Source organism: Achromobacter sp., from assembly GCF_057314935.1.
On the sequence record NZ_DBHKZA010000041.1, the window covers coordinates 8440 to 54138 of the forward strand.

Genomic DNA, 45699 nt, shown 5'->3' on the forward strand with positions numbered 1-45699 from the left:
GGCATGCCAGCCGACCATGCACACGGACCGGGGGAGACTTCGGTCTCCGACCAGAGTTTCACTTGCCCGACAGCGGTGATCGCCATGAACTCCCCCCAACCCGCCTTAACGTCGACCCCGGCCGGCAACATCATGATCGTTGTCCGCGTGGGGTCGCAAAGTCCCGTAGGCCAATATGCCGACCCGCTAGAGGCGGCCAATGACGGCCTCCTGCCCACGCCGCTTGACGGGCTGCCGGCTCCGGTGCTCCAGGCCGTGCAAACCCATCCCCGGATGCGGATTCCGCTCGCGGTCGCGTTGGCCGCGATGTTGTGGATACTGGGCACGATTCTCTTGCTGACGCTTGCCATGGCGTACCAGCTCATGGCCTGAAGCGGCCGTGGCCCCGCCATGGCCGTCCTCCTGATCGGACGGGACGGCGCAACGCGGCCGCGCTTATTCCTGCGGCGCGTCGCGCGACGCACGCTGGTGCGCCGTGCCGCCGGCGGCGCTCAGGTTGTAGGCGGTGTTGACCAACCCGATGTGCGAAAAGCCCTGGGGGAAATTGCCCACCAGCCGCTTGCGCGCCACGTCATACTCTTCGGCCAGCAACCCGAGGTCGTTGCGTAGCGACAGCAGCCGGTCGAACAGGCGGTGCGCGTCATCCAGCCTGCCCTGCATGATGTAGGCATCGGCCAGCCAGAAGCTGCATGCCAGGAACACCCCTTCGTCGCCCGGCAGACCATCATCGCTGTGCTGCGTCGAATACCGCAGCAGGAGTCCGTCGCGCAGCAGTTCGCGTTCAATGGCTTGCACGGTGCCCGTCACGCGCGGGTCGTCCGCCGGAAGAAAACCCACTTGCGCAATGAGCAGCAGGCTGGCGTCGAGCGCCGTGCCGCCGTAATACTGCACGAAGGTATTGCGCTGGGCATCGTAGCCATGCGTGCAGATATCGGTGCGAATCTCGTCAGCCAGCGCCCGCCAGCGGTCCACGGGCCCTTCCAGCCCGAAGCGCTCGCAGGATTTCACGCTGCGGTCGAGCGCCACCCAGCACATCAGCCGCGAATGCGTGAACGCGCGGCGCGCCCCCCGCACTTCCCAGATGCCGTGGTCGGGCTCGCGCCACAGGTCTTCAAGCGGCTTGAGCAACACCTTCTGCATGCGCCACGCTTCGGCCAGGGGCGCAAGGTCAGCCACGCGCGCGGCGTGCAAGGTCTCGATCAGTTCGCCATACACGTCCAGCTGCATCTGCCCGGCCGCGGCATTGCCCAACCGCACAGGCGTACTCCCTTCGTAGCCAGGAAGCCAGGGGATGTCATGTTCGGGCAACCAGCGCTCGCCGGAAATGCCATACATGATCTGCAACTGGTTGGGATGGCCGGCCGCCGCCCGCAACAGCCATTGCCGCCAGGCCTCGGCTTCTTCGCGATAGCCGGCGTTCAGCAGCGCATACAGGGTCAGGGCGGAATCGCGCAGCCAGCAATGCCGGTAATCCCAGTTGCGGCTGCCCCCCAATTGTTCCGGCAGCGACGTCGTGGGCGCCGCGACAATGCCGCCGGTGGGCTGGAAGGTCAGCAGCTTCAAGGTGATCAGCGATCGCACGACGGCGTCTCGCCGTTCTCCCGGGCCATTTTTCCAATGGCAGCGCTTGGCCCATTCGCGCCACCACGCGATGGTGCGGTCCATGCTTTCCCGGCGATCCGGCACGAAATGCGGTGTCTTGTGCGAACGGTGATACGACAGGGTGAAAGGCACGGTCTCATCCTGCCGCACGGCGAATTCGGCCACGCTTTTCATGTCGCGGCCGGTGAGCGGCACTGCCGTATGCAGCTCGACGGCATCCGGCCCGGCGATGGCGCTCAGTCCATAATCGCGCCGGCGCACCCAGGGAACCGCCTGCCCGTAGTTAAAACGCAGCGTCAGTTCCATCCGCATGTCCACGCAGCCCGACTCGCCCTGCACGATACGCACGACGTCCACCCGCTCTTCGTCGTCGCTAAGCGGCATGAAGTCGTAGACGCGCACCACTCCATCCGGCGTCTCATGGCGCGTTTCCAGCACCGCCGTCTCCGGCAGATAGCGGCGTGTGGTGACGACGCCGGGAGCGCTTGGCGCCAGGAGCCAGCGGCCGTGGCTGTCATCGCCCAGCAGGGCCGCGAAACACGCCGGCGAATCGAAATGCGGCAGGCAGAGCCAGTCGATGGAACCGTCGCGCGCCACCAGCGCAGCCGACAACATGTTGCCGATCAGGCCATAGTCTTCAATGGGTTTCGACATGGGTTCAACCCGCGCCGCGAAAGGCGGCATACAACGTCATGCCCCCGTCCACGAACAAGGTCGACCCCGTCACGTAGTCGGAATCGTCGCTGGCCAGCCACGCCACGGCGCGCGCCACGTCCTCCGGTTCCCCGATGCGCCCGTACGGGATCAGCTTGAGCAACGCGGCAAGGCTTTCCGGGGTGTTCCACGCAGGCGCGTTGATGGGCGTGCGGATCGCCCCGGGCGCCACGGAATTGACGCGGATCTTCATCGGCGCCAACTCTTGCGCCAGCGACTGCATCAGCAGCGACACGCCGCCTTTGGACGCCGCGTAGTTGGACTGGAATGCCCACGGAATGACTTCATGGACCGAACTGATGAAAATGATCTTGCCCGCTGCCGCATCGGCCGGTGGCCTGGGCGTACGGTTCAGGAATGCGCGGACCGCGGCGCGGGCGCACAGGAACTGGCCCGTCAGGTTGGTGTCGATCACCTTTTGCCATTGGGCCAGCGTCATGTCCTGGATGGCGGCTGGCTGTTCGATGCCGGCGTTGTTGACCAGTATGTCGACGCCCTGGAAATGATCCTGGGCGACACGGAACAGATGCTCGACGTCCTCCTCGCGGTTGATGTCGGCAGCCGCGGTGACGGCCTGCCCGCCTGCCCGCGCGATTTCCTGGGCGACTTCTGCGCCGCGCCGCTCGGAGTCTTCATTGGGCCGGTGGTTCACGACCACCCGCGCGCCCGCTGCCGCCAACGCCAGCGCAATACCGCGACCGATTCCGGAATTGGCGCCGGTGACGACTGCCACGCGCCCCGAGAGATCCACTGCATGCCGCATGCTGCTCTCCTTGCGGCGAGCGGGTCCGGGTTGCTGACTTGCGGATCCACAAGCGCCGCTTTCGATAGCCAAGCCTGCAGCTTAGTCCTGGACGGGCGGGGGTACAACCGCCGGCTGCGTCAGGGCTTGCGCCACGATTCGGGGGCGCTCACTTGGCCGCGACGACTTTGATCTCGACGACCAGCTCGGGCCGAGCCAGTGCCGCCACGCCCAGAATCGTCCACGCTGGAAAGTCGGCGCGAATGTACTGCTCCTTCACCGCGCGGAAGTCGGCCAGGTGCGCGCCCACGTCCACGTGGTAAGAGACCATTTCCACCAGGTTGGAGAAATCCAGGCCCAGGTGCCCCAGGATGGCTTGAATGCGCTGGAAGGCCAACTCGGCCTGCTCCTTGGCGGATTCCGGGATGGCGCCATCCGCGCGCAGCCCTATCTGGCCCGAGATGTGCACCAGCCCGTGGGCCGTGACTGCGGGCGAATACTGGAAGAGGTCGAAAATTCGGTTGCCGCCGAAGACCGGATCATTTTCCGGCAGGCGCAGGCGTTCGATCTTGCTCATGGTGGGTCCTGATTGCGGGTTGGACGATGCCCGGGGGCGTAGTGACGGGAACTCTACACGATCGCCTAGCCGCCCTTCAGCCAATGTCCGGGCGTGACCCCGCGGTGGGCCTTGAACGCCTTGATAAAATGGCTAAGGCTGGCGAAACCGACGCTATAGGCCGTGTCCGTGACCGAGCAGCCGCGCTTCAACAGGTTTTCCGCCGCATCCATTCTGGCCTCAAGCAGGCACGCGTGCACCGACTGGCCGTACAGCGACAGGAAGCCTGCCTGCAAGCGCTTTTCGCTCAAACCCACGCATTGCGCCAATTGGCGCACGGTCTTGCATTGCGCGTAATGGCGCTGAATGCGGTGGTAGGCCTCGGCCAGCCGGCGGCGGTCGGCCGGCTGCGGCAGCGCGCGACGGCCGTCGTTCACGTGCTTGAGCGTCAGCGCCAGGGCCTCGTTGGCTTTGCCTTGCAGGTACAACGCGGCGATCGCGCTGCGGTCGTGGCGCCAGTTCAGGATCTCGCCCGCGATGCGCGCGATGCCGGACCAGGCCGGCAGCACCGCCAGGTGCGCGCGCCGGTCCGGCACGCTGGCCTCGTCGGCCAGCATGCCGCAAGGTGCGGCCAGCAGCGTTTGCTCCCAGATCGGGCGCACCGTGTCCGACGAAAACCGGATGTCGACGGTGCGGATGGCGCGCCGGCCTTTGAATTCGTCCCAGCCAGGCACCAGGGCGTCGGTGGAATGCAGGATCACGGTGCCCGGTTTGACGTGCAACGGCGCGCCGCCCTCGAAGCCCAGGCCGAACTGCCCTTCCAGGATCACGGCCAAACCCATGCTGGGGACGGCGGCGCCATGGATGGCCCAGTCGCTAACGGGGGTGCCCTCATAGCAGCCGATGGAAACGCCGCCCGCCAGTTCATGCTCCGTGCGGATGTCCGCCCAGTCCTGAGGCATCAGGCGCAGCATGTCCTCCGCAGTCAGCGGACCGTCGGTCGCGCGGGTCGTCCGAAGCCGTTCGCCCATATTTCCTCAATTCCGCCATCTCCGGCGCAGATTCGCTAGCGCATCCACGCCCCGGTGTAGATGATAACGGTTTTCATCCTCATCAAAGATGCCGCCTTGACTCCCACGCCTGCCTCTACCCGCAGAGAAGCCGCTGCCCTGTTCGTTTTCAATATGCTGTGCCTGACCGCCATGATGGCGTTCGTGCCCGTGATCGGCCCCGTCGTGCGCGGTTTGGGGCTGGCGGAATGGCAAGGAGGCCTGGTCGTGACCGTGGCCGGCCTGCTGTGGATGCTGATGGCGCGTTATTGGGGCCGCCGCAGCGATCGCGTGGGGCGCCGGACCACGCTGCTGCGCGCCGCGGCCGGCTACATCGTCAGCTATCTGCTGCTGGCGTGGGCGCTGGACAGGATGCTGGCCGAACCGCCCGTGCAGTGGGTCGCGCTGGCGGCGTTGCTGGCCCTGCGCGGCCTGATCGGCGCCTTCTACGCGGCCATGCCCGCCGTCAGCGCCGCGCGGATCGCCGACATCACCGCGCCCGAGCAGCGCGGCGCCATGATGGCCAAACTGGGCGCCGCCAACGGCGTCGGCATGGTCCTGGGGCCTGCCATCGGCGGTCTGTTGGTCAAGGACAGCCTCATCGTTCCGCTGTACCTGGCCGCGGTCCTGCCGGTGCTGGGCACGGCATGGCTGATGCTGCGCCTGCCGTCGGACGCGTCGCACGCGCCCCGCGGCACGCCTCCGCTGAAATTGTCCGACCGCCGCCTGCGGCTGCCGCTTGCCGCCATGCTGCTGGCCATGAGCGGCGTGATCACCGCGCAGATGATCGTGGGCTTCTATGCCATGGACGCCCTGCACCTGGAGGCCGGCCCCGCCGCGCGCGTCGCGGGCATCGCCATGGCCACCGTGGGCATCGTGCTGATCCTGGTACAGCTTGCCCTGGCCCGCGCCCGGAAAATGAATGCGGCACGTTGCCTGGCCTCGGGCGCCGTGCTGGCCAGCTCGGGCTTCTTCCTGATTGCGGTGCTGCCGGGCACGGCCGGCTTCCTGCTCAGCTATGCGCTGATGGCGGCGGGCATGGGCCTGGTATTCCCCTCGATCCAGACCCTGGCCGCCAATGCCGTGACCCCGGAAGAACAGGGCATCGCGGCCGGTTCGGTCACCGCCGTCCAGGGCATGGCGATGGTGGTCGTGCCCCTGGCGTGCACGCTGCTGTATGGGCTGCGCCCCTGGGTGCCTTATGCAGTGGCCGCCGGCCTGTTGCTGCTGCTGGCGGCAGCCGCCGCCGTCCAGGTCCGGCGGACGGCCGCCGCCCAGGCGGGAGTAATACCCCGCCAAGGTTGATTTCGTCCAAATTTGCTTGATAACGTACAAGCTCCGGGTCGCCATGCCGGCTACGCTGCAGGATGGCTGGCGCCAGGGCCCGGCCATCCCCCCCCGCGGTTCCCCTCCCCCTGCCTCTTCCCGGAGTCACTGACCATGAGCACCATCACTACCCCCGACGGCGTGCAGATCTACTTCAAGGACTGGGGCCCCAAGACGGCCCAGCCCATCATGTTCCACCACGGTTGGCCCTTGTCGAGCGACGACTGGGATGCGCAAATGCTCTACTTCGTCGCCAAGGGCTTTCGCGTCATTGCCCATGACCGCCGCGGCCACGGCCGTTCCAGCCAGGTCAGCGACGGCCACGACATGGACCATTACGCCGCGGACGCGTCGGCGGTGGCCGAGCACCTGGATCTGCGCAACGCCGTCCACATCGGCCATTCGACCGGAGGCGGCGAGGTGGCGCGCTATGTCGCCAAGTTCGGCCAGCCGCAAGGCCGGGTCGCCCGGGCCGTGCTGGTGAGCGCCGTGCCGCCCTTGATGGTCAAGACCGATGCCAACCCGGGCGGCACGCCGATCGAGGTATTCGACGGTTTCCGCGCGGCGCTGGCTGCGAACCGCGCCCAGTTTTTCACCGACGTGGCGTCCGGGCCCTTTTACGGGTTCAACCGCCCGGGCGCGCAAGTGTCGCAAGGCGTCATCAATAATTGGTGGCGGCAAGGCATGATCGGCTCGGCCAAGGCGCATTACGAGGGCATCAAGGCCTTTTCGGAAACCGACCAGACTGAAGACCTGAAGGCCATCACCGTCCCCACCCTGGTCATGCACGGCGACGACGACCAGATCGTGCCGATCGACGACTCCTCCCGGCTGTCGGTCAAACTGCTGAAGAACGGCACGCTGAAGGTGTATGCGGGCTTTCCGCACGGCATGCTGACGACGCATGGCGAGGTCATCAATCCCGACCTGCTGGCCTTCATCAAGGGCTGAGCTCACCCGGAAAAACGCGTTCAACGGGCGGGCCGGTCCGCCCGCCTCAAGACGCTTGCCACCCCCGTCCCCACAATGGCCTATATACTTGGCTGTTGCCGACAGCAGATTGGGCGCCAAACGCGCGACAACCTGCGCCGCAACGACGCTTGAACCCGCCCGTGTGGGCGCTCCCCCGGGTCAGGGTGCTTATCCGCCGTCCATCGCGACGGCGGCGTACCTTTTGAGACCGGCTTCAATCGATACGCTTCGTCGCGGCGCTGCTTGGCCTTCTTTTCCCGAAAGCGCTGTCACACCCTCCATCGCCCCACCCGAGCAAGCCTGAAAAGTGTCTGCCGAGGGGGCCATACGTCTAAGAAGAATCGACATGAACGCCTTGCCGCAAGACAAACTGATCACCGCCCTGGACCACGCCCGCCTGCTGGGCATGATCACCCGCCCCGCCAGCGCCGCCGGCCTGTCGCGCGAGGCGATCGACGCCACGCAGGACATCCTGGATTCCGCGCCCATCATCACGCTTGAAGACGTCACGCCGGACATCGTCACGATGCGCTCGCGCATGCGCCTGCTGAATGCCAACGGCGATGAAATGATCGTCACCCTATGCTATCCGGCAGACGCGAACCTGGCGCAAGGCCAGGTTTCCGTGTTGTCGCCGTTGGGGCTGAGCCTGATCGGCTCGCGCCAGGGCCAGCGCATCACCTGGACGGCGCCCAACCAGACCGAGCATGCCGCCACGATCGAAGAGATCGTCTATCAGCCCGAAGCGGCGGGCGACACCACGGCGTAACGCCCTCCCGGAGTCTTCCATGAAGCTGCTTCTGATCGGATCGACCGGCCTGGTCGGCCGCCATGTGCTGGATCAGGCCCTGGCCGATCCGCGCGTGACGGACGTGGTCTCGATCACCCGGCGCCCCCTGCCGGCGCACCCGAAGCTGCAGTCGCCCGTGGCCGACTTCGACCGCCTGCCGCAAGACGCCGACTGGTGGCGCGCCGACGCCGTGATCTGCACGCTGGGCACGACCCTGCGCGTCGCGGGTTCCGAAGCCGCGTTCCGCAAGGTCGACCACGACTATCCGCTGGCGGTGGCCCGCCTGGCCCGCCAGCACGGCACCTCTGCCTATGTGCTGAACTCGGCCATCGGCGCCGACGCGTCGTCGCGCTTTTTCTACAACCGGGTCAAGGGCGAGTTGGAACGTGACCTCGCCGGCCTGGGTTTCGCGTCCCTGACGCTGGTGCAGCCCGGGCTGATCGGCGGCCGGCGCGCCGAGTTCCGCCTGGGCGAACGCGCCGCCCTCTGCGCGCTGACGGTGCTGGGCCCGCTGCTGCCGCGCCGTTGGCGAATCAACCCTGCCCCCACGATCGCCCAAGCGATGCTGGAGGCCGCCATCAACGCGCCACCCGGCATGCACGTCATCACGTCCGACCAACTGGCCTGAACCTGGCTACGCCTGGCGCCACGCGCCAGGCGCGACCCCGGCTACAACCGCGCGCTGGAGAACGCCGACCAGCCGCACATGCTGATGGACAGCGCGGCCTATATCGACTACGCCATGCGGCAGGTGGCGGAAGAAAAGCGCTTCGCGGCCGAACTGGGCCTGAAGATGCAATGAGGGGCGGGCTGGGCCGCGCCCCTGCCCGGCTCAGCGGCCGGCGGCCTTGGCGCTGATGCCGTTGGCCACGCCCATGTCCACCTTGGGCACGTCGCGGATCAGCACCCGCACGTCTTCACCGGAAATATCGATGCTGGTGCAGACGGCCTGGTTCACCGCCGCGATCAGCGCGGCCTTCTTGGCTTCGTCGCGCCCTTCGATCAGCGCCGCGTCCACGCGCACCATGCGCTTGCCGATTTCACCGGCCACGATCACGTTTTCAGCAGGCACTTCCTGCAGCACGATGCGCACGCTGGGCAGCGGCGCGGCAATGCTTTCCACCACGGCGTTGGAAACCGCCTTCAACAGCGCGGCCTTCTGGGCGGCCGAGTGGCCTTGCAGGATCTGGACATTCAAGATTGGCATGACGGCTTCCGATTTTTCGAATAGCAGGAGTCCGGCCGAACTGACCGGCCAGCCATCATATAGCGACTTTGCCCGCGTGCAAGCGGTTGCAGGCGGGCAAAGCCCGGGCGCCAGGCGCCCTACCGGGGTACGGACGCGGTCAGGCCGCTTCGCCCCGACGCTCGGGAGCAGGCTGGGCTTCCAGCTCGCTGGCGGCGGCCTCCGGGGTCGCCGCGGTCTCGGTCAGCGCCGGGGTCACCAGCTCGACGACCTTCTTGCGCGACAGCATGCCCAGGAACTCGTCGTCCTCGCCCGTGACGGCAACCGGCTGGTCGCTATGCACCAGCTGCGCCAGCACTTCGCCCAGGCCTGCCGTGGCCGGCACCGACGCCAGGTCTTCGACAAAGCGCGACACGTCGCGCGCGCCTTGCTGGATCGCTTCTTCGGCGGCCTTGGCGGTCAACACGCCCGCCAGCCGCTTGCCGTCCAGCACCGGCGCGTACTCGTAGTCCATCGCCCGCATGCGGTCCAGAGCATGCGCGGGACGCGAACGCATGGTCAGCGTCAGGCGCGCCGGATTCACGGCGTGCGTGGCATTGAGCACCTTGGTGCGGTTCACGTCCTGCAGGAACGACTGGACGTAATCATTGGCCGGGTTCAGCAGGATGTCTTCCGGCGTGCCTTCCTGCACCAGTTCGCCGTCCTTCAGGATGGCGATGCGGTTGCCCAGGCGCAGGGCTTCGTCCAGATCATGCGTGATGAACACGATGGTCTTGTTCAGCTTGGCCTGCAGCTGCAGCAACTGATCCTGCATTTCGCGGCGGATCAACGGGTCCAGCGCCGAGAACGCTTCGTCCATCAGCAGGATTTCAGCGTCGGTCGCCAGCGCGCGCGCCAGTCCCACCCGCTGCTGCATGCCGCCCGACAACTGATGCGGATACTGGTTTTCAAAGCCGGCCAGGCCCACCTGCTCCAGCCAGTCGCGGGCCCGCTTCTCGCGTTCGGCCTTGCCCACGCCTTGCACGGTCAGGCCGTACGCGGCGTTGTCCAGCACCGTGCGGTGCGGGAACAGGCCAAAGCGCTGGAACACCATGCTCATCTTCTTCTGGCGGAAGACTTCCAGGTCGCGCTTGTTCAGGCTGACCACGTCCACGCCGTCGACCAGGATGTGGCCCGCGCTGGGCTCGATCAGGCGGTTGAAATGGCGGATCAGCGTCGACTTGCCGGAACCCGACAAGCCCATGATGACGTAGATGCTGCCTTCTTCAATCGACAGGCTGATGTCGCGCAGGCCCAGCGTGTGGCCGCTTTCGGCCAGCAGCTGTTCCTTGCTCATGCCGTTCTGCGCGGCTTCCAGCCATTTCTTCGGATGCGAACCGAAGACCTTGTAGATGTTCTTGACCTCGATCTTGCTCATCGCTGGCCTCCCATGCGCATGCGCTGTCCATACGATTGCGTGATCCGGTCGAACAGCACGGCCAGCACCACGATACCCAAGCCCGCCAGCAGGCCGCGGCCCACTTCCAGACGGTTGATCCCCAACAGCACTTCATAACCCAAGCCGCGCGCGCCGATCATCGAGGCGATCACCACCATCGACAAGGCCATCATCGTGGTCTGGTTGATGCCAGCCATGATGTTGGGCAAGGCCAGCGGCAACTGCACGCCGAACAATTGCTGGCGCGGATTGGCGCCGAACGCCCGCGAGGCTTCCAGCACTTCGCGGTCGACCAGGCGGATGCCCAGGTCGGTCAGACGGATCAGCGGCGGCACGGCGTAGATCACGGTGGCGATGATGGCGGGGATCTTGCCCAGGCCGAACAGCATCACGACCGGAATCAGGTACACGAAGCTGGGCATGGTCTGCATCACGTCCAGCACCGGCAGCATGATGGAGCGCAGCCAGTTCACGCGCGCCATCAGCACGCCCAGCGGAATGCCGATCAGCACCGACAGGCCGGCCGCCATGATCATCAGCGCCAGCGTCTGCATGCCGGCGTCCCACAAGCCCAGCACGCCGATCACGCACAGCAGCGCGCCCATCGCCAGGCTCAGGCCGATGCGGCGGCTGACGCCCCACGCGATGGCCACGGTCACGGCGACCACCGCCCACCAGGGCGAGTTGCGCAGCAGTTGCTCCAACCACACCAAGGCGTGCAGGACCGGCTGAGACAGGGTCTCGAGCGTGTCCGCGTAATTGGTGACCAGGTGATCGACGAACCCGTCGATCGCCGCCCTTACCTGACGGGCGGGAATAATTTCAGGAAACATTGTTTCGACTCCATTCTGGGGCGCTTACGGCGGCGGTCGCCGCCGGATACTCCGAAAGACCGGATGTCCATGCAGCCGGGCGGTTTCCTTGACGGAAACAGGCTGCAGGACGGACGGCGCCAACGGCTTGCGTCCGGACACGGGCGTCCGGCAAACAGCCATCCCAGGGGAAAAAGCCCAGGGCAACTTGCCCGCACGGGGCTTTTTCCCTTGAGGCGGCCCGACAAGCTGGAAGACTTTCCTGCTGGCCGGGCCGGCACGCGCCGAAGCGGCGCGAGGCCTGCACCACGATGCGTTACAGCGCGCTTTGGACGCGCCCGGCGACGTCGGCGGGGACCCACTTGGTCCAGACGTCGGGCTTGTTCTTCAGGAACCACTTGGCCACGGTGCTGGAATCGTCGCCAGACTCTTCCATGTGGGCCAGCGTTTCATTGATCACCGGCAGCGGCACCGACACCTTGGCCAGGAAGGCGGTCAGCGTGGGCGCTTCTTCAGAGAACTTGGTATTCACCGCGGTGAAGACGGGATTGTCGGGATAGGCGCTGGGCTCGGGGTTGGCGCACTTGGACGACGTCAGGCACTTGTGCTTTTCGGCGTCGAAGGGCGGCATGTCCAGCTTGACGAGATCCATCGCGCCGACGAGCGGCGTGGGCGACCAGTAGTAGAAGACCACGTTCTGCTTGCGCTTGTATGCCGACATCAGCGCCGCCTTCTGCGCCGCGCCCGTGCCGGGCGAGTACAGCGTGTAGCTGTCGTCCAGTTTCAGCGCGTGGAACAGGTTGTTGCTGGTGATCTCGCAACCCCAACCCGCCGGGCAGCCGTAGAAACGGCCCTTGCCGGGCTCTTCGGGATCCTTGAACTTGTCCTTGAACTTCGGCAGGTCGGCCGCGGACTTCAGTTCAGGCAGGCGTTCCGCCGTGTAGCGGGGGATATACCAGCCTTCGGCGCCCATGTAGAGATCGCCGATGCGCTTAACCTTGCCGGTCTTTTCGGCGCGATCCCAGGGATCGGCCACGCTGTTGAGCCAGATTTCGGTATTGATATCCAGGTCGCCGCGCTCAAGCGCGGCCAGGGCGGGCAAGGTTTCCGTCGGCAGGGTTTCGGTCTTGCAGCCGTAGCCCTTTTCCATGATGAAACGTTCGACATCAACCAGGACCAGGTTGGATTCCCAGTTCATGGCGCCGAAATTGACCGGACGCTTGATTTCGCATTGCGGTGCGTCGGCGGCTTGGGCCGCGCCGGCAAACGCAAACAGAACGGCCGCGGCGGCCAGGGTCTTGACAGGGGTAAAACGCATTTGGCTTTTGCCTCCATAGGTTCAGGGACACACGCCGGGCTTGGCCCGGAAGTGCCATGGAGCTAAGGGGGTTGTGCGGAAGACGGGCAGAACCGCCAATACAAACCGACACTAGCGACAAGAGGATCCGCAAGCGGTGCGGAATCTTGCTAAGACAGGAGCTTCAAAAACAAGGTTTTTGAAAACCCGCAGAAAGTGAACAAACTGAACGAAGAAGGCAGCATCTTAAACGAAATTACTGCGCCACCCAACCCTCGGCCTGAACAAAACAGATACATTCCCGGCAAAAAAGCTACGGGATAACCCCCATCGACTAGAGGGAGATTACGAAATTCCCCTAAGAAAACCCGCATTCAAAACAAAGATACATTCAGTAAATATTTTGCTCTTATTAATACATACTATCGGTTCCAGGACGGCCGGAAAGTGCAGTTTCGCGCACCTGAAACGATAGTATTTGGCCAATTTTCAGCCTGTGTTCAGCTGAAACCCATTCGCTTGGCCCGCCTCTCGCATCAAGGCGGCAAGGACGGAAACCGGCTGAGGCGAGCCCGCCTGCGCCCCTTCTCAACGGCCCGTCTCGCCGCCATACATATAGTCTCGCCGCCACGGATACGAAAGGTCCGCGGGATTGTCCAGTTCGTCCGGACGGCCGGTCGCCGGGGGCTGGCCCAGGATCTGGTGCAAGGCGATCCACCCATGCTCGAACGCCATGGCGCAGCCGGCCAGGTACAGCCGGTACGCCCGCAGCGACCGCGCGCCCTGCTCGCCGCCCAGCACTTGCGCGGCCTCGGGCAGGCGGGCCTCCAGCGCATCGCTCCAGGCCCACAACGTGCGCGCGTAGTGCGGCCGCAGGTTCTCCACGTCCACCTCCTCCAGGCCGCCATTGGTCATGGCTTCCATGACGACGCTGATGTGGGTCAGTTCGCCGCCGGGGAAGATGTACTTTTCGATGAATTCGCCCATGCCGTTGCCCAACTCGGGGTTGTAGACCCCGGCCGCGGTGATGCCATGGTTCATGATCAGGCCGCCCGGCTTGAGCAGGCGGCGCAGCTTGGCGAAATAGCCTTCCAGCTGCGCCCGCCCCACGTGCTCGAACATGCCCACCGACGCGATCTTGTCGTAAGGCGTGGATTCGTCCAGCTTGCGGTAGTCCAGCAATTCCATGCGGACCCGGCCGGCCAGGCCCCTTTCCTGGATCAGTTTCGTGACGTGGGCGTGCTGGTTGCGCGACAGCGTGATGCCCGTGGCGTCCACGCCGTAGTGTTCGGCGGCCCACAGCAGCAATCCGCCCCACCCCGCCCCCACGTCCAGAAAGCGTTCGCCCGCATGCAGCCGCAGCTTGCGGCAGATGTGATCGAGCTTGGCTTCCTGGGCCTGGGCCAGCGTCATGTCCGGCGTGCGGTAATAGGCGCAGGAATAGACGCGGCGCGGATCCAGCCACAGGGCGTAGAAATCGTCGGACAGGTCGTAATGGAATTCGATCTGCTTGGCGTCGCGCTCGACGGAGTGCCGCCACACGGACATCACCTTGCGGACCAGCTCCGTCAGCCAGCCGCCGCGTGCCGCGTCGACCGGCGAACCCGGCAGCAGGGCCGACGCCGCAGCCATCACGTCGCGCATATTGCCTTCGATGTCGATGCGGCCTTCCACGTAGTCCTGCCCCAGCACGCCCACGGCGCCCTCGGCCAGGTGGGCCAGCGCCGTCTTGTCGTGCGCCACGAAACGGACGCGCGGATCAGGAGGTCCGAGCACGGCGCCGTCAGGCAGCACCAGTTGGACGGGGACGGGCAAGGCCTCAAGCTTGCGTTCCACAACAGATAGCAAAGGATTCACGACTTCTCCTCTGAGTACTTTACGGACGCTCACGACTGTATCGGAAAATAGCTGAAATTTGCGTGTCAGGTTACCCGTGATACAGTCGCTGGCTTGGCGCAAACCGTGCAATCAAATGCATGCGCGCCCTGTCTCTGCGTTTTACCGCGACCACCATGCCCCCATCACCCGTTTCCCGCAGCAGCCTGCCCGGTTGGCTCATTCTCATGGGCGCGCTGACGGCGATCGGCCCGTTCGCCATCGACATGTACCTGCCCGCGTTCCCGACCATCGCGGCGAACCTGGGCGTGCCGCGCGGCGACGTCGAACGCACGCTGGCGGCCTACCTCATCGGGCTGGCGTTGGCGCAGGTGTTCTACGGCCCGATGGCCGACCGCTACGGCCGCAAGCCGCCGCTGATGGTGGGCCTGGCGCTGTTCATGGTGGCATCGCTGGGCTGCGCCCTGTCGGGCTCGGTCGAGGCCCTGACGGGCTGGCGCGTCGTGCAGGCCATGGGCGGCGCAGCGGGCATCGTGATTCCCCGCGCGGTCATCCGCGACCACTATGAAACCCATGAGGCGGCGCGCGCGATGTCGCTGCTGATGCTGATCATGGGCCTGGCTCCGATTCTGGCGCCGCTTGCCGGCGGCCAATTGCTGGCCATCGCCTCATGGCGCAGCCTGTTCTGGATCATGCTGGCCGGCGGCGCCATGCTGATGCTGGCGGTGGCGAAGATCATGAAGGAATCGCTGGCGCCGGAACGCATCGTGCACCTGCGCTGGAGCACCATCCTGCGCAACTACCGCGACCTGTTCGCGCATCGCGGCTTCATGGCGCACAGCCTGGCGGGCGGCTTCGGCCAGGCCGGCATGTTCGCCTACATCATCGGATCGCCGCGCGTCTTCATCGAACTGTACGGGGTGCCGCCACAGTATTACGGCCTGCTGTTCGGCACCAACGCGCTGTCGCTCATCATCTGTTCGCAGATCAGCGCTCGGCTACTGCGCACCTACAAGCCCCGCCAACTGCAACGCAAGGCCCTGACCTCGCTGGCCATCGCCAGCCTCGCGGCCGTGGCGCTGACGCTGGCCGGCTGGATGACGCTGCCCCTGTTGATGCTGTGCCTGATCGCCTACATGGGCAGCCAGGGCTTTGTGAACCCGAACTCGGCGGCGCTGGCGCTGTCGGACCAGGGCAAGCGCCTGGGCGCGGCCTCCGCCTTATTGGGGACACTTCAATTGTCTTGCGGCGCGTTGGCCGGTTTCGCCGTCAGCGCCTGGCAAACGGACAGCGCCCTGCCCCTGACGACCACCTTGGCCACCTGCGCCTGCCTGTCCTGGTTATCGGGCCGTGTCGCGCAGACGCATACCGCGTAGCCAGGGCCACTTGATTTATTTGGCTTTTTCGTATTAGAATCTAAGTCTTCACATGAAGTTTCCCGTGTTGGACTACTATGCTTTGTAGTGCAGCACTCTGACCCCAACCGCGTAGCGTTGAGAAATCCGGTCCAGGAATTCGGCAAGAATTCCAAGCATGGATTTCAGCGGGTGGCAGGCAGCGGGTATAAGCACGGGCGGATCCCGATCCCCCTCATCCACTAAGACTGGGTGGCCGGCAAAGGCAGCGCAACAGGCAACACATTGCGCTTCCCACACAGCCCGGCGGCTAAAACCCTGTCTACCCCCCAAGCGATGCGCGAAAAGAACGACATAAAGAGGTGCATCCATGGCACGCGTATGCCAAGTGACCGGCAAAGGCCCGATGGTGGGCAACAATGTTTCGCACGCAAACAACAAGACCAAGCGTCGCTTCCTGCCGAACCTGCAATCGCGCCGGTTCTGGGTTGAAAGCGAAAACCGCTGGGTCCGCCTGCGTGTTTCGGCCAAGGCCATCCGCACGATCGACAAGAACGGCATCGACGCCGTCCTGGCCGACATGCGTGCCCGCGGCGAAATCGCCTAATCGGCCTCCCCTACAATCACCATACTAGGAGCACGACATGGCCAAAGGTATCCGCGAAAAGATCAAGCTCGAGTCGACTGCCGGCACGGGTCATTTCTACACGACCACCAAGAACAAGCGCAACATGCCCGAGAAGATGCTGATCAAGAAATTTGATCCGGTCGCTCGCAAGCACGTTGACTACAAGGAAACCAAGCTGAAGTAATTCAGCCGGTCTTCTGGTGAGTCCAAAAGAGCCCTGCATTGCAGGGCTTTTTTTATTGCCCGGCCGCCTCTCGGTGAAGCCACCCCCTGGGGGCCACAAGCGTGCGCAGCAAGGCCGCCATTTTTATTGACCGCTTCCTGGCCGCCCCATGCAGGGCAAGCTTCTATTGCCGCCTGGCAAAGGCGCGTGTTTCAATTGGGCCGCAACCAGCAGCGCCCCGTGCCGCGCGGCGACGCCCGATCCCCCTCTTGCCTGCGATACCCTGCCATGCTTCGTCCCAGCCTTACCCTGCTGCGCCGCGCCGTCGCGCCCGCGCTCCTGGCCCTGGCACTGACCCCGGTCGCCGTAGCCGTCGCCAAAGACAAGGAGCCGCCGATCCGCATCGGCGAGATCAACAGCTACAAGGCCATCCCCGCCTTCCTGGGCCCCTACAAGAAAGGCTGGCAGCTGGCGCTTGAACAAGTCAACGCCGAAGGCGGCGTGCTGGGCCGGAAGCTGGAAGTCATCTCGCGCGACGACAACGGCAACCCCGGCGATTCCGTGCGCGCCGCCCAGGAACTGCTGGCGCGCGAAAAAGTCGAGCTGCTGTTCGGCGGCTTCCTGTCCAACACCGGACTGGCCCTGACCGACTTCGCCAAGCAGCAGCAGGTGTTCTTCCTGGCCGCCGAGCCGCTGACCGACAAGATCACCTGGCAGGAAGGCAACCGCTACACCTACCGCTTGCGGCCTTCCACGTGGATGCACGTGGCCGCGCTGGCGCCCAAGGCGCTGGCCTTGCGCAAGAAGCGCTGGGCCATCGTGTATCCCAACTATGAATACGGGCAGTCCGCCGTGGCCACGTTCAAGGCCATGATGAAGTCGTTCCAGTCCGACGTGGAATTCGTGGCCGAACAGGCCGTGCCGCTGGGCAAGGTGGACGCCGGCGCCGTGGTGCAAGCCTTGGCCGACGCCAAGCCCGACGCCATCTTCAACGTGCTGTTCGCGGCCGACCTGACCCGCTTCGTCCGTGAAGGCAACACGCGCGGCCTGTTCGAAAACCGCGCAGTCGTGTCGGTGCTGTCGGGCGAACCGGAATACCTGGAGCCGCTGGGCGCCGATACGCCGTCGGGCTGGATCGTCACCGGCTACCCCTGGTACGCCATCGATACGCCGGCCAACAACGCCTTCGTCGACGCCTACAAGAAACGCTATAACGAAACTCCCAAAGTGGGCTCGGTCGTGGGCTATGCGTCGCTGATGTCCATCGCCCAGGGCCTGAAGGCGGCGGGCGCGGTCGACACCGAAAAGCTGGTGGACGCCTTCGCCGGCCTGAAGGTGGACACGCCTTATGGACAGATCCAGTACCGCAAGATCGACCATCAATCCACGATGGGCGTTTACGTGGGCGTGACGGCCGTGGAAGACGGCAAGGGCATCATGAAGGACTTCGCCTATATCGACGGCGCGCGCCTGCAGCCGCCCGACGAACAAGTCCGCAAGATGCGTCCCGCGCACTGATGAGCCTGTCCGGGCTGCTGTCGCAGCTGCTTAACGGCCTGGCGGACGCCAGCGCGCTGTTCCTGGTCGCCGCGGGCCTGTCGCTGATCTTCGGCGTGACCCGCGTGGTGAACTTCGCGCACGGGTCGTTCTACATGCTGGGCATCTACCTGGCCTGGACGTTCACCACGTATTTCGGCGACGGCGCCGGCTATTGGGCCGGCTTGCTGCTGGCTGCCCTGGCCACCGGCTTGATCGGGGCGGCCGCCGAATGGCTGGTGCTCAAGCGGCTGTACCAGGCGCCCGAACTGTTCCAGTTGCTGGCCACCTTCGCCCTGGTGCTGATCATCGGCGACGCCGCGCTGGCGGTCTGGGGCCCCGAAGACCTGTTTGCCGCGCGCGCCCCCGGCCTGTCCGGCGCCGTGCAGATCCTGGGGCGCCGCTACCCGCAATACGACCTGTTGCTGATCGCCGCCGGCCCGGTGGTGCTGGGCCTGCTGTGGTTGCTGCTGATGCGCACGCGCTGGGGCCGGCTGCTGCGTGCTGCCGCAGAAAACCGCAGCATGCTGGCCGCGCTGGGCGTGAACCAGGCATGGCTGTTCACGTCCGCCTTCACACTGGGGGCATTCCTGGCCGGCCTGGGCGGCGCATTGGCCGCGCCGCGCGTACCCGCGACCCTGGGCCTGGACCTGGAAATCATCGCCAGCGCCTTCGTGGTGGTGGTGGTGGGCGGCCTGGGATCGATACCGGGCGCGTTCCTCGCCGCGCTCCTCATCTGCTCGGTCAAAGCCGTGTTCGTGTTCCTGGGCCAGGTCCAGATCGGCCCCTGGCTGTTCAACCTGTCCAAGCTGACGCTGCTGGCCGAATTTGCCGTGATGGCCGTGGTGCTGGTGGTGCGGCCCTGGGGCCTGCTGGGCAAACCGCCGGCGCCCGCCTCGCACACTGGGGCGCCGGAATGTCCCATCGCCCCCGCGGGCCGGCGACTGCGCCTGACCTACGGTTTGCTGCTGGCCCTGCTGGCGCTGGTTCCCGTCGCCGCCCTGTACTGGCCGTATCTGGGCATCCTGATGACCGAGATCCTGATCGCCGCGCTGTTCGCGGCCAGCCTGCATTTTCTGACGGGACTGGCCGGCATGACCTCTTTCGGCCATGCCGCCTGGTTCGGCCTGGGCGCCTACGGCGCCGCGCTGCTGTTGAAGCTGGCCGCCGTGCCGATGGAGGCCGCATTGCTGCTGGGCCCGTTCGCCGCCGCCTTTGGCGCGCTGCTGTTCGGGTGGTTCTGCGTACGGTTGTCCGGCGTGTACCTGGCGATGCTGACGCTCGCCGTGGCGCAGATCCTATGGGCGCTCGCCTACCAATGGGACGATGTGACCGGTGGCAGCAATGGCCTGATCGGCGTGTGGCCGTCGACCTGGCTGGCGCAAGGCCCCTGGTTCTATTACGTCACGCTGGCATTGTGCGCAGCAGGCATCGCCTGGCTGCGCCGCCTGGCGTTTTCACCGCTGGGCTACGCGTTGCGCGGCGTGCGCGATTCCTCGATGCGCGCCGAGGCGCTGGGCATGGAGACCCGGCGCGTGCAGTGGGCCGGTTTTGTCGCCGCGTCTTTCGCTGCCGGGCTGGCCGGATCGCTCTACGCGTTCTCCAAGGGCAGCATCGCGCCAGACGTACTGGCGGTCAGCCGTTCGGTCGACGGGCTGGTCATGGTGTTGCTGGGCGGCCTGCAGACGCTGGCGGGGCCGCTGGTGGGCGCGGCCGCCTACACCTGGCTGCAGGACGTGGCGGCGCGCAGCACCGAATACTGGCACGCCGTGCTTGGCCTGGCCATCCTGGCGCTGGTCATGGCGTTTCCCGAAGGCCTGGCCGGCGCCGCCGCACGGCTGGGCAGGAGGCGCGCATGACATCGGCCAATGCCTTGCTCCAGGTCGACGCGCTGCGCAAATCGTTCGGCGGCATCGATGCGCTGGCCGGCGTGTCTTTCACGTTGGAAGCGGGCCGGATGCTGGCGCTGATCGGCCCGAATGGCGCCGGCAAATCCACCTGCTTCAACGTGCTGGGCGGTCAACTGCGCCCCGATTCCGGATCCGTCCGCCTGGACGGCCGCGAACTGGTGGGCCTGTCCGCCGGCAAGATCTGCAGGCTGGGCGTGGGCCGCACGTTCCAGACCGCCGCCACCTTCCGCTCCATGACCGTGCGCGAAAACGTGCAGACGGCCCTGCTGTCGCGCGACCGGCTGCTGTTCAACCCCTGGCGCCGCGCTGCCCGCCATGCCGCCGAGGAAGCCATGGCCTTGCTGGCGCAAGTGCAAATGGCCGACAAGGCCGATGCCGCCTGCGGCACGCTGGCGTATGGCGACGTTAAACGGGTGGAGCTGGCGATGGCACTGGCGCACCAGCCGCGCTTGCTGCTGATGGACGAACCCACGGCCGGCATGGCCACGAACGAGCGCCATGCGCTGATGCGGCTGACGCGCCAATTGGCCGACACGCAACGCATTGCCGTGTTGTTCACCGAACACAGCCTGGACGTCGTGTTCAAGCATGCGGACCGCATCGCGGTCTTGGTGCGCGGCGCCTTGATGGCCGAAGGCGACCCCGCCGCCATTGCGGCGGACCCTCGCGTGCGCGCCGCCTACCTGGGCACCGAAGCCCCTTGACCGGCGCGCCGGCGAGGCGCGTCAGTGTTCGCTTTGCGGGTTTTGCGGCTGGCATTCCCAGAAGATCCGGGCCTTGCAGCCCGCGCAGATCGCCGGGTCCAGCTTGCCGTAGATGGTGTGCAGCGCCGTGGCCTTGTCGGGGAAAATATGGTCGGCGCCCAGACGATCCAGAAAGCCGGTGCGGCGCCACATGTCCAGCACTTCGGGCCGCGGCCGGTGGAAATACAAGTCACCGCCCATCGCGCGCCGCGCGGCCAATTCGTCTTCCCACACCTGCGCGCCGGCCAGATCGATGAAGTTCATGCTCTTGGCCATCACCAGCAGATGGCGTGGCGCATCCGGCGCCGCCCGCAACTCGTGCAGGCGCTGGGCGACATGCGCCGCCGCGCCAAAATAGATCGAACCTTCCATGCGCAGCAGCTTCAACTGCGGGCACTCGGGCAACGCGTCTTCGTGGTGCTCCAGCACGACGAAGCGCCGGTCCAGCCCACGGGAATCGAAGCCCATGGTGCGCATCGCCGGCCGCGAGGTGCGGTGCAGATACGCCATCAACGACAGCACCGTCCCCAGCAGAATCGCCACTTCCATGCGGATCGTGACGGTGGCTGCCAGCGTGGCGCCGGCAATCGCGCACTCGCCCGGCTGCATCCGGATCAATTGGCGCCAGCGCGGAATATCCAGCAAGGTCCACGCCACCAGCAGCAGCAAACCCGAAATCGCCGCATTGGGAATCATCGCCAACAACGGCGCCGACAAGGCCACCAGCACCACCAGCAGCACAGCGGAAAACACGGCCGCCAGCGGCGTCTTCGCCCCGGCTTCGTAGTTGGGGATGGACCGGTTCAGCGACCCGCAGGACAGATAGCAGGAGAAGAAGCCGCCCACGATGTTGGACAGCCCCTGCCCCATGAATTCCCGGTTGGCGTCGATGCGCTGCCCGGAGCGCGTCGCCACGGCCTTGGCGATGGAGATCGATTGCGCCAAGGCCACGATCGTCAACGCGAAGGCCAGGCTGAGCAGATCGGGCAGCGTGCGCCAATCCACGCTGGGCACATGAAACGGCGGCCAGGGCTGGGCGATGGCGCCCACGACCGACACCGGCACGCCGCCCTGCGGCACGGCCCACTTATTGAACGCGGCCGCCGCCAGCGCCCCCGCCACCAGTCCCAGCAGCATGTAGGGCTTGCGCTTGTCCAGCCGGCGCACCAGCAACGCCACACCCAGCGTGACCAGGGTCACCAGCAAGGCGCCTTTGTGCACATCGCCGATATGCGTGCCCACGCTGACCAGCAGCGCGCCTGCCCCATGCGAGGCCGGCGACGGCACGCCCAGCGCGTCCTTCAAGGCATGCACCGCGATCAGCAGCGCGGCGCCGCTGGTAAAGCCGAACAAGGCCGACGGCGAAATGAAATGCGCCAGCGAACCCAGGCGCAACACGCCCACCAGCCATTGCATGATGCCGACCAGCACCGTCACCGCCAGCGCCAGCTGGATATAGCCCGGGCTGCCCGCCGCGGCCAGGGGCGTCAGCACGGCGAACAGCGCCAGCGAATTCGCGTTTGTGGGGCCCGACATGACATGGCGGCTGGACCCGAACAACGCCGCGACAATACAGGGGACGATGGCGGAATACAGCCCGTACTCGGCAGGCAGTCCCGCCAACATCGCGAACGCAACCCCTTGCGGCAGCACCAGCAGCGCGCCCAGCAGGCCGGCCGACAAGTCGGCGCGCAGAGTCAGCTTGTTGACGTCATCGACCCATGAGCCAAACATGCGGCCCGCCAGATTTCTAGCCCCCTGCGTCATCCTGTCCTATTCCCCTTTTTTGGTTGCTTCGTCCGGCCGTGCATCCCTGCGGACAAGGCCGCCTAGCGTAATCGCTCGACCGGGCTGGCGCAACGCGCCGCCGTCAGCCTTATTTCAGATAACGGCGTTCCAGCTCGCGCATGCGGGCGTCTCCCTGCAGCGCGATGATCTCTTTCACCGTCGGCAAGCCGGCGTCCACGCCGTGGATGCCGCCGTCTTGGCGGATGCGGGCGAAAACGTCGCGCATCGCGCCGACGGCCGCGCGGATGGCATGGTTGCCGTAGATCACCAGCCCCACCTTGCCCAACGCCTGGATATCCGATTCACGCAACTGCGGATAGGCGGTGGGCACCAGCACCAACGGCACGCGGCCTGTCCAGGCCTGCGCGAAGCGCACGATCTCGTCCGGCGTGTTTTGCTTGGAATGGATCAGGATGGCGTCGGCGCCCGCCGACGCGTAAGCGTGCGCGCGCGCCAACGCCTCGTCTTGGCCCAGGCCCGCGATCAGGGCTTCGGTGCGGGCGATCACGCAGAAATCCGGATCGCGCCGCGCGGCGCAGGCCGCTTCGACCTTGCCCTGGAATTCCTCCACGCGCACCAGTTCCTGCCGGCCATCCGCGCGCAGGCTAGTGTCCTTCGGAAAGGTCTTGTCTTCCATCACCACCGCCGACACGCCCGCCGCTTCGTATTGCGGCAGCATGTACGACACATTGACGGCGTTGCCGAATCCCGTGTCGATGTCCGCGATGACCGGCACCTGGACCGCGGCCGCAATGGCCCGCATCATGTCCAGATGCTGCGACGCGGAAAGAATGCTGGCGTCGGGCACCGCATAGCTTGCCGAGAGTTCAAAACCGCTGCCCCAGATCGCATCGAACCCGGCCTCGGCCGCCAAGCGAGCCGACATCGGGTTATGCGCCGACATGGCATGCATCAAAACGGGATCCTGCAATTTCTGGCGGAATGCGCGGTGGCGGTTCATGGCGTGAATGCGAAGATTCCAGCGCCCGATGCGCCGGCTAAAGGCATCGTAGCGCCATTTTCCGACTGCTTGGCGTCCCGGCTCAGCTTGCGCCGCCGCCGCGCCGCGCCTTCATTGCCTGTCCGATATCGGCCAACGCATCGTCGGAAATCAAACGCGCAGCCATCGGCAGCAGTTCATCTTCTTCGCGCTGGATATGCGCCGCATAGGCCTCGGTGAACGCTTGCACCTGCGACGGCGGCAAAACGGCAGGCTGCCCGGCGGCGATCTCGGACAGCAAGGTCCGCAGCGGCGCCCAGAGGTCCGCCAGGCGCCGATGTTCGGCCACGAGCCCTTGCACCAGCGCGTGCAGGCAGCCGGCGTCGGATCCCGCCATCGACTCAATCAAGGCCGGAAAAAGATCCGCTTCCTCGTCTTCGTGATGGTGCGCCGCGGCGGTGTCGAAATAGCGCGCCACGCTGGCGGCGGCCGTCTGCGCCGCCGCATCGCTGCCGTGCGCGGGCAGATGCGCCGCCAGCCGCGCCAAGGTAGCGCATTGGCGAGCGATCCGTCCATGGCAGGCGGACAGCAGCGCCAGCGGATCATCCGGCCCGGGTGCGGCGGCCGGCCCTCCAGGAAAGCTCACTGCCATCGCACACCTCCTTGTCGTCACCCGACGCGCCTGCCCGGTTCAACTCGAATGGCCGCGCCACCACAACCGGACGGAATCCCACGCCCGTCCAGCGAAACCCGCCTCCGCCACCGGCTCCAGCGCCACCACCGGGAACTGCATGGACGGCTTGCCGTCCACCAGCACCCGCAGCGCCCCCACGGTGTCCTGTGCCGCAATGGGCGCCACCAACGGCTCTTGCGGCGTCCACACGGGTTCTACCTTGGCGCCCGCGGGCACGGTCACGTAGGCGTCCCGCGAAAAGCCGGCCTTCAGGCTGTCGCTTTCGCCTTTCCAGACTTCAGGCGTGGCCACGGCCTGGCCGCGCGCGTACAGCTTGATGGTATTGAATCCCTGAAACCCCCATTCCAGCAACTCGCGGCTTTCCTGGGTGCGCAGTTTGTCCGATGCCGTGCCCACCACCACCGTGATCAGGCGGCGTTGGTCGGCGCCGTTGGGCCGGCGCGCCGTCGCCACGATGCAATAGCCGGCGGATTCCGTATGGCCCGTCTTCAGGCCATCCACGCTGGGGTCCAGCCACAGCAGCCGGTTGCGGTTCGGCTGGGTGATCTTGTTGAACGTGAACTGCTTGGCGGAATCGTAGGTCTTGTACAGCTGGGGGTAGTCGCGGATGAAGCGCGTGGCCAGGATGGACAGGTCGCTGGCCGTGGAGTAGGTGCCCGGATCCGGCAGGCCGTGGGGGCTGGCGAAATGCGTCGCGTGCAACCCTAGCCTTGCGGCGGTGTCGTTCATCCGCGCCACAAAGGCTTCGACGCTGCCCGACACCGCTTCGGCCAGCGCAATCGCCGCGTCATTGCCCGATTGGATCATCAGGCCGCGCAGCAGCTCATCCACCGGCACTTTGGAGCCCGGCTCCAGGAACATCTTGGAGCTGCCCGCGGGCACCTTCCAGGCGCGCGTCGAGATCACGACCAGCTGGCCGGGTGTCACTTCCTTTTTATTCAGCGCCTCGAACACGACGTAGGCGGTCATGATCTTGGTCAGCGACGCGGGTTCGATCCGCGTGGTGGCGGCATGCGACGCGATCACCTGGCCGCTGGTCTCGTCCAGCAGCAGCCAGGCTTTGGCCGACAGCACCGGCTGCGGCATCGATTGCGCCATCGCGCCGGACACGCACGCTGCCGCAACGAGCAGGCCCGCTGCAAACTTTTTCATCAACAACATATAAGAGCTTCAATCCATGCTTGGGTTGTTCCCGCGCGGGAACGAACGCCAATCGGCCTGGCCAGCAAGCCGGCGTTCAACAATATCCCCGCGCGCCGCACGCAATTGGAACACGCTCGGCGCCAATGGTTCAGTGCTGCGATGTTCCGCAAAAATAGGCCTCGAATGTCACGACGTATTGCAGAAGCCCTTGCAGCAAGCACTTTCTGCGTCGAAAACAACAAACAGTGGCTTAAAACCCGCTAGAAAGCCGCAAGAACTTCAAGTCTTCCGCTATCATCGGGCGCGTAGCGTTAAAAGCCGATAACCGGCCCGCGCTGCTCCATGTCCTCAACTACGGATTTTGACCATGGCCACGAAAGCAAAAGCTCCTGCCAAGAAAGTCACCAAGCCCGCCGTCAAGGCGCCCGCAAAGAAGGCAACCGCCGCCAAACCCGCTGTGAAGCCCGCAGCAAAGAAGGCCGTCGCCGCCAAGAAGGTCGCTGCTGCACCCAAGGCCATCAAGGCTGCCCTGAACAAGACCCAACTGGTTGCTTACATCGTTGAGCAATCCGGCGTTGAAGCCAAGGCCGTCAAGGCCGTCCTGGCCAGCCTGGAAACCTCGGTGCTGGGTTCCGTGGACAAGAAGGGCGCTGGCGAATTCACGCTGCCCGGCCTGTTCAAGGTTGCCGTGCAGAAGGTTCCGGCCAAGGCCAAGCGCTTCGGCAAGGATCCGTTCACTGGCGTCGAGCGCTGGTTCCCCGCCAAGCCGGCTTCGGTCAAGGTGAAGGTTCGCCCGCTCAAGAAGCTGAAGGACGCCGCGCAGTAATTCGCGCGAGTATCCGGTCAAGCCGGAAGGGCCCGCCTCGAAAGAGGCGGGCCCTTCTTTTTTGCCGCGCGCATTGCGTAGCGTCCGGTCCTGCTGTTAGAATTTATCTCAATGTAAAGAAACTTCATATCAAAGCAAATTCGGATTCTCCATGAATGACCTTGTCGACCAGGTGATCTCGCAATGGACCGCGGAATGTCCCAACCAGGATTTCGCGGCCATGACGGTCGTCACCCGGGTGTTCCGCTTGAACGCCTTTGCCGCCCGCAACGTGAACCGCAGCTTCCGCCGCTACAACCTGCATCAGGGCGAATTCGACGTCCTGGCCACGCTGTACCGCACTGGCGCGCCCCACGCCATGAATCCGCAGAAGCTGGTCGAGGCCCTGCTGCTGACCTCCGGCGCCATGACCAACCGCCTGGACCGCCTGGAACAGGCCGGCCTGCTGGTCCGCAATCCCAACCCCGACGACCGGCGCGGCATCATCGTGTCGCTGACCACGGAAGGGCTGCGCGTAATCAAGCTGGTGTTGAAGGACTATCTGAAAGACCTGAACGAACTGCTGGACCCGCTATCGCCGGCCGAACGCAAGCAAATGGCCGGACTGCTGAAGAAACTGCTGATCAAACACGACCAGGAGACGCCCGGCGGCATCGGCGCCTGACGTCTGCCCGCGTTCCCCTGCTTCGCCCCTGTTCGTCGCCCACGCGCGCCCCGCATCACCCTCCCGCCTGCCATCCATGACTTCCGCTTCACCCGCCGACACTTCTCCCCCCGCGACGCCCACGCTGACCGCACCGATCATCCTGCTGATGTCGGTCGCCACCGGCCTGGCCGTCGCCAGCAATTACTACGCGCAGCCGCTGCTGCACACGATCGGCCAGCAGTTTTCGCTCTCCAACGCGACGGCCGGCGCCATCGTCACCACCGCCCAGCTTAGCTACGCGCTGGGACTGATGCTGCTGGTGCCGCTGGGCGACATGTTCGAACGGCGCAGCCTGATCGTCCTGATGACGCTGCTGTCCGCGGGCGGCCTCCTGATTTCTTCCTTCGCCACCAGCGTCGCCGTGCTGCTGGTAGGCACGGCGCTGACCGGCATGCTGTCCGTCGTCGCCCAGATCCTCGTGCCCTTCGCCGCCACGCTGGCGGCGCCGCACGAACGCGGAAAGGCGGTCGGCACCGTCATGAGCGGCCTGTTGCTGGGCATTCTGCTGGCCCGCACCGTCGCCGGCGCGCTGGCCGACGTGGGCAGTTGGCGTACGGTGTACTGGGTGGCCGCCATCCTGATGACGGCCATGTCGGCCGCCCTCTGGCGCCTGCTGCCGCGCTACCAGAGCCCCACGTCGATGAGCTACCCGCGCCTGCTGGGCTCGATCCTGCGCATGTTCATAGAAGAACCGCTGTTCCGCGCCCGCTCGCTGCTGGGTTTCCTGCTGTTCGCCGCCTTCAGCATGCTGTGGACGACGCTGACCTTCCTGCTGTCCAGCCCTCCCTATGAATACAGCACCACCACTATCGGGCTGTTCGGCTTGGCGGGGGCGGCCGGCGCCTATGCCGCCAACCGGTTCGGCCGCCTGGCCGACCGCGGCCTGGGCAACCTGGCCACCCGCGTCGGCCTGCTCCTGCTGCTGGGGTCCTGGGGCCTGTTGGCCTTCGGCCAGGCCTCGGTAGTCGCACTGCTTGCGGGCATCCTGATCCAGGATCTGGCGATCCAGGGCGTCCATGTCACCAATAGCAGCGCCCTGTACCGTCTGCGCCCGGAGGCCCGCAGCCGCCTGACCGCCGGCTACATGACCTGCTACTTCATCGGCGGAGCGACCGGTTCACTGGTATCGTCCTGGCTTTACGCCCATTTTGGCTGGCCCGGCGTGGTCACCGCGGGCGCCGTCCTGGGCGTTGTTACCCTGGCATATGGCGCGTTCTCGCCCAGTGCCCGCATCCCGGAAACGGCTCCGTCCCCTGCCCGCGCCTAGCACCTCCTATAATCAGGGGTTTTGACCGCCACCGCGTCCGCGCGGCAGGGCGGCTCACCCTTTTTTGCCACCGTGCCCGAGCCCATGCAGGAACGTTACCTCCCCACTACCGTCGAAGCGGCCGCCCATCAAGACTGGCAGGCCCGCGACGCCTATCTGGTCCACGAACACGCGAAGAACGCCGACGGCTCCGAAAAGCCGAAGTTCTACGCCTGCTCGATGCTGCCCTACCCCAGCGGCAAGCTGCATATGGGCCACGTGCGCAACTACACCATCAACGACATGATGGCCCGCCAGTTGCGCATGCGTGGCTATAACGTCCTGATGCCCATGGGCTGGGACGCCTTCGGCATGCCGGCGGAAAACGCCGCCATCAAGTCCAAAGTGCCCCCGGCCAAGTGGACCTACGACAACATCGCCTATATGAAGAAGCAGATGAAGTCGATGGGCCTGGCGATCGACTGGACGCGCGAAATGTGCGCCTGCGATCCGCAGTACTACAAGTGGAACCAGTGGCTGTTCCTGAAGATGCTGGAAAAGGGCGTGGCCTACCGCAAGACCCAGGTCGTGAACTGGGACCCGGTGGACCAGACCGTGCTGGCCAACGAACAAGTCATCGACGGCCGCGGCTGGCGTTCGGGCGCGCTGGTTGAAAAGCGCGAGATCCCCGGCTACTACCTGCGCATCACCGACTACGCCGACGAGCTGCTGGGCGCCGTCCAGAACGACCTGCCCGGCTGGCCCGAGCGCGTCCGCCTGATGCAGGAAAACTGGATCGGCAAGTCCGAAGGCCTGCGCTTCGCCTTCCCGCACAAGATCGCCGGCCCGGACGGCCAGTTGATCCAGGACGGCAAGCTGTACGTCTTCACCACCCGCGCCGACACCATCATGGGCGTGACGTTCTGCGCCGTGGCGCCGGAACACCCCCTGGCCACGCACGCGGCACGCAACAATCCGCAGTTGTCGGCGTTCATCGAGCAATGCAAGCTGGGCGGCACGACCGAGGCCGAAATGGCCACGCGTGAAAAGGAAGGCATGCCTACCGGCCTGTCCGTCACGCACCCCATCACGGGCGCCGAAGTCGAAGTCTGGGTCGGCAATTACGTGCTGATGACCTACGGCGACGGCGCCGTCATGGGCGTGCCCTCGCACGACGAGCGCGATTTCGCCTTCGCCAAGAAATACGACCTGCCCATCGTGCAGGTCGTGGACGTCGCCGGCAAGGACTACTCCACCGACGCGTGGCAGGAATGGTACGGCGACAAGCAGTCCGGCCGCACCATCAACTCGGGCAAGTACGACGGCCTCTCCTACAAGGACGCCGTGGACGCCATCGCCGCCGACCTGGGCGCGCAAGGCCTGGGCGAAAAGCAGACCACGTGGCGCCTGCGCGACTGGGGCATTTCGCGCCAGCGCTACTGGGGCACCCCGATCCCGATCATCCACTGCGCCGATTGCGGTCCCGTCCCGGTCCCCGAGAAAGACCTGCCCGTCGTCCTGCCCGACGACCTGATCCCCGACGGCAGCGGCAACCCGCTGGCCAAGAACGAAGCCTTCCTGTCCTGCGCCTGCCCCAGCTGCGGCAAGCCCGCGCGCCGCGAAACGGACACGATGGACACGTTCGTGGATTCGTCCTGGTATTTCATGCGCTACACCTCGCCTGGCAACGACACCGCCATGGTCGATGCGCGCAATGACTACTGGATGCCGATGGACCAGTACATCGGCGGCATCGAGCACGCCGTGCTGCACCTGCTGTACGCCCGCTTCTGGACCAAGGTCATGCGCGACATGGGCTTGCTCAACTTCGACGAGCCCTTCACCAAGCTGCTGTGCCAGGGCATGGTGCTGAACCACATCTACTCGCGCAAGACGCCCCAGGGGGGCATCGAGTATTTCTGGCCCGAAGACGTCGAAAACGTCTATGACGACCGTGGCGCCATCACCGGCGCCAAGCTGAAGTCGGACGGCTCCGCCATCACGTATGGCGGCGTGGGCACGATGTCCAAGTCCAAGAACAACGGCGTCGACCCGCAATCGCTGATCGATACGCTGGGCGCCGACACGGCCCGCCTGTTCGTCATGTTCGCCAGCCCGCCCGAGCAGACCCTTGAATGGTCCGACTCCGGCGTCGAAGGCTCGAACCGCTTCCTGCGCCGCCTCTGGTCGATCAGCTACGGCCGCCGCGACGCCGTGGCGCGCGGTCTGGCCAATGGCGCCGACTGGTCGCAAGCCCAGGCCGCCGTCAAGGATCTGCGCCGCGAGGTCTACACGCTGCTCAAGCAGGCCGACTACGACTACCAGCGCATCCAGTACAACACCGTCGTGTCCGCCTGCATGAAGATGCTGAACGCCATCGACGATGCCAAGCTGGCCGAAGATGCCGCTTCCGACGCCGCCTACGCCGAAACGCTTGGCGTGCTGTTGCGCGTGCTGTATCCGGTCGTCCCGCACATCACCTGGCACCTGTGGCAAGACCTCGGTTACGCCAAGGAACTGGGCGACCTGCTGGATGCGCCGTGGCCGCATGTGGACGAAGCGGCGCTGATCGCGGACGAAATCGAGCTGATGCTCCAGGTCAACGGCAAGTTGCGCGGCTCGATCCGCGTGGCCGCCGCCGCCCCCAAGGAAGACATCGAGAAGCTCGCCGCCAGCCAGGAAGAAGTCACCCGCTTCCTGGAAGGCCGTCCGCCCAAGCGCGTCATCGTGGTTCCGGGCAAACTGGTCAACGTCGTAGGCTGATGAGGTCAAGCATGTACTTCGCCGGGCAACAAACGCACTCCTCCCGCCAATCCTGGCTGCTGCGCGGCGCCTGCCTGGCGCTGTTCATGCTGCTCTCCGCATGCGGTTTCGCATTGCGGGGAGTCACCCCGATGCCATTCGACACGCTGTATGTCGGCATCCCCGACAACTCCCAGTTCGGCGCCGACGTGCGCCGTTCGCTGCGCGCGGCTTCGCCCAACACGAAGCTCGTGGAGTCGCCCAAGGAGGCGCAGGCCATTTTCCAGCAGGTCGCCGATACGCGCACGCTGCGTGAGGTCTCGCTGAACGCGCAGGGCCGTGTCGAGGAATACGAACTGGGCATCAACTACACGTTCCGCCTGATCGACAACAAGGGACGCGCACTGATCCCGGACACCACGCTGTCGATCTTCCGTGAAATGCCGTATGACGATCAGGTCGTGCAGGCCAAGCAAGGCCAGATCGACACGCTGTACAAGGCCATGCAACGCGATCTCGTCACCCGGGTGCTGCGCCGCATGACCGCGCCGGATGTGCGCCGTGCCTTCGAAAACGCCGAGGAACGCGGCGAAAACGGCGAAATCCCGCTGTACGACCCGAATGCGCCGCAACCGCAGCGCACGCCCACGCCGTGGCAGACACCGTCCACCACTGACCCGGCCATCCTCCGCTAGCCCATGGCACAGTCTATGGACGCGGACCGGCTGGCCGAACATCTGCAGCGGCCGGGCAACCGGCTCGCCGCGATGTACACGGTATCGGGCGACGAGCCCCTGCTGGTAACCGAAGCGGTTGATGCGTTGCGCGCTGCGGCGCGCAACGCCGGCTACTCCGAACGGCTGTCCATGGTGATGGACGCCCGCAGCGACTGGAGCGCGGTCACCGCCGCCACCCAGAGCGTCTCGCTGTTCGGCGACCGCCGCATTCTTGAAATCAAGATCCCCACCGGCAAGCCCGGCAAGTCCGGCGCCGATACGCTCACCAAGCTGGCCGAACAAGCCGAAAAGCAGCCGGATGCGGACACCCTGGTCCTGATCGCCCTGCCCCGCCTCGACAAGGCCACCCGCGAAAGCCGCTGGGTCCAGGCGCTTGCCCGCGGCGGCATGATGGTCGACATCCCCAATATCGAGCGCGGCCGGTTGCCGGCCTGGGTGGGGATGCGGCTGGCCCGGCAGAACCAGCGGGCCGATAGCGCCACCCTGCAATGGATGGCCGACAAGGTCGAAGGCAACCTGCTGGCCGCCCACCAGGAAATCCAGAAACTGGGCCTGCTCTACCCAGAGGGCCAGTTGGCGGCGGAAGACGTTGAGCGCGCGGTGCTGAACGTGGCCCGCTACGACGTCTTCGGCCTGCGCGACGCCATGCTGGCAGGCGACATTTCCCGCACCATCCGCATGATCGACGGCCTGCGCGCCGAAGGCGAAGCCTTGCCGCTGGTGCTCTGGGCCGTGGGCGAGGAAATCCGCCTGCTGGCTCGTGTTGCGGAAGCGCGCGCGCTGGGGCAAGACGTCAACGGCCTGATGCGCCGCCTGCGCATTTTTGGCGCCCACGAACGCCTGGCGCTGCAAGCCCTTGGCCGAGTGCAGCCCGGCGTCTGGCCGGCTGCGGTGCAGCATGCCCACGAAGTCGACCGCCTGATCAAGGGCCTGTCCGTGCCCGGCCGCCTGTCCGATCCCTGGGAAGAAATGACCCGGCTGGCGCTGCGGGTCGCCGCCGCCGGCGGACGACCGTGAAGGCGGCATTGCCGCCGCGTTCGCCTCGCCCCCGCTCCCTACGCCCGGCCCTCCGGCCGGATATACACTGAAATATTCAGACGGCGCTTGCGCCGCCCCAACTCCATGATCGACGCCGCCATGTCCTCGTCCTCCATTGAACACGCCATGCTGACCCTGGGCGAGAACGCCCGCCGCGCCTCGCGCGCCATGATGCGCGCCAATAGCGCCGCCAAAAACAAGGCGCTGCTGGCGATGGCCGATGCCCTGGCCGCCAGCCACGACGAGCTGAAAGCCGCCAATGAAAAGGACGTTGCCGCCGCCCGCGCCAACGGCCTGGAACCGGCGCTGCTTGACCGCCTTACGCTGTCCGACAAGACCCTTGCCCACATGGCGGAAGGGCTGCGCCAGATCGCCGCCTTGCCCGACCCGATCGGCAGCATCACCGCCACCACCGTGCGCCCCAACGGCATGCGTGTAGCCCAGATGCGCGTGCCGCTCGGCGTGATCGGCATCATTTACGAATCGCGCCCCAACGTCACGATCGACGCCGCCGCGCTATGCCTGAAGTCCGGCAACGCCGCCATCCTGCGCGGCGGCAGCGAAGCGCTGCACTCCAACATCGCCCTGGGCCGAGTCGTGCAAACGGGTCTGGCCGCCGCCGGCCTGCCGCAAGACGCCGTGCAGGTCGTGGCCACGGCCGACCGCGCCGCCGTAGGCAAGCTCATCACCATGACCGAACATATCGACGTCATCGTGCCGCGTGGCGGCAAGGGCCTCATCGCCCGGCTGTCGCAGGAAGCCCGCGTGCCGCTCATCAAGCACCTGGACGGCAACTGCCATATCTATATCGACGCCGCAGCTGATCCGGACAAGGCGCACAGCATCGCCTTCAACGCCAAGACCTACCGCTACGGCATCTGCGGCGCCATGGAGACCCTGCTGGTCGACGCCGTGGCGGCCGTGTCCATCCTGCCCACGCTGGCCGCGGCCTTCATCGAGCACGGCGTCGAACTGCGCGGCTGCCCGCGCACGCTGGCGCTGTTGCCGCACATCACGCCGGCCACCGACGAAGACTGGGGCACGGAATACCTGGGCCCCATCCTGGCCGTGCGCATCGTCGATACGCTGGACGACGCCATCGAGCACATCGCGCGCTGGGGGTCCGGGCACACCGATGCCATCGTCACTGAAGACCTGTCGGCCGCGCAACGCTTCCAGCGCGAAGTCGATTCCAGCTCGGTCTACGTGAATCTGCCCACCTGCTTCGCCGATGGTTTCGAATACGGGCTGGGCGCCGAGATCGGCATCTCCACGAACCGCCTGCATGCCCGCGGCCCCGTCGGCCTTGAAGGCCTGACCACCCTGAAGTGGGTGCTCAGCGGCGAAGGCCAGACGCGCGGCTGATCCTGGCATTCGCGCGCTGCGGGAACGCTTTTCCGCAGCGCGCACGGCTGACGCAGCCCTGAACACGGGGCTGCGCCAAGCCTTCTACAATATGCCCAGGATATTTTTCCAGGCTTCTTATCATCCCAACGCGGCGTGCCGCGCACTCTTGAGACCCCCATGCATTCACCCGTCATGGCCATGGCCTTCAGCCTATTCGTGCTCTGCTTCATCACCTGCTCGCTCAGCGGCATCGTGCTGTTTTTCTTCAAGAGCAAACAGATCAACGCCACGCTGAAGCACCCCTACCTGCAGCACCGCCCGTTCAAGCAATATCCGCTGTCCATCCAGGCCGCGATCATGCTGGATTACTTTTTCCGCCTGATGTTCCCCGGCACCCGCTTCTGGCTGATCGGCAACGCCAATGACTTGCTGGGCCATGTCGACCCGAAGAAGACGCCGCTGGCGCTGAAGTGGCCCATCGTGGGTTTCTGGGGCTCTTGCTGGCTGGGCCTTATCGCCATGATCGTTCTGTGGATCATGCTGTACCTGGGAGCATGAACGCATGCAGATCAGAATTGAAGACTATCCCGGCAGCCTGGACGCCGCCCGCGCGTTGATCGCCGCCCGGGATTCCGGCGTGGCCGGCCCGCGCCTGCCCGCCGCCTGCCGCCCGCAGTCCCTGGGCCAGGCATTCGCCGTGCAGCAGCGCACGGCGCAGTTGCTGCAAGAAACCCGGCAGGACCGTATCGCTGCATGGAAAAGCGCACTGCCGTCGCCCGAAAAAACCGTGGTCGCGCCGATCTACGCGTCAAACACGGCCTACGCCGAAGCCGGGCCCATCGCCAGTCGCACCGCCATCGTGCGCGTCGAACCTGAATTCGCGTTCGAACTGGCCCACGACCTGCCGGCGCGCGACACCCCGTACACCGAAGCTGAAATCGACGCCGCAATCGGCGGCGCCCGGCTTGCGCTGGAAGTCCTGGGCTGCCGCTATGCATCGCCCGAACACGCGAGCCTGCCTGAATTGCTGGCGGACCACATGTTCAATCAGGGCATCGTGCTGGGCCCGCGCATCGTATCGCCGGATGCCGCCCCCGCCAGCATGAGCCTCACGTTGGCGATCAATGGCCAGGAGGTCGAGCAGCACGCCGGTTTCCATCCGAACGGCCATCCCAAGGCGGGCCTGTACTGGCTTGCGAATTTCCTGCGCGAGCAGGGCCTGGGCCTGCATGCGGGCCAGCACGTCATCACAGGGTCTTATGCAGGCTTCCTGGACGTGCCCGCCAATCAAGACATCGAACTGACGTACGGCGATCTCGGCGTGCTGCGCCTACGGTTCCACAACTAGCGCATCCGCCCCCGGAGCCCTGTTCCATGCTGACCCTGCGCCCCTTCGCCTCCTCGGACTTTCCGCTCCTGGCCGGCTGGTTTTCCAGCCTGCCGGAAGTCGTGCAATGGGGGGGTTCCCAGTTGTCGTTCCCGCTTGCGCAAGCCGAGATGTCCGACATGCTGGCGCAAGGGCAGGCCAGCCCGCCCAACCGCCGCTGCTGGATGGTGTGCCGTGACGGCATGCCCGTGGGTCATGCGCAGTTGGCGTACGACTGGCGCGACGGCAACGCCCGCCTGGGCCGTGTCGCCATCGCCCCCGCCGAACGCGGCCAAGGCCTGGCCCGGCCAATGGTTGCGCTGATGATTGAAGAAGCCTTCCAGACGCCCGGCATCGAGCGCCTGGAACTGAACGTCTACATGTTCAACACGCCCGCCATCCGCACCTATGAAGGGTTGGGATTCACGATGGAAGGCGTGCGGCGCTCGTCCACGCGCGCCGGCGACGCACGTTGGGACACGGGCATGATGGGATTGCTGCGCGCGGAGTGGCAAGCAGCAACGCCCGCCTCCGCACGCGGCTGAACCGCTGAACTAGCGCGCCTCCGGTTCCGCGATGCTGACCGGTTCGCCGGCTGCTTCGATCACTTCGCCGGCAGCCAGGCACAGGTCTTCGCGGTAGCGCCCCGCCACGATCTGCACGCCCACCGGGCTTTGCCCCACGCTGCTCATGGCGCGCCCCATCGCCACCGACAACGCGGGCAAGCCCATGAACGGCACGCCGATCTGGGTCATCTGAGCGCGCCACACCCGCGCGTAGGCCGCGTCGCCCTGCAAGTCCAGCTTGTCCGGAAACGGCAATTCCGCCGACACCGGCAACAGCAGGATCGGATACTCCGCAAAGAACAACTCCCACAGCCGCGTCAACGTTGCACGACGCGTCAAGACGGCCGAAAAACTGCTCAGATCGGCACCCGCGGCCTTATCGCGCTGACCGCGCAATGCCACCAACGCCCCCGGGTCGCCTTCCTTTTCAGCGGCGGCCAGCATGCCGTCATAGCCGTCCGCCATCCACATGCGGATCTGAAGATCGGCCGCCTCCTGCAGCGGCGGAATCGAATCCAGGGTGTCTACCGTCCAGCCGGCCTCGGTCAGCCTGCGCGCGGCTTCCTGCAAGGCCTTGACGACCGCCGGTTCGGTTTCCATGCCCTCGGGATTCACGCACAGCGCCGCGCGCCGCGGCACCTCCGGGCCCACCAGCGGCGCCGGCACCCACCAGGGGTCGCGCGGATCTGCGGCCGACAGCGCGGCCAGCCCCAAGCGCACGTCGGCAATGGTGCGCCCCAAGGGCCCCGATACGGCGGTCAATTGCCCGCCGATCGAACGCTCGGGCAAGACGGCGTTGTAGGCGGCCACGCGGCCCAGCGACGGGCGCAACCCGTGCACGCCGCAAGCATAGGCGGGATAGCGGATGGACCCGGCAATGTCCGTGCCGTGCGCCAGATGCCCGATGCCGGCCGCCACGGCCGACGCCGCGCCGCCCGACGACCCGCCGGGCGTCAGCGCCGGATTGCGGGGATTGCGCGTTTCGCCATGCACAATGTTGCTTGTGAACCAGCGCAGTGAAAACGCCGGCGTGTTGGTACGGCCCAGGATGACGGCGCCGGCCCGCCGCAGGTTGTCCACCACCGGGCTGTTCACGGCGGCAATCAGGTCTTTCTGGAGGGTGACCCCATTGGTGGTGGCGTAGCCCGCCTGGTCCACATTGACCTTCACCGTGACGGGGACGCCCGCCAGGATGCCGGGGTCTTCCCCTCGCGCCAACGCGGCGTCCACGGCCGCAGCCTGCGCCAGCACGTCCTCCGGGCGGTGATCGACCACCGCGTTGACCGCGGGGTTCGCGGCGCTCAACCGGGCCAGCGCGCTGTGCGCCGCCTCCGTGGCGGATACGTCGCGATTACGGATACGGGCGGCAAGTTCAACTGCGGACAAACGCCAGATTTCGGACACGCGTCACTCCTCAAGGGATGGATTTTTTCGGGGCAAGCAAACCTTAGCGCCTGCCGTGCCCGTCCACAAGCCACGTCTTGCCGCAGACGCGTCACGGCCTGCCCGCTATTTTTCTGTTTCGAAGACCTCGACGATCGCATCGGCCACCGCGCGCACGCGCGCCGTGCGGTTCAGGTCGCCATGCATCACGAGCCACAGGTCGTAGGGTTCGTTGCGGGCGGGCCAAATGCGGACCAGTTCCGGATAGTCGGGCGCCATGTGCGTCGGCAGTTCGCCGATGCCCAGGCCGGCCGCCACGGCCTCGATGATCATCAGCCCGGAATTCAATTCGATCGCAACATGGCCATTGCCCGTGGGTTCGCCGCAGAAGGTATCGGACCAGCCCGGCAGCACGGACTGCTGATAGGTCACCAGCGCGTGGCCGGCGAACGCCGTGCCCGGCCGCGGCTCGCCGTGCTTGGCAAGATAGCTGCGCGACGCGTACAGCCCCACTTCCTTGCGCGTCAGATGGCGTTGGATCAGGTCCGGGTTATCGGGCTTGACGTTGCGGATGGCCAGGTCCGCCTCGCGGCGCGTCAGGTTGCTGATCTGGATCGACGTGGACAGCACCACCCGGATGTCCGGGTGCTGGGCATGCACGCGGCGCACCGCTTCCATGATGAAGTAGCTGGCCACGGTTTCCGAGGCCGCCACGCGCACCACGCCGGACAACCGGTGATCCAGGCCCTGCATCTGCCGCTGCAGCTGGTCGGCCGCCTGCTCCATGCGCTCGGCGGCGGCAAACGCCAATTCGCCCGCCGCCGTAGGCACATAGCCGCCCGGCGTGCGCAGGAACAATCGCGCGTCCAGGGATGACTCCAGCGCCGCCAGGCGCCTTCCCGCCGTGGCCTGGTCGATCTGCAGCAAAGCCGCTGCGCCCCGCAAGGTGCCTATCCGATAGATGGCCAGGAAAATCCTGGCGTTGTCCCAGTCCATGACGTCCCTTTTACCTGGACCACAAGGCCCGCGATGATGCATTTTTGCATCACTATAAAGCATATATACGGATTTTTTGCATCGCTGAAAGCTCCTAACATTCAGCCCTCGGAATGCCGCAACACTCATCGCCATCATGACTACCGCCTGCCCCCAAGCCCCCGTCCCAGCCGTCGACGTCAAGCCCCTCACCGGCTGGCTGCCGCTCGTCACGCTGGCCATCGGCTTCGTGATGGCCATGCTGGACGTCACCGTGGTCAACGTGGCGCTGCCCAGCATCGCGCTGCAATTCACCGTGCCGCTGACTGACCTGGTCTGGATCGTGGACGGCTATACCCTCACCTTCGCGGCCTTGCTGCTGGTGGCCGGGGCGCTGGCGGACCGCTACGGCGCCAAGACCATTTACCTGAGCGGCCTGGGCGTGTTCACGCTGGCGTCATTACTTTGCGGCCTGGCGCCGAACGCGGATTCGCTGATCGCCGCCCGCATGCTGCAAGGCGTGGGCGCCGCGCTGTTCATGCCCAGTTCCTTGAGCCTGCTGACCCATGCTTATGAAGACGAGCACGTGCGCAACCGGATGCTGGCCGCCTGGTCGGCCATCGTTGCAGTCGCAGGCGCGGCCGGCCCCTTGCTGGGTGGCGTGCTGATCCACCAGTTCGGGTGGCGCGGCATCTTCCTGATCAACTTGCCGTTGGGCATTGTGGGACTGTGGTTGGCCCGCCGCCGCATCCAGGCCGCCCCGCGCCGCCCCCGCGCGCTCAATCCTCTGAGCCACCTGCTGGGCGTGGTCGCGCTGTCGTCCCTGTGCTTCGTGCTGATCCAGGGCAATGCCTATGGCTGGACATCCGGCCGGATCGCGGGCGTCGCCGCCCTGTGCGCCGTGGCCGTCGTGCTGCTGGTGCGCCGCGAACGCCGCCATGCCGAACCCATCCTGCCCCGGGCGCTATTCAAGACGACGCAGTTCGCCGCAGCCAACGGCGTGGGTTTCCTGATCAACCTGGCGTCCTACGGCCAGTTGTTCCTGCTCAGCCTGTTCCTGCAGCATGCGCGCGGCACAGACGCCCTGCAGACCGGCATCCAGCTGGTGCCCATGCTGGCCGTGTTCTCCATCGGCAACATGATTTCCGGCCGCGTTTCGGCGCGCTGGAACGTATCGGCTTCGCTGTTGGGCGGCGTGTCGCTTGCCACCCTCATGAGCGCTGCGGGCATCTATGCGTTCTCGCCGGACATGGCCTATTGGCCGTTCGCCATCATGGTCGCGCTCGGCAACCTGGGCGTCGGCATCGCGGTGCCGGCGATGACCAGCGTCGTCATGCAAGTCTCGGGCAAGCAGCACGCCAACAGCGCAGCGGCGGCCCTGAATGCCAACCGCCAATCGGGCGCGCTGGTAGGCGTCGCGCTGATGGGCACCATCCTGCATCTGCTGCCCGACTGGCACGCCAGCCTGCCCGTGGCCTATGTCGTCATCGCCGCCAGCTATGCCGTGGCCGTCGCGCTGGTCTGGCGGCACCTGCGGCGTGCGCGCAATGCCTGAGGGCTCATTCCTGTCCGCCCGGCAGGATCGCAATGCCCCGTCCGGCGAAGAACGCGTCGAACACGGTCAACGGCAACTCGACATCCGCCTGCTGGCCCACTTCGCCGGACGGATTGTGAAACGTGACGGATGTCGCGGACGCCCGCGTCACCAGCACCAGATGGCCGCCTTTGCTCGGAGGAAGCCGGTCTGTCTGGCGAATGTCGGGATGCACCGAAGCCATGAAGTAGTCGGCGCCTTCCAGCACGGCGGGCAACGCCGCCGTGTCCAGCCCGACGTGTACCTGGGCATCCAGGCCGAACGTCTCCGTGACGAAGCGCACGAACGGCGCGTAGATCAACCCTTTGATCTCGCCCTCGCGCTCCGTGTAGGCGCCGAAGGCCAGGCTGCGCCGAGCCAGTTCCAGGGTGGGATGGATCTGCCCGCTACGCGCCGCCAACACCATTTTCAGGCATGCCATGCCGCAGACATGATTGGCCCAGCGGACGTATTCCTCGACATCGCGGGCACCGGATGCCGGCCATGCCGGATCATCGGCCAGCGCGAGTTCCTTCCGGATGATCGCGTCCGCCAGGTGGGCCGATTCCCATTGGCAAAAATACGGTACGGCCGATAGGCCGGCAGATCTGGCATCCACTTGGCGGGCTCCGCATGTTCGGAAAGATCCGTCATCTTGCCGTCGAACAGGTGCCGTGGCAACGGCCCCGCGTTTGCTTCACAATGTGGCGATTCCCCACAAACCGGAGAGCCGCATGCCCAGCACCGCCACGTCCAATCCGTCCATCCGCCGCGTCGCCATCGTCGGCGCAGGCACCATCGGCGCCAGTTGGGCTGCGCTGTTCCTGGCGCACGGGTTGGAAGTCGTCGTCAGCGATCCGGCGTCTGACACCGAGGCCCTGACCCGTGCCCGCGTGCAGGCGGCTTGGCCGGTGTTGAATGAACTGGGCCGCGTGGCCGACGGCGCCTCGCCCGACACGTTGCGCTTCGAGCCGGACCTGACTGCCGCCTTGGCCGGCGTGGACTTCGTGCAAGAAAACGCCCCCGAACGCGAAGACTTCAAAATCGATCTCTTCGCGCGCATCGACGCCATCCTGCCGCCTCACGTCATCGTGGCGTCCAGTTCTTCTGGCCTCATCATGAGCCGCCTGCAATCGCGCTGCCGCCATGCCGGGCGTTTCGTCATCGGCCATCCGTTCAACCCGCCGCACCTGATCCCGCTGGTCGAGGTGGTAGGCGGAGACCAGACCACGGCCGAGACCATCGACCGCAGCATCGCCTTCTACCGCGCGATGGGCAAGCATCCCATCCGCCTGAACAAGGAAGTGCCCGGCCACATCGCCAACCGCCTGCAAGCGGCGCTGTGGCGCGAAGCCATCCACCTGGCCGCCGAAAACGTTGCCAGCGTGGCGGACATCGATGCCGCCGTCTCGCAAGGCCCGGGCCTGCGTTGGGCGCTCTTCGGCCCGCATATGACCTTCAACCTGGGCGGCGGCGCCGGTGGCCTCGCGAACTTCATGGACCACCTGCTGGGCCCCGTGCAAACCTGGTGGGACGACCTGGGCGCACCCGAGGTCACGCCCGAACTGCAACGGCGCCTGATCGAAGGCGTCAACGCCGAAGCCGGCCAACGCAGCATTGCGGACCTCGTGGAAAAGCGCGACGCCCAGCTCACGGCGCTGCTCAAGACCTTGCGCAACTAACAAACCTATCCTCTCTTGACCCGAATTCACCGTTTGCGGCCCGCGAGCCGCAGTTTGCTGACCGCATTGGCCGTCTGCGTCTGCCTGCCCGCAAGTGCGGCGCAGGCCACACCGTCAGACGCCGTCCAACCGCCCGCTCTGGTGTGGGGCGCCGTTCCCAGCGCGGATCTCTACCTGCTGGTGGCCAGCCCCCGGCTCGGCAAGCCCGAGCTGCAACAACTCGCGGCCGACACGATCGGCCCTGGCATTGGCGACAACCAATACATCACCCAGGTCTGGAGCAATCTGCCCGAGCCCATCCAGCTTTGGATCTCGATCGATCCGGTCCGGCTTCAGGAAGCCAAGCTGTCCACGGATCAGGCATTGGCGACCCTGGCCGCCAAACTGGATGTATCCGCCCGGCCCAGCAAGGGAATTCGCACGCCCCCCTCGTGGATCTATCCCGGCGCCACGCGCGAGAAGCTCGACGCCTGGAGCAATGCACCTGCCCGGCTGGCGGATGGCAGCATCATCAACCCGTCGGCATGGACAACGTTGACGTACCGGCAAGCGCCGGAATCCTGGGAAGCCTGGAACAAGGTCGCGCTCAGCCTTGTCATCCCTGCAGAGGCAAGCCGCGATTCGTTGGAGGGTGTCGTCAGCGAACGCCTGAACGCGCTGGTCTCCAAACTGCCCGTCGACGTCTCGATCTTGATCCTGCCGGCAGGGCCCCGATTGAACGAATCCCACGGCATTTTCGTCACGGTCGGGCGCGACGAGTAGTCCCTCGCCCGGCGGCTCCTGCCCCCCGGTCGCCTGCAACTGTTAATCTGAGCGCTAGGCCTCCTATCCTGTCCTGACCAAGGAATCTCCGCATGACCGTTGTCACCCAAGACCCCGGGCAATCCCGTTTCACCGCCACCGTCGATGGCATCCTGTGCGTGCTGGACTACCAGTTGCAGGCGGACGTCATGGCCATCGTCCACACTGGGGTGCCCAGTCAGGTAGGCGGCCGCGGCATCGCGGCGGAACTCACCAGATTCGCGCTGGACACGGCACGCGCCAACGGTTGGAAAGTCCGCCCCTTGTGCTCGTACGCGGAGGTCTACATGCGCCGCCACCCTGAATACAACGACCTGCGCGCCTAAGCGCCCAACTGCCTATCGTGACGAAGAAATCCTCGCCCATGGCCGAGCCCTGCCCGTGTGGCGGGGCGGCTTATTCTCGCTGTTGCGGTCGCTGGCATGAAGGCCCCCTGGCCATGCAGGCCCCGACGGCCGAAGCGCTGATGCGCTCGCGCTACAGCGCGTTTGTGCTGGACAAGCTGCCCTACCTGCTGGCCAGTTGGCATCCCAGCACCCGCCCCGCGTCGCTGGAGCCGAATCCATCCGACCTCAAGTGGCTCGGACTGACCATCAAGCAAGCCCGCGATCAAGACACCGACCACGCCACGGTGGAATTTGTCGCACGCAGCCGCCAGGCGGGCCGCGCGCACCGCATGCATGAAGTCAGCCGCTTCGTCAGGGAAGGCGGCCAGTGGTATTACGTGGACGGCGATCTGAACTGACTTGCATTGGCGGCCCGCGCCGGCGATTGCCCCTACGCGCCTCTCAGGCGCACTGCGGGCATCCGCAAGCCCTACACGCCGCCAGCCAGGCTCTGGATATCCGTCTCGACGGCCTGCCTCAGCGCCGCCACCAACTGTTGCTCCATACCGCTTGCCGCGCGCGAGTTGCCAACGATCGCCAGTTCGGTCGGCGGCACTGCCGCGAACCCCTCTTGCGCACCTAGCAGCGTATGCGTCTCCAGCCTTGCGAACGCCGGCAGCAAGCTCACGCCCAGCCCCGCCGCCACGGCAGCTTGAACGCCCGCCAGGCTATGGCTGTGATACGCGACATGCCAGGGCCGCCCCGCACTCTCCAACGCGTAGATCATGCGCTTGCGATAGATGCAGCCGTGCGGAAACAGCACCAGAGGCACCGCAGCGGATCCTGCCAGGTGACGCTTGTCGCCCACCCAGACCAGCCGCTCGGGCCAGGACGCAAGGCAGGCGCCGTCGCCGGGCTCGCGCTTGATCAGCGCCAGGTCCAGATCACCCGAAGCCAACCTGCCGCGCAGGTCCGTGCTCATGCCGCTGATAGTCTCCAAGCGCGCCTCGGGGTGCCGCGTGACAAACCCCGCCAGCAACACCGTCAACCGCGACACGTCAAAGTCTTCGGGGATGCCCAAACGCAGCACCCGCGCCGCACGCGGGGCGGCCACCACGTGCTCGGCCTCATCGGCCATCGCCAGCAGACGGCGTGCGTAGGCCAGCATCAGTTCGCCGTCTTCCGTCGCCACGACATCGCTGCCCGCGCGGTCCCGCAGCAACAGCGTCTTGCCCACGGTCTGCTCCAACTTGCGGACCTGCTGGCTCACCGTTGACTGCGTACGGTGCACCCGGTTGGCCGCCCTCGTGAAGCTGCCTTCATCCGCGACGCACACCAGGGTTCTAAGGAGTTCTAGATCCAACATAACGGGTTTGTCATCCGCCTATCGACAGCGGGCTTCTCATCCGCCTATCGACAGCGGTTGGAAAGCGGGTTCGATATCGGCTTAACGACTGAGTTGATTTCAATTATTAATTTTACGACTTTGCCAGGCGGACTTAAGCTGGACGCGTCCACTCCCCCAATTCATGAGGAAACCGATATGCCGCTGGATCATCTTCCCCGTCCCCAATGGCTCACCTTCGACTGCTACGGCACGCTGATCCAGTGGGACGAAGGCTTGCAAGCCGCGGTGTCCCGCATTCTGGCCGCCAGCACCAACGCGCAAGACGCGCCCACGCCGGCGCAATTCCTGCATGTGTACGACGAACACGAACACCGGTTGGAACGCACCCCGCCGCATCGCAGTTTTGCGGACATCACACGGGAATCGCTCCGCCTCACGATGCAGGACCTGGGCCTTGCGTATCGCCCAGAAGACGCCGAAATGCTGACAGGCAATATCTCCGCCATGCCGCCCTTCCCTGAAGTCGTAGACACGCTGGCCGCCTTGAAGCAGGCCGGCTTCCGTCTGTGCATCATCTCCAATACCGATGACCAGATCATCGCGGGCAATGTGGCCCAGTTGGGCGGCCACATCGATCGCGTCATCACCGCCGAACAGGCAGGGGCCTACAAGCCCTCCCGCAAGATCTTCGCCCACGCCTACGACAGCCTGGGCGTGACGCCGGACGAAGTGGTTCATATCTGCGCCAGTCCCCATCTGGACCATGCCGCCGCCCGTGAGATCGGCTTTCGCTGCGTATGGATCGACCGCGGCACCGGCCGTCAGCCCTTGCCGGACTACCGCCCGGACGCTACCGTACCCACTTTGGAACGCGTACCCGGTCTGTTCCGGGCCGCCGGCTGGCTCTGACCGTCGGACGCGCGTCCCTCCCTCTCCAATATCTTGAAGGCAGCCATGAATCAGGAACCCCGTTTCGCCGACGCTCTTTTTCACGCAGAACCCGTTGCTGCGCTGCGCGCAGACCTGGCGCTAGCGCTGCGGGCCGCTGCCGCCCACGGCCTGGGCGAAGGCGTTTGCAACCATTTCAGCGTGGCACTGCCCGGCGATCCGGACCATTTCCTGCTCAACCCGCGCGGCTTGATGTGGAACGAGGTGCAGGCGGACGATATCGTTCTGATCGACGCCCACGGCAACAAGCTGGCCGGTCGCCACGAAGTCGAACCCACCGCCATGTTCATCCACGCGGCAATCCACCGCATCGCCGGCAAGGCCTGTGTCCTGCATACGCACATGCCCTACGCGACGGCATTGACGCTGACCTCTGATCGCGGACTGGACACGACCTTGTCGCAAAATGCCATGCGCTTCCACGGACGCCTGGCCATCGACGAACATTACAACGGCCTGGCCTTGGATGTCAGCGAAGGCGAACGCATCGCCCATGCCATGCAGGGCGCCGATATCGTATTCCTCGGCAACCATGGCGTCGTCGTTTGCGGCGAACGCCTGGACTACGCCTACGACGATCTCTTCTTCCTCGAACGCGCCTGTACGGCTCAAGTCCTCGCGCAATCTACCGGACGGCCGCTCAAGCCGGTCGATACCGCCATCGCCAGCAAGGTCGCCGCGCAAATTCAAAGCGAGCGCCTGCAATCCGAATTGTTCTTCACCGCCTTGCGCCGCCAGTTGCCCTGATTTCAACGGCGGTATTGAGCTGCGCCGATGCCTCATAGGCATCCAACGGCGCCGATTCCTCAACCGGCATTCCCTGCCCCAACGCAAAACCCCCTCGCGGCGCCAGCCGCGAGGGGGTTTCT

Annotated in this window: 45 protein-coding genes; 28 read left to right on the forward strand and 17 right to left on the reverse strand. The window is 65.8% G+C overall.

All coding sequences use genetic code 11. The annotated features are described in order from the left end of the window. On the forward strand, positions 1–372 hold a 372-nt coding region (locus ACO6D5_RS16505), incomplete at its 5' end, for a hypothetical protein (RefSeq protein ID WP_485825962.1). A 63-nt stretch (positions 373–435) separates the two neighbouring features. Here ACO6D5_RS16505 and ACO6D5_RS16510 read toward each other — a convergent pair. The 4 genes from ACO6D5_RS16510 to ACO6D5_RS16525 form a co-directional block, all read right to left on the reverse strand. Then, on the reverse strand, positions 436–2256 hold the full coding sequence (locus ACO6D5_RS16510) for a glycoside hydrolase family 15 protein (RefSeq protein ID WP_485825963.1): 1821 nt from the start codon (positions 2254–2256) through the stop codon (positions 436–438). A gap of 4 nt (positions 2257–2260) precedes the next feature. Beyond that, positions 2261–3079, reverse strand: coding sequence for a glucose 1-dehydrogenase (locus tag ACO6D5_RS16515; protein WP_485825964.1), 819 nt, complete (start codon positions 3077–3079; stop codon positions 2261–2263). Positions 3080–3227: 148 nt separating this feature from the next. After that, entirely contained in the window at positions 3228–3635 is a 408-nt protein-coding gene (locus ACO6D5_RS16520; protein ID WP_485825965.1) for a RidA family protein, read from the reverse strand. Positions 3636–3700: 65 nt separating this feature from the next. Then, on the reverse strand, positions 3701–4645 hold the full coding sequence (locus tag ACO6D5_RS16525) for a helix-turn-helix transcriptional regulator (protein ID WP_485825966.1): 945 nt from the start codon (positions 4643–4645) through the stop codon (positions 3701–3703). A 96-nt stretch (positions 4646–4741) separates the two neighbouring features. Here ACO6D5_RS16525 and ACO6D5_RS16530 point away from each other — a divergent pair, with 96 nt between their 5' ends. The 4 genes from ACO6D5_RS16530 (at position 4742) to ACO6D5_RS16545 (ending at position 8379) form a co-directional block, all read left to right on the forward strand. After that, the gene (locus ACO6D5_RS16530; RefSeq protein WP_485825967.1) at positions 4742–5968 is read left to right on the forward strand and encodes an MFS transporter; all 1227 of its coding nucleotides are present in this window, start codon (positions 4742–4744) and stop codon (positions 5966–5968) included. Positions 5969–6103: 135 nt separating this feature from the next. After that, complete coding sequence (locus tag ACO6D5_RS16535; protein WP_315526879.1) at positions 6104–6940, forward strand: alpha/beta hydrolase; 837 nt, start codon at positions 6104–6106, stop codon at positions 6938–6940. Between the two features lie 367 nt (positions 6941–7307). Next, positions 7308–7730 (forward strand): GreA/GreB family elongation factor, encoded by a 423-nt coding sequence (locus tag ACO6D5_RS16540; RefSeq protein WP_315526882.1) that lies wholly within the window; start codon positions 7308–7310, stop codon positions 7728–7730. Between the two features lie 19 nt (positions 7731–7749). Next, positions 7750–8379, forward strand: coding sequence for a Rossmann-fold NAD(P)-binding domain-containing protein (locus tag ACO6D5_RS16545; protein ID WP_485825968.1), 630 nt, complete (start codon positions 7750–7752; stop codon positions 8377–8379). Positions 8380–8583: 204 nt separating this feature from the next. Here ACO6D5_RS16545 and ACO6D5_RS16550 read toward each other — a convergent pair whose 3' ends face one another. The 5 genes from ACO6D5_RS16550 to ACO6D5_RS16570 all read right to left on the reverse strand — a co-directional run bounded on the left by ACO6D5_RS16550 (position 8584) and on the right by ACO6D5_RS16570 (position 14341). Further along, positions 8584–8958, reverse strand: a complete 375-nt coding sequence (locus ACO6D5_RS16550) for a tautomerase family protein (protein ID WP_006223500.1) — start codon at positions 8956–8958, stop codon at positions 8584–8586. Positions 8959–9097: 139 nt separating this feature from the next. Continuing rightward, the gene (locus ACO6D5_RS16555) at positions 9098–10354 is read right to left on the reverse strand and encodes a quaternary amine ABC transporter ATP-binding protein (protein ID WP_485825969.1); all 1257 of its coding nucleotides are present in this window, start codon (positions 10352–10354) and stop codon (positions 9098–9100) included. Then, positions 10351–11208, reverse strand: coding sequence for an ABC transporter permease (locus tag ACO6D5_RS16560; RefSeq protein WP_006223502.1), 858 nt, complete (start codon positions 11206–11208; stop codon positions 10351–10353). Before ACO6D5_RS16560 ends, ACO6D5_RS16555 begins: the two co-directional genes overlap by 4 nt. A 295-nt stretch (positions 11209–11503) precedes the next feature. Beyond that, complete coding sequence (locus ACO6D5_RS16565; protein ID WP_315526892.1) at positions 11504–12505, reverse strand: glycine betaine ABC transporter substrate-binding protein; 1002 nt, start codon at positions 12503–12505, stop codon at positions 11504–11506. A 567-nt stretch (positions 12506–13072) separates the two neighbouring features. After that, a complete protein-coding gene (locus ACO6D5_RS16570; RefSeq protein ID WP_485825970.1) occupies positions 13073–14341 on the reverse strand; it encodes a class I SAM-dependent methyltransferase in 1269 nt (422 codons plus the stop codon). Between the two features lie 206 nt (positions 14342–14547). On the opposite strand from ACO6D5_RS16570, the gene ACO6D5_RS16575 reads away from it, so the two are divergent. The 6 genes from ACO6D5_RS16575 (at position 14548) to ACO6D5_RS16600 (ending at position 20616) form a co-directional block, all read left to right on the forward strand. Then, positions 14548–15696 (forward strand): Bcr/CflA family multidrug efflux MFS transporter, encoded by a 1149-nt coding sequence (locus ACO6D5_RS16575; protein WP_485825983.1) that lies wholly within the window; start codon positions 14548–14550, stop codon positions 15694–15696. 349 nt (positions 15697–16045) lie between these two features. Beyond that, positions 16046–16282 (forward strand): 50S ribosomal protein L28, encoded by a 237-nt coding sequence (gene rpmB / locus ACO6D5_RS16580; protein WP_006223506.1) that lies wholly within the window; start codon positions 16046–16048, stop codon positions 16280–16282. Between the two features lie 37 nt (positions 16283–16319). Next, entirely contained in the window at positions 16320–16487 is a 168-nt protein-coding gene (rpmG, locus tag ACO6D5_RS16585; protein ID WP_003810296.1) for a 50S ribosomal protein L33, read from the forward strand. 267 nt (positions 16488–16754) lie between these two features. Beyond that, positions 16755–17984 (forward strand): ABC transporter substrate-binding protein, encoded by a 1230-nt coding sequence (locus ACO6D5_RS16590; protein WP_485825971.1) that lies wholly within the window; start codon positions 16755–16757, stop codon positions 17982–17984. Beyond that, positions 17984–19861, forward strand: a complete 1878-nt coding sequence (locus tag ACO6D5_RS16595) for an ABC transporter permease (RefSeq protein WP_485825972.1) — start codon at positions 17984–17986, stop codon at positions 19859–19861. Before ACO6D5_RS16590 ends, ACO6D5_RS16595 begins: the two co-directional genes overlap by 1 nt. Continuing rightward, complete coding sequence (locus tag ACO6D5_RS16600) at positions 19858–20616, forward strand: ATP-binding cassette domain-containing protein (RefSeq protein WP_315526897.1); 759 nt, start codon at positions 19858–19860, stop codon at positions 20614–20616. Before ACO6D5_RS16595 ends, ACO6D5_RS16600 begins: the two co-directional genes overlap by 4 nt. A gap of 21 nt (positions 20617–20637) precedes the next feature. Here ACO6D5_RS16600 and ACO6D5_RS16605 read toward each other — a convergent pair whose 3' ends face one another. The 4 genes from ACO6D5_RS16605 to ACO6D5_RS16620 form a co-directional block, all read right to left on the reverse strand. After that, entirely contained in the window at positions 20638–22422 is a 1785-nt protein-coding gene (locus tag ACO6D5_RS16605; protein WP_485825973.1) for a SulP family inorganic anion transporter, read from the reverse strand. A 109-nt stretch (positions 22423–22531) separates the two neighbouring features. After that, complete coding sequence (locus ACO6D5_RS16610) at positions 22532–23404, reverse strand: phosphonopyruvate hydrolase (RefSeq protein ID WP_315526901.1); 873 nt, start codon at positions 23402–23404, stop codon at positions 22532–22534. A gap of 82 nt (positions 23405–23486) precedes the next feature. Continuing rightward, positions 23487–24035, reverse strand: coding sequence for a hemerythrin domain-containing protein (locus tag ACO6D5_RS16615; RefSeq protein WP_485825974.1), 549 nt, complete (start codon positions 24033–24035; stop codon positions 23487–23489). Positions 24036–24074: 39 nt separating this feature from the next. Continuing rightward, on the reverse strand, positions 24075–25229 hold the full coding sequence (locus ACO6D5_RS16620) for a serine hydrolase (RefSeq protein WP_315526903.1): 1155 nt from the start codon (positions 25227–25229) through the stop codon (positions 24075–24077). Between the two features lie 358 nt (positions 25230–25587). Between ACO6D5_RS16620 and ACO6D5_RS16625 the strand changes: the two genes are divergently transcribed. From ACO6D5_RS16625 to ACO6D5_RS16670, 10 genes are all read left to right on the forward strand, one after another. Beyond that, entirely contained in the window at positions 25588–26046 is a 459-nt protein-coding gene (locus tag ACO6D5_RS16625; protein WP_006223514.1) for an HU family DNA-binding protein, read from the forward strand. A gap of 151 nt (positions 26047–26197) precedes the next feature. Then, positions 26198–26710 (forward strand): MarR family transcriptional regulator, encoded by a 513-nt coding sequence (locus ACO6D5_RS16630; protein ID WP_315526904.1) that lies wholly within the window; start codon positions 26198–26200, stop codon positions 26708–26710. A gap of 76 nt (positions 26711–26786) precedes the next feature. Next, positions 26787–28019 carry an MFS transporter gene (locus ACO6D5_RS16635; RefSeq protein WP_485825975.1) on the forward strand — a complete coding sequence of 411 codons (1233 nt, stop codon included), beginning with the start codon at positions 26787–26789 and terminating at the stop codon, positions 28017–28019. An 84-nt stretch (positions 28020–28103) separates the two neighbouring features. Beyond that, entirely contained in the window at positions 28104–30761 is a 2658-nt protein-coding gene (gene leuS / locus ACO6D5_RS16640) for a leucine--tRNA ligase (protein WP_485825976.1), read from the forward strand. 11 nt (positions 30762–30772) lie between these two features. After that, complete coding sequence (locus ACO6D5_RS16645) at positions 30773–31435, forward strand: LPS-assembly lipoprotein LptE (protein WP_315526908.1); 663 nt, start codon at positions 30773–30775, stop codon at positions 31433–31435. 3 nt (positions 31436–31438) lie between these two features. After that, positions 31439–32494: a DNA polymerase III subunit delta gene (holA, locus tag ACO6D5_RS16650; protein WP_485825977.1), complete on the forward strand. Its 1056-nt coding sequence runs from the start codon at positions 31439–31441 to the stop codon at positions 32492–32494. Between the two features lie 105 nt (positions 32495–32599). After that, positions 32600–33880: a glutamate-5-semialdehyde dehydrogenase gene (locus ACO6D5_RS16655; protein WP_088590844.1), complete on the forward strand. Its 1281-nt coding sequence runs from the start codon at positions 32600–32602 to the stop codon at positions 33878–33880. 159 nt (positions 33881–34039) lie between these two features. Beyond that, positions 34040–34420, forward strand: coding sequence for a hypothetical protein (locus ACO6D5_RS16660; RefSeq protein ID WP_175216773.1), 381 nt, complete (start codon positions 34040–34042; stop codon positions 34418–34420). A gap of 4 nt (positions 34421–34424) precedes the next feature. Then, a complete protein-coding gene (locus tag ACO6D5_RS16665; RefSeq protein WP_485825978.1) occupies positions 34425–35210 on the forward strand; it encodes a 2-keto-4-pentenoate hydratase in 786 nt (261 codons plus the stop codon). Between the two features lie 26 nt (positions 35211–35236). Next, a complete protein-coding gene (locus ACO6D5_RS16670) occupies positions 35237–35773 on the forward strand; it encodes a GNAT family N-acetyltransferase (protein ID WP_315526911.1) in 537 nt (178 codons plus the stop codon). A 9-nt stretch (positions 35774–35782) separates the two neighbouring features. Here ACO6D5_RS16670 and ACO6D5_RS16675 read toward each other — a convergent pair whose 3' ends face one another. Both ACO6D5_RS16675 and ACO6D5_RS16680 read right to left on the reverse strand, forming a co-directional pair. Then, the gene (locus tag ACO6D5_RS16675) at positions 35783–37198 is read right to left on the reverse strand and encodes an amidase family protein (protein ID WP_485825979.1); all 1416 of its coding nucleotides are present in this window, start codon (positions 37196–37198) and stop codon (positions 35783–35785) included. A gap of 105 nt (positions 37199–37303) precedes the next feature. Continuing rightward, on the reverse strand, positions 37304–38173 hold the full coding sequence (locus ACO6D5_RS16680) for a LysR substrate-binding domain-containing protein (RefSeq protein ID WP_315526913.1): 870 nt from the start codon (positions 38171–38173) through the stop codon (positions 37304–37306). A 136-nt stretch (positions 38174–38309) separates the two neighbouring features. Here ACO6D5_RS16680 and ACO6D5_RS16685 point away from each other — a divergent pair, with 136 nt between their 5' ends. Then, entirely contained in the window at positions 38310–39707 is a 1398-nt protein-coding gene (locus tag ACO6D5_RS16685) for an MFS transporter (RefSeq protein WP_485825980.1), read from the forward strand. Between the two features lie 4 nt (positions 39708–39711). On the opposite strand, the gene ACO6D5_RS16690 is transcribed toward ACO6D5_RS16685, so the two are convergent. Further along, positions 39712–40344 (reverse strand): hypothetical protein, encoded by a 633-nt coding sequence (locus ACO6D5_RS16690; RefSeq protein ID WP_315526917.1) that lies wholly within the window; start codon positions 40342–40344, stop codon positions 39712–39714. A 115-nt stretch (positions 40345–40459) separates the two neighbouring features. On the opposite strand from ACO6D5_RS16690, the gene ACO6D5_RS16695 reads away from it, so the two are divergent. From ACO6D5_RS16695 to ACO6D5_RS16710, 4 genes are all read left to right on the forward strand, one after another. Then, entirely contained in the window at positions 40460–41407 is a 948-nt protein-coding gene (locus tag ACO6D5_RS16695) for a 3-hydroxyacyl-CoA dehydrogenase NAD-binding domain-containing protein (protein WP_485825981.1), read from the forward strand. 54 nt (positions 41408–41461) lie between these two features. Further along, on the forward strand, positions 41462–42169 hold the full coding sequence (locus tag ACO6D5_RS16700; RefSeq protein WP_315526921.1) for a hypothetical protein: 708 nt from the start codon (positions 41462–41464) through the stop codon (positions 42167–42169). Between the two features lie 92 nt (positions 42170–42261). After that, on the forward strand, positions 42262–42534 hold the full coding sequence (locus ACO6D5_RS16705) for an N-acetyltransferase (RefSeq protein WP_315526922.1): 273 nt from the start codon (positions 42262–42264) through the stop codon (positions 42532–42534). Positions 42535–42572: 38 nt separating this feature from the next. After that, the gene (locus ACO6D5_RS16710; RefSeq protein WP_315526937.1) at positions 42573–42953 is read left to right on the forward strand and encodes a YchJ family protein; all 381 of its coding nucleotides are present in this window, start codon (positions 42573–42575) and stop codon (positions 42951–42953) included. 71 nt (positions 42954–43024) lie between these two features. Here ACO6D5_RS16710 and ACO6D5_RS16715 read toward each other — a convergent pair whose 3' ends face one another. Beyond that, the gene (locus ACO6D5_RS16715) at positions 43025–43900 is read right to left on the reverse strand and encodes a LysR substrate-binding domain-containing protein (RefSeq protein ID WP_315526923.1); all 876 of its coding nucleotides are present in this window, start codon (positions 43898–43900) and stop codon (positions 43025–43027) included. Between the two features lie 177 nt (positions 43901–44077). Here ACO6D5_RS16715 and ACO6D5_RS16720 point away from each other — a divergent pair, with 177 nt between their 5' ends. After that, entirely contained in the window at positions 44078–44791 is a 714-nt protein-coding gene (locus ACO6D5_RS16720) for a haloacid dehalogenase type II (protein WP_485825982.1), read from the forward strand. A 45-nt stretch (positions 44792–44836) separates the two neighbouring features. Beyond that, positions 44837–45577 carry an aldolase gene (locus tag ACO6D5_RS16725; protein WP_315526925.1) on the forward strand — a complete coding sequence of 247 codons (741 nt, stop codon included), beginning with the start codon at positions 44837–44839 and terminating at the stop codon, positions 45575–45577. Positions 45578–45699 lie beyond the last annotated feature (122 nt).

What these genes read in the sequence shown, in the direction of transcription:
- ACO6D5_RS16665 (WP_485825978.1), top strand. Translation starts at nt 34,425, where the DNA reads ATGCAGATCAGAATTGAAGACTATCCCGGCAGCCTGGACGCCGCCCGC.
- ACO6D5_RS16555 (WP_485825969.1), bottom strand. Translation starts at nt 10,354, where the DNA reads ATGAGCAAGATCGAGGTCAAGAACATCTACAAGGTCTTCGGTTCGCAT.
- ACO6D5_RS16680 (WP_315526913.1), bottom strand. Translation starts at nt 38,173, where the DNA reads ATGGACTGGGACAACGCCAGGATTTTCCTGGCCATCTATCGGATAGGC.
- ACO6D5_RS16725 (WP_315526925.1), top strand. Translation starts at nt 44,837, where the DNA reads ATGAATCAGGAACCCCGTTTCGCCGACGCTCTTTTTCACGCAGAACCC.
- ACO6D5_RS16715 (WP_315526923.1), bottom strand. Translation starts at nt 43,900, where the DNA reads ATGTTGGATCTAGAACTCCTTAGAACCCTGGTGTGCGTCGCGGATGAA.
- ACO6D5_RS16590 (WP_485825971.1), top strand. Translation starts at nt 16,755, where the DNA reads ATGCTTCGTCCCAGCCTTACCCTGCTGCGCCGCGCCGTCGCGCCCGCG.
- rpmB (WP_006223506.1), top strand. Translation starts at nt 16,046, where the DNA reads ATGGCACGCGTATGCCAAGTGACCGGCAAAGGCCCGATGGTGGGCAAC.
- ACO6D5_RS16695 (WP_485825981.1), top strand. Translation starts at nt 40,460, where the DNA reads ATGCCCAGCACCGCCACGTCCAATCCGTCCATCCGCCGCGTCGCCATC.
- ACO6D5_RS16510 (WP_485825963.1), bottom strand. Translation starts at nt 2,256, where the DNA reads ATGTCGAAACCCATTGAAGACTATGGCCTGATCGGCAACATGTTGTCG.
- leuS (WP_485825976.1), top strand. Translation starts at nt 28,104, where the DNA reads ATGCAGGAACGTTACCTCCCCACTACCGTCGAAGCGGCCGCCCATCAA.
- ACO6D5_RS16545 (WP_485825968.1), top strand. Translation starts at nt 7,750, where the DNA reads ATGAAGCTGCTTCTGATCGGATCGACCGGCCTGGTCGGCCGCCATGTG.
- ACO6D5_RS16630 (WP_315526904.1), top strand. Translation starts at nt 26,198, where the DNA reads ATGAATGACCTTGTCGACCAGGTGATCTCGCAATGGACCGCGGAATGT.
- ACO6D5_RS16620 (WP_315526903.1), bottom strand. Translation starts at nt 25,229, where the DNA reads ATGAAAAAGTTTGCAGCGGGCCTGCTCGTTGCGGCAGCGTGCGTGTCC.
- ACO6D5_RS16670 (WP_315526911.1), top strand. Translation starts at nt 35,237, where the DNA reads ATGCTGACCCTGCGCCCCTTCGCCTCCTCGGACTTTCCGCTCCTGGCC.
- ACO6D5_RS16515 (WP_485825964.1), bottom strand. Translation starts at nt 3,079, where the DNA reads ATGCGGCATGCAGTGGATCTCTCGGGGCGCGTGGCAGTCGTCACCGGC.
- ACO6D5_RS16615 (WP_485825974.1), bottom strand. Translation starts at nt 24,035, where the DNA reads ATGGCAGTGAGCTTTCCTGGAGGGCCGGCCGCCGCACCCGGGCCGGAT.
- ACO6D5_RS16575 (WP_485825983.1), top strand. Translation starts at nt 14,548, where the DNA reads ATGGGCGCGCTGACGGCGATCGGCCCGTTCGCCATCGACATGTACCTG.
- ACO6D5_RS16550 (WP_006223500.1), bottom strand. Translation starts at nt 8,958, where the DNA reads ATGCCAATCTTGAATGTCCAGATCCTGCAAGGCCACTCGGCCGCCCAG.
- ACO6D5_RS16635 (WP_485825975.1), top strand. Translation starts at nt 26,787, where the DNA reads ATGACTTCCGCTTCACCCGCCGACACTTCTCCCCCCGCGACGCCCACG.
- ACO6D5_RS16645 (WP_315526908.1), top strand. Translation starts at nt 30,773, where the DNA reads ATGTACTTCGCCGGGCAACAAACGCACTCCTCCCGCCAATCCTGGCTG.
- ACO6D5_RS16520 (WP_485825965.1), bottom strand. Translation starts at nt 3,635, where the DNA reads ATGAGCAAGATCGAACGCCTGCGCCTGCCGGAAAATGATCCGGTCTTC.
- rpmG (WP_003810296.1), top strand. Translation starts at nt 16,320, where the DNA reads ATGGCCAAAGGTATCCGCGAAAAGATCAAGCTCGAGTCGACTGCCGGC.
- ACO6D5_RS16540 (WP_315526882.1), top strand. Translation starts at nt 7,308, where the DNA reads ATGAACGCCTTGCCGCAAGACAAACTGATCACCGCCCTGGACCACGCC.
- ACO6D5_RS16685 (WP_485825980.1), top strand. Translation starts at nt 38,310, where the DNA reads ATGACTACCGCCTGCCCCCAAGCCCCCGTCCCAGCCGTCGACGTCAAG.
- ACO6D5_RS16610 (WP_315526901.1), bottom strand. Translation starts at nt 23,404, where the DNA reads ATGAACCGCCACCGCGCATTCCGCCAGAAATTGCAGGATCCCGTTTTG.
- ACO6D5_RS16565 (WP_315526892.1), bottom strand. Translation starts at nt 12,505, where the DNA reads ATGCGTTTTACCCCTGTCAAGACCCTGGCCGCCGCGGCCGTTCTGTTT.
- ACO6D5_RS16535 (WP_315526879.1), top strand. Translation starts at nt 6,104, where the DNA reads ATGAGCACCATCACTACCCCCGACGGCGTGCAGATCTACTTCAAGGAC.
- ACO6D5_RS16710 (WP_315526937.1), top strand. Translation starts at nt 42,573, where the DNA reads ATGGCCGAGCCCTGCCCGTGTGGCGGGGCGGCTTATTCTCGCTGTTGC.
- ACO6D5_RS16605 (WP_485825973.1), bottom strand. Translation starts at nt 22,422, where the DNA reads ATGACGCAGGGGGCTAGAAATCTGGCGGGCCGCATGTTTGGCTCATGG.
- ACO6D5_RS16720 (WP_485825982.1), top strand. Translation starts at nt 44,078, where the DNA reads ATGCCGCTGGATCATCTTCCCCGTCCCCAATGGCTCACCTTCGACTGC.
- ACO6D5_RS16625 (WP_006223514.1), top strand. Translation starts at nt 25,588, where the DNA reads ATGGCCACGAAAGCAAAAGCTCCTGCCAAGAAAGTCACCAAGCCCGCC.
- ACO6D5_RS16655 (WP_088590844.1), top strand. Translation starts at nt 32,600, where the DNA reads ATGATCGACGCCGCCATGTCCTCGTCCTCCATTGAACACGCCATGCTG.
- ACO6D5_RS16560 (WP_006223502.1), bottom strand. Translation starts at nt 11,208, where the DNA reads ATGTTTCCTGAAATTATTCCCGCCCGTCAGGTAAGGGCGGCGATCGAC.
- ACO6D5_RS16525 (WP_485825966.1), bottom strand. Translation starts at nt 4,645, where the DNA reads ATGGGCGAACGGCTTCGGACGACCCGCGCGACCGACGGTCCGCTGACT.
- holA (WP_485825977.1), top strand. Translation starts at nt 31,439, where the DNA reads ATGGCACAGTCTATGGACGCGGACCGGCTGGCCGAACATCTGCAGCGG.
- ACO6D5_RS16595 (WP_485825972.1), top strand. Translation starts at nt 17,984, where the DNA reads ATGAGCCTGTCCGGGCTGCTGTCGCAGCTGCTTAACGGCCTGGCGGAC.
- ACO6D5_RS16600 (WP_315526897.1), top strand. Translation starts at nt 19,858, where the DNA reads ATGACATCGGCCAATGCCTTGCTCCAGGTCGACGCGCTGCGCAAATCG.
- ACO6D5_RS16705 (WP_315526922.1), top strand. Translation starts at nt 42,262, where the DNA reads ATGACCGTTGTCACCCAAGACCCCGGGCAATCCCGTTTCACCGCCACC.
- ACO6D5_RS16660 (WP_175216773.1), top strand. Translation starts at nt 34,040, where the DNA reads ATGCATTCACCCGTCATGGCCATGGCCTTCAGCCTATTCGTGCTCTGC.